This is a genomic window from Pseudomonas sp., from assembly GCF_035554175.1.
Classification (GTDB): Bacteria; Pseudomonadota; Gammaproteobacteria; order Pseudomonadales; family Pseudomonadaceae; genus Aquipseudomonas.
In genome coordinates this window covers 1-57671 of record NZ_DATMIV010000047.1, presented here as the reverse complement: position 1 = coordinate 57671, position 57671 = coordinate 1, and the positions used below count along the sequence as shown (strand labels likewise).

The 57671-nt window shown below is 59.9% G+C and carries 52 protein-coding genes and 1 pseudogene (1 of these 53 running past the window's edge); 22 read left to right on the top strand and 31 right to left on the bottom strand.

The genetic code is table 11. From position 1 onward, the window contains the following. From VNV36_RS20440 to VNV36_RS20380, 13 genes are all read right to left on the bottom strand, one after another. On the bottom strand, positions 1–26 hold the start of the coding sequence (locus VNV36_RS20440; protein WP_325719934.1) for a methyltransferase domain-containing protein. The gene continues 1201 nt to the left of window position 1, outside the view; the window shows 26 of its 1227 coding nt (coding positions 1–26); it begins with the start codon at positions 24–26; the stop codon falls past the left edge of the window. Continuing rightward, entirely contained in the window at positions 23–583 is a 561-nt protein-coding gene (locus VNV36_RS20435; protein ID WP_325719932.1) for a dTDP-4-dehydrorhamnose 3,5-epimerase family protein, read from the bottom strand. The genes VNV36_RS20440 and VNV36_RS20435 overlap by 4 nt, the downstream gene beginning before the upstream one ends. Continuing rightward, complete coding sequence (gene rfbG / locus VNV36_RS20430) at positions 580–1662, bottom strand: CDP-glucose 4,6-dehydratase (RefSeq protein WP_325719930.1); 1083 nt, start codon at positions 1660–1662, stop codon at positions 580–582. Before rfbG ends, VNV36_RS20435 begins: the two co-directional genes overlap by 4 nt. Then, entirely contained in the window at positions 1644–2417 is a 774-nt protein-coding gene (rfbF, locus tag VNV36_RS20425; protein WP_325719928.1) for a glucose-1-phosphate cytidylyltransferase, read from the bottom strand. Before rfbF ends, rfbG begins: the two co-directional genes overlap by 19 nt. Positions 2418–2883: 466 nt before the next feature. Continuing rightward, positions 2884–6486 (bottom strand): glycosyltransferase, encoded by a 3603-nt coding sequence (locus VNV36_RS20420; protein WP_325719926.1) that lies wholly within the window; start codon positions 6484–6486, stop codon positions 2884–2886. A 112-nt stretch (positions 6487–6598) separates the two neighbouring features. Beyond that, on the bottom strand, positions 6599–8167 hold the full coding sequence (locus VNV36_RS20415) for a flagellar hook-associated protein 3 (RefSeq protein ID WP_325719924.1): 1569 nt from the start codon (positions 8165–8167) through the stop codon (positions 6599–6601). 13 nt (positions 8168–8180) lie between these two features. Next, complete coding sequence (flgK, locus tag VNV36_RS20410) at positions 8181–10226, bottom strand: flagellar hook-associated protein FlgK (protein ID WP_325719922.1); 2046 nt, start codon at positions 10224–10226, stop codon at positions 8181–8183. 25 nt (positions 10227–10251) lie between these two features. Then, positions 10252–11553: a flagellar assembly peptidoglycan hydrolase FlgJ gene (gene flgJ / locus VNV36_RS20405; RefSeq protein WP_325719920.1), complete on the bottom strand. Its 1302-nt coding sequence runs from the start codon at positions 11551–11553 to the stop codon at positions 10252–10254. Positions 11554–11564: 11 nt separating this feature from the next. Continuing rightward, on the bottom strand, positions 11565–12653 hold the full coding sequence (locus tag VNV36_RS20400; RefSeq protein ID WP_024012083.1) for a flagellar basal body P-ring protein FlgI: 1089 nt from the start codon (positions 12651–12653) through the stop codon (positions 11565–11567). Positions 12654–12680: 27 nt separating this feature from the next. Further along, positions 12681–13376, bottom strand: a complete 696-nt coding sequence (gene flgH / locus VNV36_RS20395; RefSeq protein ID WP_325719918.1) for a flagellar basal body L-ring protein FlgH — start codon at positions 13374–13376, stop codon at positions 12681–12683. 51 nt (positions 13377–13427) lie between these two features. Beyond that, positions 13428–14213 carry a flagellar basal-body rod protein FlgG gene (gene flgG / locus VNV36_RS20390; RefSeq protein WP_016771111.1) on the bottom strand — a complete coding sequence of 262 codons (786 nt, stop codon included), beginning with the start codon at positions 14211–14213 and terminating at the stop codon, positions 13428–13430. A gap of 45 nt (positions 14214–14258) precedes the next feature. Beyond that, complete coding sequence (locus tag VNV36_RS20385; protein WP_039761110.1) at positions 14259–14999, bottom strand: flagellar basal-body rod protein FlgF; 741 nt, start codon at positions 14997–14999, stop codon at positions 14259–14261. Between the two features lie 305 nt (positions 15000–15304). Next, positions 15305–16864 (bottom strand): sigma-54-dependent transcriptional regulator, encoded by a 1560-nt coding sequence (locus tag VNV36_RS20380; RefSeq protein ID WP_325719915.1) that lies wholly within the window; start codon positions 16862–16864, stop codon positions 15305–15307. Positions 16865–17256: 392 nt separating this feature from the next. On the opposite strand from VNV36_RS20380, the gene phhA reads away from it, so the two are divergent. From phhA to VNV36_RS20350, 6 genes are all read left to right on the top strand, one after another. After that, positions 17257–18048, top strand: coding sequence for a phenylalanine 4-monooxygenase (gene phhA, locus VNV36_RS20375; protein WP_325719913.1), 792 nt, complete (start codon positions 17257–17259; stop codon positions 18046–18048). Between the two features lie 115 nt (positions 18049–18163). Further along, positions 18164–18520, top strand: coding sequence for a 4a-hydroxytetrahydrobiopterin dehydratase (locus tag VNV36_RS20370; protein WP_016771115.1), 357 nt, complete (start codon positions 18164–18166; stop codon positions 18518–18520). Then, the gene (locus VNV36_RS20365; RefSeq protein WP_325719911.1) at positions 18520–19713 is read left to right on the top strand and encodes an amino acid aminotransferase; all 1194 of its coding nucleotides are present in this window, start codon (positions 18520–18522) and stop codon (positions 19711–19713) included. The genes VNV36_RS20370 and VNV36_RS20365 overlap by 1 nt, the downstream gene beginning before the upstream one ends. 253 nt (positions 19714–19966) lie before the next feature. Beyond that, positions 19967–20098, top strand: coding sequence for a hypothetical protein (locus VNV36_RS20360; protein WP_016771117.1), 132 nt, complete (start codon positions 19967–19969; stop codon positions 20096–20098). Between the two features lie 67 nt (positions 20099–20165). Further along, the gene (locus VNV36_RS20355) at positions 20166–20348 is read left to right on the top strand and encodes a hypothetical protein (protein WP_325719908.1); all 183 of its coding nucleotides are present in this window, start codon (positions 20166–20168) and stop codon (positions 20346–20348) included. A gap of 112 nt (positions 20349–20460) precedes the next feature. Next, entirely contained in the window at positions 20461–21648 is a 1188-nt protein-coding gene (locus VNV36_RS20350; protein ID WP_325720010.1) for an MFS transporter, read from the top strand. Here VNV36_RS20350 and arfB read toward each other — a convergent pair. The 8 genes from arfB to VNV36_RS20310 all read right to left on the bottom strand — a co-directional run bounded on the left by arfB (position 21645) and on the right by VNV36_RS20310 (position 29528). Next, the gene (arfB, locus tag VNV36_RS20345) at positions 21645–22058 is read right to left on the bottom strand and encodes an alternative ribosome rescue aminoacyl-tRNA hydrolase ArfB (RefSeq protein ID WP_325719906.1); all 414 of its coding nucleotides are present in this window, start codon (positions 22056–22058) and stop codon (positions 21645–21647) included. The two genes, VNV36_RS20350 and arfB, sit on opposite strands and share 4 nt — an antisense overlap. 213 nt (positions 22059–22271) lie before the next feature. After that, positions 22272–23684, bottom strand: a complete 1413-nt coding sequence (locus tag VNV36_RS20340) for an amino acid permease (protein ID WP_325719904.1) — start codon at positions 23682–23684, stop codon at positions 22272–22274. A gap of 877 nt (positions 23685–24561) precedes the next feature. Beyond that, entirely contained in the window at positions 24562–25782 is a 1221-nt protein-coding gene (gene rluB, locus VNV36_RS20335) for a 23S rRNA pseudouridine(2605) synthase RluB (protein ID WP_325719902.1), read from the bottom strand. 143 nt (positions 25783–25925) lie between these two features. Next, positions 25926–26117: a DUF1289 domain-containing protein gene (locus VNV36_RS20330; protein ID WP_325719900.1), complete on the bottom strand. Its 192-nt coding sequence runs from the start codon at positions 26115–26117 to the stop codon at positions 25926–25928. Positions 26118–26222: 105 nt separating this feature from the next. Beyond that, positions 26223–27188 (bottom strand): SMC-Scp complex subunit ScpB, encoded by a 966-nt coding sequence (gene scpB, locus VNV36_RS20325; RefSeq protein ID WP_325719898.1) that lies wholly within the window; start codon positions 27186–27188, stop codon positions 26223–26225. Positions 27189–27199: 11 nt separating this feature from the next. Continuing rightward, entirely contained in the window at positions 27200–28021 is an 822-nt protein-coding gene (locus tag VNV36_RS20320; protein WP_024012074.1) for a segregation and condensation protein A, read from the bottom strand. Further along, positions 28022–28651: an L-threonylcarbamoyladenylate synthase gene (locus VNV36_RS20315; RefSeq protein ID WP_007966016.1), complete on the bottom strand. Its 630-nt coding sequence runs from the start codon at positions 28649–28651 to the stop codon at positions 28022–28024. It lies immediately after the preceding gene. A 13-nt stretch (positions 28652–28664) separates the two neighbouring features. After that, positions 28665–29528: a PHP domain-containing protein gene (locus VNV36_RS20310; protein WP_325719895.1), complete on the bottom strand. Its 864-nt coding sequence runs from the start codon at positions 29526–29528 to the stop codon at positions 28665–28667. Positions 29529–29615: 87 nt separating this feature from the next. On the opposite strand from VNV36_RS20310, the gene VNV36_RS20305 reads away from it, so the two are divergent. The 4 genes from VNV36_RS20305 to VNV36_RS20290 all read left to right on the top strand — a co-directional run bounded on the left by VNV36_RS20305 (position 29616) and on the right by VNV36_RS20290 (position 31867). Further along, entirely contained in the window at positions 29616–30212 is a 597-nt protein-coding gene (locus VNV36_RS20305; protein WP_101158611.1) for a septation protein A, read from the top strand. A gap of 1 nt (position 30213) precedes the next feature. Then, complete coding sequence (locus tag VNV36_RS20300) at positions 30214–30513, top strand: YciI family protein (protein ID WP_325719892.1); 300 nt, start codon at positions 30214–30216, stop codon at positions 30511–30513. 258 nt (positions 30514–30771) lie between these two features. Next, on the top strand, positions 30772–31182 hold the full coding sequence (locus VNV36_RS20295; RefSeq protein ID WP_325719890.1) for an SH3 domain-containing protein: 411 nt from the start codon (positions 30772–30774) through the stop codon (positions 31180–31182). A gap of 7 nt (positions 31183–31189) precedes the next feature. Further along, positions 31190–31867 carry a response regulator transcription factor gene (locus VNV36_RS20290; RefSeq protein ID WP_016771129.1) on the top strand — a complete coding sequence of 226 codons (678 nt, stop codon included), beginning with the start codon at positions 31190–31192 and terminating at the stop codon, positions 31865–31867. Positions 31868–32030: 163 nt separating this feature from the next. Here VNV36_RS20290 and VNV36_RS20285 read toward each other — a convergent pair whose 3' ends face one another. Together VNV36_RS20285 and VNV36_RS20280 are read right to left on the bottom strand one after the other, a co-directional pair. Continuing rightward, positions 32031–32390: a hypothetical protein gene (locus tag VNV36_RS20285; RefSeq protein WP_325719888.1), complete on the bottom strand. Its 360-nt coding sequence runs from the start codon at positions 32388–32390 to the stop codon at positions 32031–32033. A gap of 91 nt (positions 32391–32481) precedes the next feature. Further along, a complete protein-coding gene (locus VNV36_RS20280) occupies positions 32482–33180 on the bottom strand; it encodes a hypothetical protein (RefSeq protein WP_325719886.1) in 699 nt (232 codons plus the stop codon). A 456-nt stretch (positions 33181–33636) separates the two neighbouring features. Between VNV36_RS20280 and VNV36_RS20275 the strand changes: the two genes are divergently transcribed. Together VNV36_RS20275 and VNV36_RS20270 are read left to right on the top strand one after the other, a co-directional pair. Then, on the top strand, positions 33637–34089 hold the full coding sequence (locus VNV36_RS20275; RefSeq protein WP_325719884.1) for a Spy/CpxP family protein refolding chaperone: 453 nt from the start codon (positions 33637–33639) through the stop codon (positions 34087–34089). Positions 34090–34263: 174 nt separating this feature from the next. After that, positions 34264–35604: a sensor histidine kinase gene (locus VNV36_RS20270; protein WP_325719883.1), complete on the top strand. Its 1341-nt coding sequence runs from the start codon at positions 34264–34266 to the stop codon at positions 35602–35604. Between the two features lie 96 nt (positions 35605–35700). On the opposite strand, the gene VNV36_RS20265 is transcribed toward VNV36_RS20270, so the two are convergent. Continuing rightward, positions 35701–36267 carry a nitroreductase family protein gene (locus tag VNV36_RS20265; protein ID WP_325719882.1) on the bottom strand — a complete coding sequence of 189 codons (567 nt, stop codon included), beginning with the start codon at positions 36265–36267 and terminating at the stop codon, positions 35701–35703. A gap of 121 nt (positions 36268–36388) precedes the next feature. On the opposite strand from VNV36_RS20265, the gene VNV36_RS20260 reads away from it, so the two are divergent. After that, positions 36389–37843 (top strand): TrkH family potassium uptake protein, encoded by a 1455-nt coding sequence (locus VNV36_RS20260; RefSeq protein WP_325719881.1) that lies wholly within the window; start codon positions 36389–36391, stop codon positions 37841–37843. Here VNV36_RS20260 and VNV36_RS20255 read toward each other — a convergent pair. Continuing rightward, positions 37800–38861: an AraC family transcriptional regulator gene (locus VNV36_RS20255; protein WP_325719879.1), complete on the bottom strand. Its 1062-nt coding sequence runs from the start codon at positions 38859–38861 to the stop codon at positions 37800–37802. The genes VNV36_RS20260 and VNV36_RS20255 overlap by 44 nt on opposite strands. A gap of 165 nt (positions 38862–39026) precedes the next feature. Between VNV36_RS20255 and VNV36_RS20250 the strand changes: the two genes are divergently transcribed. After that, the gene (locus tag VNV36_RS20250; protein WP_325719877.1) at positions 39027–39338 is read left to right on the top strand and encodes an Mpo1-like protein; all 312 of its coding nucleotides are present in this window, start codon (positions 39027–39029) and stop codon (positions 39336–39338) included. 14 nt (positions 39339–39352) lie between these two features. Continuing rightward, positions 39353–39943, top strand: coding sequence for an HD domain-containing protein (locus tag VNV36_RS20245; RefSeq protein ID WP_325719875.1), 591 nt, complete (start codon positions 39353–39355; stop codon positions 39941–39943). A gap of 77 nt (positions 39944–40020) precedes the next feature. Here the strand turns inward: VNV36_RS20245 and VNV36_RS20240 are convergent, their stop codons facing one another. Further along, positions 40021–40836 carry a UDP-2,3-diacylglucosamine diphosphatase gene (locus tag VNV36_RS20240; protein ID WP_325719873.1) on the bottom strand — a complete coding sequence of 272 codons (816 nt, stop codon included), beginning with the start codon at positions 40834–40836 and terminating at the stop codon, positions 40021–40023. Between the two features lie 135 nt (positions 40837–40971). Between VNV36_RS20240 and VNV36_RS20235 the strand changes: the two genes are divergently transcribed. Both VNV36_RS20235 and VNV36_RS20230 read left to right on the top strand, forming a co-directional pair. Continuing rightward, positions 40972–41736: a helix-turn-helix transcriptional regulator gene (locus tag VNV36_RS20235; protein WP_325719871.1), complete on the top strand. Its 765-nt coding sequence runs from the start codon at positions 40972–40974 to the stop codon at positions 41734–41736. A gap of 76 nt (positions 41737–41812) precedes the next feature. Then, positions 41813–42706: a DMT family transporter gene (locus VNV36_RS20230; RefSeq protein ID WP_325719870.1), complete on the top strand. Its 894-nt coding sequence runs from the start codon at positions 41813–41815 to the stop codon at positions 42704–42706. On the opposite strand, the gene VNV36_RS20225 is transcribed toward VNV36_RS20230, so the two are convergent. Beyond that, a complete protein-coding gene (locus tag VNV36_RS20225; protein ID WP_325719869.1) occupies positions 42700–42987 on the bottom strand; it encodes an Rdx family protein in 288 nt (95 codons plus the stop codon). The genes VNV36_RS20230 and VNV36_RS20225 overlap by 7 nt on opposite strands. A 70-nt stretch (positions 42988–43057) precedes the next feature. On the opposite strand from VNV36_RS20225, the gene VNV36_RS20220 reads away from it, so the two are divergent. Further along, positions 43058–45247, top strand: a complete 2190-nt coding sequence (locus VNV36_RS20220) for a patatin-like phospholipase family protein (RefSeq protein ID WP_325719867.1) — start codon at positions 43058–43060, stop codon at positions 45245–45247. A 132-nt stretch (positions 45248–45379) separates the two neighbouring features. Here VNV36_RS20220 and VNV36_RS20215 read toward each other — a convergent pair whose 3' ends face one another. The 3 genes from VNV36_RS20215 to recQ form a co-directional block, all read right to left on the bottom strand. Further along, positions 45380–47176, bottom strand: a complete 1797-nt coding sequence (locus tag VNV36_RS20215) for a motility hub landmark protein FimV (RefSeq protein WP_325719864.1) — start codon at positions 47174–47176, stop codon at positions 45380–45382. A 127-nt stretch (positions 47177–47303) separates the two neighbouring features. Beyond that, positions 47304–47738, bottom strand: coding sequence for a MarR family transcriptional regulator (locus VNV36_RS20210; RefSeq protein WP_325719862.1), 435 nt, complete (start codon positions 47736–47738; stop codon positions 47304–47306). A gap of 132 nt (positions 47739–47870) precedes the next feature. After that, on the bottom strand, positions 47871–50000 hold the full coding sequence (gene recQ / locus VNV36_RS20205) for a DNA helicase RecQ (RefSeq protein WP_325719860.1): 2130 nt from the start codon (positions 49998–50000) through the stop codon (positions 47871–47873). 399 nt (positions 50001–50399) lie between these two features. Between recQ and VNV36_RS20200 the strand changes: the two genes are divergently transcribed. From VNV36_RS20200 to VNV36_RS25935, 4 genes and pseudogenes are all read left to right on the top strand, one after another. Further along, positions 50400–50987 carry a UPF0149 family protein gene (locus VNV36_RS20200; protein WP_325719858.1) on the top strand — a complete coding sequence of 196 codons (588 nt, stop codon included), beginning with the start codon at positions 50400–50402 and terminating at the stop codon, positions 50985–50987. Positions 50988–50997: 10 nt separating this feature from the next. Next, complete coding sequence (locus VNV36_RS20195) at positions 50998–51393, top strand: YbaN family protein (protein WP_325719856.1); 396 nt, start codon at positions 50998–51000, stop codon at positions 51391–51393. A gap of 117 nt (positions 51394–51510) precedes the next feature. Then, positions 51511–54228: an immunoglobulin-like domain-containing protein gene (locus VNV36_RS20190; protein WP_325719854.1), complete on the top strand. Its 2718-nt coding sequence runs from the start codon at positions 51511–51513 to the stop codon at positions 54226–54228. Positions 54229–54310: 82 nt separating this feature from the next. Continuing rightward, positions 54311–54385, top strand: a pseudogene (locus tag VNV36_RS25935) (DUF6124 family protein); the annotation flags it as partial. Between the two features lie 207 nt (positions 54386–54592). Here VNV36_RS25935 and VNV36_RS20185 read toward each other — a convergent pair. Further along, on the bottom strand, positions 54593–57671 hold a 3079-nt coding region (locus VNV36_RS20185; protein WP_325719852.1), incomplete at its 5' end, for a type I secretion C-terminal target domain-containing protein.

Below are 57671 nucleotides of genomic sequence, written 5' to 3'. Positions count from 1 at the left end.
GGTGCGGCGCACCCACGGCAGTTCATAGACGCACTCCAGCAAAGTGTTGATCGAGCCCGGGATGGCTGGAATCACGCGCTGACAAATTATTGACAGGCAGCGGCCAAGTGATCGCCAGCCGTGCATCGTTGACCGACAGCCCACCCTCGTGCTCCGGCGCGTAATCGGCGCTGTGCAGGTAGAGCAATTCGGCGTCTTCGGTCAGCGTCTGGAAGCCGTGGGCAAACCCGGCCGGGATCAGCAAGCTGCGACCGTCCCCGGCCTTCAGGTGCTCGGCGTGCCAGTGCAAAAAGGTTTTCGAGTCAGGACGCAGATCCACTGCGACATCCCAGACTTCACCGCGCAGGCAGGTGATCAGTTTGGCTTCCGGCGCGTTGGCGTTCTGATAGTGCAGGCCGCGCACGCTGCCCTTCTCCCGAGTGCACGAATGGTTGATCTGACGGATATGAAACTCGCTGCCGAATGCGCTCAGGCTGCCCTCGCAGAACAGCCGGGCAAAGTGCCCGCGCTGGTCTTCGAAGCGTTTGTGCTGAACGCTGAACAGTCCGGCCAAGGGCAATGCCTTCAGGGAGAACTCGCTCACAACGCGCCTCGGTACAGGTTCAATTGGCCGAGGGTCACGGCGCGCATGTCATCACCGTTCTGCCAGGCCAAGTGCCAGTCAAGGGTCTGGGTCAGGCATTGCTGCAAGGTCCAGCGTGGCTGCCAGCCCAACCTCTGGCGAGCGCGACTGCTATCCAGGCGCAGCAGGCCGGCCTCGTGCAGCTCGCTTTTTTCGATGCGCAGACCACGCGCCTGCGGCCACCGACTGGCGAGAAGTTCGACCACCTCGCCGACGCTGCACATGTCCGCCTCACCGGGGCCAAAATTCCATGCACCGGCGTATTCCGGGCCGTGTTCGTAGAGGGCGGCAGCCAGTTGCAGATAACCGGCCAAAGGTTCCAGCGCGTGCTGCCAGGGGCGCACGGCTTGCGGATAGCGCAGGGTCACTGGCTCGTCGGCGGTCCAGGCTTTCAGTACGTCGGGAATCAGACGTTCCGGGGCGAAGTCACCACCGCCCAGCACATTGCCGGCACGCGCGGTAGCCAGGGCCAGACCGTGCTCGGCGTGTTTGTCCGCCGGGAAAAATGACGCGGCATACGACTGCGCGAGCAATTCGCAGCAGGCCTTGCTGCTGCTGTAAGGATCGTGGCCACCGAGGGCTTCGTCTTCGCGGTACGGCCACAGCCATTCCTTGTTGGCGTAGACCTTGTCGGTGGTGACCAGCACGCAGGCGCGCACGCCGCCAACCTGACGAATCGCTTCGAGCAGGTTCAGCGTACCCATGACATTGCTGGAGTAAGTGCCGAGCGGGTCGCGATAACCCTCGCGTACCAACGGCTGCGCCGCCAGATGCAGAACAATCTCCGGTTCGGTCTCGGCGATGATTTCCAGCAAGGCGCCGAGGTCACGCAGATCGCCGCGCTGGTCGTTGATGCCTTGGTGTACGCGCGCCAGTTCGAACAGGCTCGGTTCGGTCGCGGGATCGAGGGAAAAACCGCTGACCTGCGCGCCGAGGCTTTGCAGCCACAGGGTCAGCCAACTGCCCTTGAAACCGGTGTGTCCGGTGACCAGCACGCGTTTGCCACGCCAGAAATCCGCACTCAGGCCCATTGCTTCCATGGGGCCTCCCCGCTCTGCCACAACGCTTCGAGATGGTTCTTGTCGCGCAGGGTGTCCATGGGTTGCCAGAAACCATCGTGTTCAAACGCTTTCAATTGCTCCTCGCGGGCCAGACGCGCCAATGGCTCGGCTTCCCAAGTGGTTTCATCGCCAGTGATGTATGGCAAAACCTTCGGCGAAAGGACGAAGAAGCCGCCATTGATCCAGCCGCCATCGCCACGAGGCTTTTCGGTGAAACCGAGAACCTGATCACCCTGGCGTTCAAGCGCACCGTAGCGCCCCGGTGGCTGTACGGCAGTGACGGTTGCCAGGCGACCATGGCTCTTGTGGAAATCGACCAGCTGACGAATGTTCAGATCGGAAACGCCGTCGCCGTAGGTGAAGCAGAACGCTTCTTCGTCTTTCAAATAACGGCCGGCGCGCAACAGACGGCCACCGGTCATGGTCTCCTCGCCGGTGTCGATGAGGGTGACGCTCCACGGCTCGCTGTAGTTCTGGTGCACGTCCATGCGGTTTTCGCGCATGTTGAAAGTGACGTCGGAGGTGTGCAGGAAATAGTTGGCGAAAAAGTCCTTGATCGCATAGCCCTTGTAGCCCAGGCAGATGACGAAGTCGTGGATCCCGTGGGCGGAATACTGCTTCATGATGTGCCAGAGAATTGGCTTGCCGCCAATCTCGATCATCGGCTTGGGCTTGAGATGCGACTCTTCACTGATGCGCGTGCCGAGGCCACCCGCCAAAATAACTGCCTTCATCGACTCCCCTCTCGTACGTCACCGGGCTGCGCATGGCTCACTTGAGCTTGCGGGCCGTCTGGCTCAATCTTTTGCCGACCCGGGCGCAGGAGGAAAGACCGCGAGCGCTCGTTTTATGGCGATTTGCGGGGGACTTGCAGGAAACGCGCCAGCTCACAATCGGCTGGGGGGGGAGAAGGCTGCAGCGCAGTTTTTTGATCGGGGGACATATCCTTAGCTGCGCGTGCACCGGGATCGATCCCGTAACGAAGCCTGTCGATGGGGCAAAAGATCAAAAGCCAGAGCCAAAGGAAAAGCAGAAGCCAGGTCAAAAGATCGCAGCCTCCGGCAGCTCCTGCACAATGAGCGCAAGCTCGAGTTGCTTTTGATGTTGATGCATGGGCGACGTCGCAGCAAAGGGGCTGGTCGGCCCAAAGGCCGCCAAGGCCAAAAAAAGGCGACCCCCACAGGTCGCCCGCTCGAACAATCAGTCCGCCAACCAGCCATATTCCCAATGACGCAAATTATCACCACGCAGGACATAGTCACGCAGTACCACCTCACGCAACTCATCGCCCATGCGGTAACTGGCATCCGGATCAGCCAGATGCATGCGAATGGCCTGCAACCACTCATCGGTCGTGTTGGTCTTGATTCGCGTGCACGGCAGATAACCTCGGTACGCCTCGGTGTCCGTACAAATGACCGGGTAACCGCAAGCGCCATACTCCAGCAGACGCAAATTGCTTTTGCAGTCGTTGAAGATATGGAATTCGAGCGGCGCCAAGGCCAGGTCCAGATTCAGACTGGCGAGTTTTGCCGGGTATGCGTCCAGAGCGATAACGCCGTGGAACTCGTGCATGTACGGACGCAGGTCATCCGGGCACATGCCGAAAAAAACCCAGTCGACTTCGTCCGCCAGCTCTCGCACGACATCGGCAATCACCGCCAGGTCACCATGATGGCTGGTGCCACCACCCCAGCCGACACGCGGCTTTTTCGAAGTACGGCGCTGGCTGCGCAAGTTGCTCCAGAACTCTTTTGCCAACATGTTCGGCACTACACGAATGTCGTGATGCATATCCGACAACGCATTGGCCAACGGCTCGGTCGAGACCACGACGCGATCACACATGCCGATCGCACGCCGCACCAGACGCTCCATTTCATATTTGTCGGGCATATTGCGGATATGCGCATTGCGATGCGGAACATCAATGACGTAATCATCCAGCTCGTAGATCCGGCGGGCGTTGAAGTAGCTGCGCAGTACCGGAATCTCATTGATGGGTGCTTCGGTATAGCGGCCTTGCAGAATGATCACATCAGGCGACTGGCGTTCGATCTCGACAATCGGCGGCAAGTTCACGCTGTAGCGAATCTGTCCCTGTACCCGCCCTGCCGCCTCCAGTTCAATCAGCGGTTGGGTGACGCGATAGTGACCGATGGCGGAAGCATTGACCGGCAACCCAAGAATTTTCGGCAGATCGGTATGGGTGAACGGGCTCCAGCCACTGCGCAAGCCGGGCTCAAGCGTAAAGCTTGAACCGCTATGCCCCTGCAGCGACAAATTGGGGTTATACGCCGGGTCACGGGCAACCACCGGTAGCCAGCGTTTGTAGAATGTTTCTTCCTGCTGGCTGTGCGCAGTTCTTTCTTCATCGATGACGGCTTCGAGCGGTTGCGCGCCAAGCGCCAGCACCGCATAGGGTGTCCAGACTACGAGGTAACCCTGTCGGGCTACCCGCAAGGCCAGGTCCACTTCATGCAAAGTACGCGGCAAGCTTTGCTCGTCCAGACCGCCCGCCTCATCGAACACGGACTTGCGCACCATCAGGCAATCGGCGCCGACGGCACTCAGATCCTGAACGGCCTGCAAGCGGAACATGTATCCAGCCGACTGCATTGCCTGACCGTAGAACGGTGCGCCGGCGGCCCCCTGCAAACCGAGCACCAGCCCGGCATGCAAAATGTATCCATCAGGATTGAACAGCTTGGCACCGACAATCCCGACTTCCGGACGCTGGGCGTGATTGAGCATTTCGTCAAGCCAGTCACTCTGAGTGACCACGGCATAGGGATTGAGCAACAACACATACTCACCCCTGGCCTGGGCAACGGCATCGTTGCGCATCGCAGCGAGGTTGTCTTGCCGAGGATATGTCAGTACACGCACACGGTCGCCGCCCAATTGCGCCATACCGTTCAGCCAGATCCGCGCCTCGGCGGTCTGACTGCCGTTATCGACCAAGAGCAATTCGTATTCGCTGTAGGCGGTTTTTTCCAGCAGGTTCTCTACACAACGTTGTAGGGCAGCAATCTGGTCGCGGGTGAAGATGATGATCGACACCAAAGGCCGGTGCAGGTGGAGGTAATCCACCCGATTGAGCAACTCGGCATTGCCACGACGTATCTCATGGGCGATACCCAGGCGATCAAGATGAGCAGCCAGCAAGCGCGGGTTGTGGTCCCTCACTTCGGGCAACGATAACCACTTGGCCAGATCGAATGTCGACTCGATTGCAATCTCGGCCAGATGCCCCACTACCTGGGTACCCTGTTCTTCCACCATCCGCCAGAGCATATCGTGCGGCGCAAGCTCAGCGAACGTCGAGTCGAAACCGCCGAGGGTGAGAAAGTTCTGCCGCTCAAATGCCAAGGCGCGACCGACATAAGGGTAGGTACGCATCAGATCCAGGTTGAAATCGGGCTTGAATGCTGGCTCCGCTGACTCACCCGCTTGCAGGCTTCCTTCGTCACTGTACAGACACTGCAAGGTGCCGTTGAACGCGATGCGCTCGGCCATCATCAGCAACGCGGGCGCTACCAGACGGTCACCGGCGCGCAGCAGATAGAACCAGTCGGCACCGTCCAGTTGCGGCAGTAACTGATTGATCTGTTGCAGGTGATCATCTTGCAACGGCAAATGAAACACACGTCCTTCCAGTACCGGCTCAACGCAATCGGTGGATAACACCAGCGTCAATTCGGGCGCATAGATTTGCGCGGCGAGGCTCTCCAGAGTTCGTTCAAGTGCCGAAGGACTGCCCTGCTCGTCAATGACAATCGGCACGATTCGAGGTGTCGATGGCCACGCAGCCAGCGTATCGGGCAGTAATCTGCGCTGCACGTCACTCAGGGTGCGGCATTCCAGCCATTGCCTGTAGAGCTCGGAAAAACTCTGGCTGTCGCCACCCACCTTCCACACCTGCGCGCTCTGCTTGGTGCCCAGCGTTCGGCTCAGCGGCAGTTCTTCCCAGACTCGCGGCGACTCATCCGCTTTGGGCATTGGCACATAGCGCACCCAGCCGGGCGCAGGTGCCGAGTCTCCGCTGCGCGCCTTGAGCATCTGCACCAACCACTGCCGCTCGACTTCCAGCGCGTCCTTCATGGCTTGCTGGACGCTGAGACGTTCGGGATACAGACGTTCAACGCTCAGCACATGATTGGAAACGACGACATTGCCACGCCGTAGCAGACAGACGAAAAGGGCGAAGTCCAGGCTTGCCACGAAGCAGTGGTCCGGCTGGGTCAGTGCCGGCAACAATTCCAGCACATCGGCTCGACGGAACAGGGCACTGCTGAAACCACCCAGGATGTTCGAAGGAAAGGACTCGAAAATCGCCAGTAAGTCGTCACCTTTGAACAAGCCACTGATCGGTGACAGCGGTGTATTTTCCAGGCGAGAAGGCAGCGTCCTGTCGTCAGCATCCCAGAACAGACGCTGGGCGAGCACCAGGTTGACCTCGTCACGCTGGGCCAGAACATGAGCCTGCCGTTCGATGCAGCTGGCAAACAGATGGTCGTCGTCACACAAGAACTTGATGAACTCGCCTCGGGCCTGATCAAGGCAGGCCTTGAGATTGCCGACTATTCCGAGCGTGCGCGGATTTCGCACATAGCGCACGGCAACGCTGGTTTGCTCCGTAATTGTTGCAACGATGCCTTCGATCTCGCTGCCCCGGCTATCGTCACAAACAATGATTTCGAGCGGGCTGTAGCTCTGGCTGGCGGCACTGCGCAATGCCCGCTCGAAAAAACGCGGGTTGAAGGCAGGGATGACGAGGCTGACAAGCGGGAGTGAATTCACGGAGGACTCGCAAGCGGCGGGAGCCGGCTCGGAACAGCAAGCTCTCTGTCACCGCAAAAATAGACATTGAACTCAAGAGCCAACGTTTCGGGCGCTTGCGCGCCCATCGCCGTCAGATCTTGTTGAACAGGCCCAACTGACTGATCTTGCTGAACGCCAGTTGCGCGGCTTGCAGCATGGTCTGTTGCAGGGTCAGACGAGTCATGACTTCAGCCGGATCCGAATCACGGATCGAGCCTTGTGTCGTCGAGTTGGCCGTGCTCAGACTCTGGTTGGTGACGGCCTGCATCTCCAACGACTGACCTCGGGCACCGATCTCGGTAACGGCGGTACCAATCTGGTTGGTGGCGCTGTCGAGGTTACCGATACCGGTTTCCATAGCACCCTGGAATTTCTGCTTGGCTACCGGATCGCCATCAAGCGGCGTGTTCAACGCGGTGATCATCTGGCCCAGAGTGTCGAGCACGTTCTGGGTCTGATGATTGTTCGGCTGGATCGAGAACTGATCGCCAGCGGCCGGCGTATTGCCCAACGCGAAGGTCACACCGGCAGCAGTCGCATTACCGCCGGCGACCGTACCCGAGGAAACCGGCTTGCTATCAGCCGTCACCGGCGCTGCGTACAAATCAAAAGCAGTGGCGCTGGTGAACTTGAGCACTGCGCCACCCTGCGGGAAGGCTGCGGTGTAAGCCGCCTGATCGGTGATGGTCGAACCGGTGATCACGCTCGTCGACGGGTTACCCGGGTTACGCGTGGTAGTGAACGAGTCCGGCGAGGCCGTCAGCTGAAAACTGTGCCCGGCAATAACCGCGTCGGGGTTGGTGTCACCGGCCTTCAGATTGATATTCAGTTTCATGTCGACACCACGGAAACTGATGGTCTGGTTGGCGCCGTTGCTGCCGCTGATCAAACCGTTCTGGCTCGCTTCCGCTGTCACGTCGTTGCCCAAGGCATCGGTGATTTTCAGCTGCGTGCTGCTGACGAACGCGACGGTATAAGGCTGACCACCGGTGAATTTGGCGTCATAGGTCGCAGCGGTACCGACGATACCGTTGGACAGTACGACGCGACCGTCATCAACCGCTGGCGCGGTCATGGTGACATTCGTCCGCCCGGTGTTGATGGTTTGCTGGAAAGCTGCCCAGCCAGTGGTGTTGGTGCCGACGGTCAGGCCATCGCCGATGCCCAGATCGATGGTGGTCTGATCACCGTTGTAACTGAAGGTGCCGTCAGCGTTTTTCGAGTATGGGGCGGTATCGGTCTTCGAACCGGAGAACAGGTAATTGCCGTTGGCATCCCTGGAATTCATCAGGCCCAGCACCTGTTGCTGGATTTCGCCCAGCTCCGACGCGTATGCCTGGCGATCCTTGTCGGTAGCGGTGCCGTTATTGGCAGCCAGCGCCAACTCTTTGGCCCGCGACAATGCCGTGGTAATGGCGTCCAGCGTGGACTCCTGCACGGTCAGCGCGCTCTTGGTGGTGTCGACGTTGGTCTTGTACTGATCCAGCATCGCAGCCTGCTGGCCCAGCTGCAGCAGACGCCCGGCACCGACCGGATCATCGGCGGCGGTGTTGATGCGCTGCAGGCTGCTCGCCTCGCTCGCGGTGGCGACAGCCTTGTTGAAGTTACGCTGATAGTCCGACGCTTGCGTGCCGTAATACTGGGCGGTGGAAATGCGCATGAATTACGACTCCTTAAAGGCTGTTGATCAGCGTGGCGAAAGTTTCCTGCGCAGCTTTGATGATCTGCGAAGACGCTGTGTAGTACTGCTGGTACTTGACCAGGTTGCCGGTTTCTTCATCCAGGTTGACCCCGGACAACGAATCGCGGGCACCCTTGGCGTTTTCGAGAATCGCCGTGGTCGCGGCGCTGTCGGACTTGCCCTGGGCGGTCTTGGTACCGACGTTGGTCACCAGGGTGTTGTAGGCGTCGGTCAGGCTGATGCCCTTGCTCGCCGAACCGGTGTCCACGGTCTGTTTGGTTTGCAGACCGACCAGTGCCTGGGCGTTGCGGTTGTCCGAAGACGCCGCACCGGTCAGGTTCATGGTGAAGGTCTCGCCGGATTTCGGCGTGCCGCCCACGGTGGTCTGCACGGTGAAAGTCTTCTGCACGTTCGGCGTGACTGTGGTGTCCATCACCGGGTTGCCGCTGGCATCGACGATGCCGACTTTCAGGTTCAGCGTGTTCGACTGGCCGGGCACGATGGTGCCGGTGCCGATGGTCGCGCCCTTGGCGTCCACCAGGTTGTACGACTGGCTGCCACCGCTGGCTGCGCCGAACACCAGTTTGACCGGTGTCGAATTCTTCAGCGCCGCCTGCATGTCGGCCTGGGCGGTCGGGTTGTAGATATCGATCTTGTCGCTGAGCGTCGGCTGGGTGTAAGTGCCCAGACCGTTGGCGCTGGCAACACCGGTCAAGGGACCTGCCGCGGCGATTTTCTTCGGGTCGGTCAACACCGTCTGAATGCTCGCCGCCGCGTTGCGGGTCGGGGTGATTTTGAACGAGTCACCGGCGCTCAGCGCGCCGCCATTCAAGGCCAGGGTGAAGCCGTCGATCACTGGCGGCGGGTTGGTCGTGGTGCTGAATGCGCCCATATCGGTGCCGTCGGAACGCTTGACGGTGTAGTCGGTGGCACTGGTGAAGGTCACCTGATAGTCGCTGGTGGTCAGCTTGCCGGTGTCCTTGATGGTGACATCGAGGTTGCCGGAGCCGGCGCTGTTGCCATCCTTGGCAATGCTGCGCTGACTGATCAGCGCGGCACTGTTGATGTTGTTGAAAATCGCCGCGCCGAAGTCACCGTTCTTGTCGATGCCCTGGGCTTGCTGGCTGTTGATCTGATCGGCAATCACCAGGGCCACGCGACCGAGCTCGTTGAGCGACGGGTCGAGGACTTCCTTGCGATAGGTCAGCAGACCGCCGATTTCGCCACCGCTGATCACCGACGTGATGTCGATGGTGCTCGAACCGCGATCCATCTGGATCGACATGCGCGACGGGTCGGTCTTGCTGGCGACCATGCTCAGGCTGTTGGTGGTGTTGCCGATGACCAGCGGCTGGCCGCTACCGACGTAAATGTCGAAGCTGGTGCCGCGCTCGACGACTTGTGCGCCGGTCAGTTCGGAGAGCTGGCGCACTGCTTCGTTACGGCTGTCGAGCAGGTCGTTCGGCGCCCCGCCACTGGTGGAAATTTCACCGATCTTCTGGTTGAGATTGGCAATCGCGGTGGCGAGCTTGTTCACCTGGGCGGTCATGTCGCCGAGGCTGCCGTTGATCGTGGTGTTCTGATCGTTGAGCTGTTTGGCCAGGGTGTTGAAACGGCTGGTCAGCGCCTGTGCGCCGGTCAGTACCGACTGCCGCGAAGTGTCGTCGGTGGCCGAAGTCGATACGCCCTGCATCGAGGTGAAAAACTTCTGCAGCACACCGGTCAGGCCAGTGTTGGTGTCCGACAGAATGGAATCCAGTGGCGTTGCCTGCTTGAGGAACGCGGCCGACTCGCTGTCCAGCGAGGTCGCGGTGTGCAGCTGCGATTCCAGGTAGGAGTTGTACACCCGACGCACGTCGGCCAGGGTCGTGCCTGTGCCGATGAAAACGTTGCCGTACTGCTGCGAGGACTTGGTGCCCTGCACGGTTTGCTGACGTGAATAACCGGCGGTGTCGACGTTGGCAATGTTGTTGCCTGTCGTAGCCAAAGAGGACTGGCTGGCCGACAGTCCCGACATCCCGATATTGAGCAAACTCATGGTTCAGACCTTATTACCTGGTGCCTTATAAAGGCGTGGTGGAGACACCCGCCGCAGCGTAGTTTTCAAAACTGTTCATCTGCTTGGCAATTTGCGAAATCTTCGTCGCGTAGTTCGGGTCGGTCGCGTAACCGGCCTTCTGCAACTCGCGTACAAACTGTTCTGGGTTATCGGCCGACTTCAGCACTTCTTGATAGCGATTGTTGCTCTGCAGCAACGTCACCAGATCGTGGAAGCTGTCCTTGTAGGAGGCGTAGGAACGGAACTCGGCCGTCTCCTTGACCATCGCGCCATTGCGGAACTCGCTGGTGATGGCGCGGGCAGAATCGCCCTTCCAGTTGCTGCTCGCCTTGATGCCGAACAGGTTGTGGCTGCTGCTGCCATCCTGGGCGCGCATGACCGATTTGCCCCAGCCGGTTTCCAGTGCCGCTTGCGCCACCAGATAACGCGGATCGACGCCGATGCGGTCGGCAGCTTCCTTGGCCATCGGCAGCATGGTGTTGACGAATTCGTCGGCCGAACTGAAGGCCTTCTTCGCCGGCGCCAGCGGAATTTGCGCCATGGCGCGGCCGTAGACCTGCATCTGCCCGCCGGCGGCTTTCTGCTCTTCGGCACGGGCCAGCCAGTCGCCGTTGTACAGCGCCCCGGAGCCGGTGACGGCGGTGGTCGCGGCACGTTGCGGCAGCGCGTTGCTGGCTGCTGCCGTAGCGGCGGTCGGCGCCGACGGCACCAGACCGGCGAGCAAGCGATCGGCCAGTTTCGGCGGCAGCGCCAGGCGCCGCTGATTGATCAGCGCCATGTCGTTGCGATGGGAAATATCGGTGTTCGGCGCATGCACCGAGCGCGATGCCCACAATGGACGCTCGCCGTTGACGCGGGACAGCGGACCGGTGGCGACGGTGCCAGCGGCAATCGGCGTCGGCACGGCGGCAGCCTTGGCCAGCGCTTCCTGCTGCTTGGCGGCGGACGCGGCAGCAGCCTCGCCCGGGGCCATCGGTTTGTTCTTCGACATCTGCCGGATCAGCACGTCAGCCAGGCCGATACCACCGCCCTCGCGGGACATGGAAACCGCCAGCTGCTGGTCGTACATTTCCTGATACTGCTTGGCCGCCGGCGTGTTCAGCGGGTTGTCCTGACCGAGCGCTTCGGTGGCCGAACGCATCGACTTGAGCATTTCGCCGAGGAACAGCGACTCGAATTCCTGCGCAACCTTGCGCATGTTTTCGTCGCTGTTCTTGTCGCCGACCTTGAGCTGGTTCAGACGATTGAGGTCCGAGTAGGACCCCGAATCGCTGCTGCTGACCAGACCGCTTTTGCGCATATCCATAGTGGCCGGCCTCAGATCACGATCAGGTCGGCTTGCAATGCGCCGGCCTGCTTCAGAGCTTCGAGAATCGCCATCAGGTCACCCGGTGCCGCGCCGACCTGGTTCACCGCACGGACGATCTCGTCGAGGGTGGTGCCCGGGCCGAACTTGAACATCGGTTTGGCTTCCTGTTCGGCATTCACCCGCGAGCGCGGCACGACGGCGGTCTGGCCGTTGGACAGCGGGCCCGGCTGGCTGACGATCGGGTCTTCGGTGATGGTCACGGTCAGGCTGCCGTGGGTCACGGCGGCTGGCGAAACCTTGACGTTCTGGCCGATGACGATGGTGCCGGTACGCGAGTTGATGATGACTTTCGCCACCGCCTGACCCGGATCGATCTCGAGGTTCTCCAGGATCGACAGGTAGTCGACACGCTGGCTCGGATCGAGCGGCGCCGTGACCCGCACCGAACCACCATCGATCGCTTGGGCGACGCCAGGGCCGAGCATGTCGTTGACCTTGTCGACGATGCGCTTGGCGGTGGTGAAGTCGGAACGGTTGAGGTTCAGCGTCAGGCTGTTGCCCTGGTTGAAACCGCTCGGCACCGCACGTTCCACCGACGCACCGCCAGGGATACGACCGGCCGACGGAACGTTGACGGTGATCTTCGAGCCGTCACGGCCTTCAGCATCAAAACCGCCGACCACCAGATTGCCCTGAGCGATCGCGTAGACGTTACCGTCGATACCCTTGAGCGGCGTCAGCAGCAAGGTGCCGCCACGCAGGCTCTTGGAGTTACCGATCGAGGACACGGTGATATCGACCTGCTGACCCGGTTTGGCAAACGCCGGCAGATCGGCACTCACCGACACCGCCGCGACGTTCTTCAACTGCACGTTGCCCGATCCCGGCGGCACCTTGATGCCGAACTGCGAGAGCATGTTGTTGAAGGTCTGCAGGGTGAACGGGGTCTGCGTCGTCTGGTCACCGGTGCCGTTAAGCCCGACCACCAGGCCGTAACCGATCAACTGGTTGGAGCGCACGCCGGAAATGCTGGCGATGTCTTTCAGCCGCTCGGCGTGTGCGGTGAATGCCGCAGACATCAACAACGCGGCCACCATAAGGCTCTTGAAATTCAAAGTCGCCACCTAGAAAGGGAACAGCGGGCTGAGGAAGAAACGGTCGAACCAGCCTGGCTGACTCGTATCGGCAAATGCACCGGTACCCGAGTAGGTGATGCGTGCATCGGCGACGCGGGTCGACGACACGGTGTTGTCGGTGGCGATGTCATCGGCGCGGACCATGCCGGCGATGCGTACCAGTTCGTCACCGGTGTTGAGCGTCAGCCACTTCTCGCCACGCACAGCGATGATGCCGTTGGGCAACACATCTGCCACGGTCACGGTGATCGAACCGGTCAGGCTGTTGCTCTGCCCCGACTTGGCGTCGCCCTTGGTCGAGCGGTCGGCGCTGTAGCCGGCGTTGAGGCTCAGGTCGTTGCTGCCGATCGGGTTGTTGGTGGTCAGGCTGGAGCCGAACAACGAAGTCAGACCGATCTTGTTGTCGCTGTTCTTGTCCATTTGCGAGTTGGCGTTCTTGCTTGCCTGGGTGCGCTCGTTCAGGGTGATGGTGATGATGTCACCGACGCGGAACGCCTTGCGGTCGCTGTACAGGTTCTGCTCGAAGCCGGCCTGATAGATCGAGCCGTTGTTGGCTGCCGCCGGCAACGGTGTGCGCGGTAACACCGGGGCGTAGTAAGGGTCATTGGGCTTGGGCGTCGGAGCGACGCAGCCCGCGAGCGAGACGACCCCACTCAATGCCAGAACGGATACAAAGCGATTCATGACCCTACCTCACGGTGTTGCTGGCGACCTCAGGCCGCCCCATAGACTGGATTACAGATTCTGCGTTACGAACGAGAGCATCTGGTCGGCGGTGGAGATCACCTTGGAGTTCATCTCGTAGGCGCGTTGAGTGGTGATCATGTTGACCATCTCTTCAACGGTGCTGACGTTGGAGGTTTCCAGGGTGTTCTGCAGCGTGGTACCGAAACCGTTCAGGCCCGGAGTGCCGATTTGCGGCGCGCCGGAAGCAGCGGTTTCCAGGAACAGGTTGTTGCCCACGGCTTGCAGGCCGGCCGGGTTGATGAAGTCGGCGGTCTGCAGGTTGCCGATCACTTGCGAGGCCGGGTTGCCGGCGATGGTGATCGACACGGTGCCGTCACGGCCGACGGTGAAGGTCTGCGCATCGTTCGGGATGATGATCGCCGGTTCCAGGGCGAAACCGCTGGCGTTGACGATCTGGCCATTGGAGTCGAGGTGGAAAGTACCGTCACGGGTGTAGGACGTGGTGCCGTCCGGCTGCAGGATCTGGAAGAAACCGCGACCGTCGATGGCCATGTCCAGCGGCTGCTCGGTGGTTTGCAGACTGCCGGCGGTGAAGTTTTTCTGCGTGCCGACAATGCGCACACCGGTACCCACTTGCAGACCCGACGGCAGTTCGCTGTCTTGGGTCGACTGGGCGCCTGGCTGACGCTTGATCTGATAGAGCAGGTCCTGGAATTCGGCACGGTCACGTTTGAAACCCGTGGTCGAGACGTTCGCCAGGTTGTTGGAAATGGTGGTCAGGTTGGTGTCCTGGGCGGACAGACCGGTTTTGGCAACCCATAGAGCCGGAAGCATTCGATTCTCCTCGTGCGCCTGTTTTACGGCGCGACGTTCTGATAATTAGCTGATCTGCAAGACCCGAGCCATGGCCTGGTCGTCGTCTTTGGCGGTGTTCATCATCTTGACGTGCAACTCGAACTGCTTGGCCAGGGCCAGCACCGAGGTCATCTCTTCCACGGCATTGACGTTGCTCGACTCGAGAAAACCGGAGACCAGTTTGACGTTCGCGTCGGCTTGGGCCGGCTGGCCGTCCTTGGTGTAAATCGAACCGTCGAGGCCTTTGTTCATGTTCTTGATGTCGGGGTTGACCAGTTTGATCCGGTCGACTTCGGCCATCACCCGCGGGCCCTCGCCCATTGCGCGAATGCTGATGGTGCCGTCTTCGCCGACTTCGACCTGCTGCTCGGGCGGCACGGCGATCGGACCGCCATTACCGATCACCGGCATGCCGTTGCCGGCGCGGAGCACGCCAAGGGCGTCGATGTTGAGGCTGCCGGTGCGCACATAGCTTTCGCCGCCGTTGGGGTTCTGCACGGCGATGAACCCGTTGCCGGACACCGCGACATCGAGTTCGCGACCGGTCTGCACCAGCGAGCCCGGGGTGAAGTCGGTGGCGGGACGTTCGCTCATGGCAAACGCGCGCGCCGGAAAGCTGTCACCAAACACCGGCATCGAGCGCGCCTGCTCCAGGTCGCGCTGAAAGCCGTTGGTGGAGATGTTCGCCAGGTTGTTGGCATGCGCTCGCTGTGCCAGTGCGTTCTGGCTGGCGCCGGTCATTGCCACATAAAGGTACTTGTCCACACTCTTTCCTCTGCATGCCGGACGTTTGCCGCCCACCGCTGTACTGCTCAGCCATAAGCAATTTGCAGACCAACTTTTTATTGGCGGGCAAAGGCCCGGTAAACAAAGGACTTGGAGGTTTGCGAGAGGGAATTTGAAATGTATCGAAGACGAAAAACCGGCGGTGTCATGCCGGTTGGTGGCAACGCCTGACGCTGCGGTGCCTGTACCGCCGCCTTCGCGAGCAGGCTCGCTCCGACAGGGGATCGCATTCCAAATGTGGGAGCGAGCCTGCTCGCGAATAGGCCAGCCAACGCAACTTCCGGCTATGACTCGGTCTTGCCCACCTCATACTCACGCAGCTTGTTGGCAATGGTGGTGTGGGAAACACCGAGCCGCTTGCCCAGTTGCCGACTGCTCGGGTGCTCGGAATACAACCGCTCCAGCACCGCTTTTTCGAAGCGCCCGACGATCTCGTCGAGATTTCCGTCGAGGGAAAAATCGCCAAGCGGCTGACGCACGCCGTAGTCCGGCAGACGGATATGTTCGGCTTTTACAGTACCGCCATCGCACAACGAAACCGCCTGAAACAGCACGTTCTCCAGCTGCCGCACGTTGCCCGGCCAGTGGTAATGGCTGAGCCGATCCATCGCCGCCGGCGCCAGTTTCGGCAGCGAGCAGCCGATCTGCCGACTGGCCTGATCGAGGAAATGCTCGACCAGCGGCGTCAACCCGTCGAGACATTCACGCAGCGGCGGAATGTGCAGCGACAGTACGTTCAAGCGGTGATAAAGATCCTGACGAAACTCGCCGCGCGCGCACAACTCGGACAAGTCCACCTGGGTCGCGCAGATTACCCGCACGTCCAGATACACCTCTTCATCACTGCCGACACGACGGAAGCAACCGTCCTGAAGAAAGCGCAGCAGCTTGACCTGCAAACGCGGGCTCATTTCGCCGACACCATCGAGAAACAGCGTGCCGCCCGCCGTCAATTCCAGCAGACCGAGCTTGCCTTCAGCGCGTGCACCTTCGAAGGCGCCGGGGCCGTAGCCGAACAATTCGGTCTCGGCCATCGACTCCGGCAACCCGGCGCAGTTGAGTGCCATCAATGGTGACTGTCCGCGCGGGCTGGCGAGGTGGCAGGCGCGGGCGAGCAATTCCTTGCCGGTGCCGGTTTCGCCTTCTATTAATAGCGGCGCATCGAGCGGCGCCATGCGGCGCGCCTCGCGAACCACCGCAGCCATGACTTTCGAACTCTGGAAAATGCTGTCGAAGCCGCGCAACTCTTGTTTGCGCACGTTGTAGATGCGCTCGCCGACGCGGTCGGCGCGGTGCAAGGTCAGCACAGCGCCGGCCATGGCCTCGCTGTCGTCGTGCTCCGATTGCAGCGGCGCGATGTCGGCGAGAAAGATGTCGCCCTTGACCTTGACCCGCATGCCGTTGATTCGCGATTTGTTGGCGCGTACAAGCTCCGGCAAGTCGAAATCTTCGGCGTACCGCGACAGCGGAATCCCCGGCACCTCATCCACCCGCACGCCGAGCAATTGCGCCGCCGCGCGGTTGGCCGCGACGATCGAGCCGCCCATGTCGATCGACAGCACCGGAAACTCCAGCGCACCGAGCAACGCGTTCAACTCCATGTGCCGACGCTCGCTGGGCATCAGCCCGACCCGCTTGACCCCGAACACCCCGGCAATCGCCTCGAACTTCGGCCGCAGCGCCTGAAACTGGATGTTGATCAGGTTCGGGCAATGCAGATAGATCGCGTTGCCATGCTCACCGCCAACCTCGCCGCGCGCGACGTTGATCCCGTACGCCACCAGCAGATTGAGAATGTCGCGCAGGATACCGATGCGGTTCTGGCAGTGGACTTTGATGCGCATATTAATGGCCCGACAAGTTTGAGAGGTGAACACATTCCCTTGTGGGAGCGAGCCTGCTCGCGAAGGCGGCAGCACATCCAGTATCGATGTGTCAGACGGATCGCTTTCGCGAGCAGGCTCGCTCCCACAGGGTTTTGCGGCGCCTTGAGACAGATTTTTCTGTCGAGGCACACAGATAGTTGTCAAGATTATGTGACAGCCACCGCCCATTTCAAACCCGCTACTCGCTGCAAATACGCACTACCCGACAAAGCGTAACGATAAGTTTACGAAAACAGGCGAATTTTCCTACGCGCTGGCTATTCAACGGGGTGCATCCCCTCTCGCTCTACGGTAATTCTTCAGCCATCGCTGGACATAACAAAAACGAATTTCCCTAGCAGGAGAGCAGCATGAAGCAGACGCAATACGTGGCTCGCGAGCCCGATGCGCAAGGTTTTATCGACTACCCCGCCGAAGAGCATGCGGTATGGAACACGCTGATCACTCGCCAGTTGAAAGTGATTGAAGGCCGCGCGTGCCAGGAATACATGGACGGTATCGAAAAACTCGGTCTGCCCCACGACCGCATCCCGCAACTGGCCGAGATCAATAAAGTGCTCGGCGAGACCACTGGCTGGCAGGTCGCCCGGGTGCCAGCGCTGATTCCCTTCCAGACGTTCTTTGAATTGCTCGCCAGCAAGCAGTTTCCCGTCGCGACATTCATTCGCACTCGCGAAGAGCTGGACTACCTGCAAGAGCCGGACATTTTTCACGAGATCTTTGGCCACTGTCCGCTGCTGACCAACCCTTGGTTCGCTGAATTCACCCACACCTATGGCAAGCTCGGCCTGCTGGCGACCAAGGAAGAACGCGTGTACCTGGCGCGGCTGTACTGGATGACCATCGAATTCGGCCTGGTCGACACCCCGCAGGGCAAACGCATCTACGGCGGCGGGATTCTGTCGTCGCCGAAAGAGACCGTTTATTGCCTGTCGGACGAGCCGGAGCATCAAGCCTTCGACCCCCTCGAAGCCATGCGCACACCGTATCGCATCGACATCCTGCAACCGCTGTACTTTGTCCTGCCCAACCTCAAGCGTCTCTTCGATGTGGCCCATGAAGACATCATGGCCATGGTTCGCCAGGGCATGCAGTTGGGCTTGCACGCGCCGAAGTTTCCGCCGAAACCCAAAGCCGCCTGAACCGCGACTTTTGCTGACAATTGCGTCTGTCCGTCGCCGCCACTTTGCTTTAGCGTGACGGCATTGACGGCCCATGCGCTTTAATAAAAAACACACTCGATTTCAGGAATACACCATGTCGACTTTGAACCAAGCCCACTGCGAAGCCTGCCGCGCCGATGCGCCACAAGTCAGCGATGAAGAACTGCCGATCCTGATCAAGCAGATCCCTGACTGGAACATCGAAGTACGCGACGGCATCATGCAGCTGGAAAAAGTCTTCCTGTTCAAGAACTTCAAACATGCACTGGCCTTCACCAACGCCGTGGGCGAGATCTCCGAGGCCGAAGGTCACCACCCGGGCCTGCTGACCGAGTGGGGCAAAGTCACCGTGACCTGGTGGAGCCACTCGATCAAAGGCCTGCACCGCAACGATTTCATCATGGCCGCGCGCACTGACGAAGTAGCGAAGACCGCAGAAGGACGCAAGTAATGCACTTCGACGCCATCGGCCGGGTGCCCGGCGATCCGATTCTCGGTTTGATGGAGGCCTATGCGCAGGACGCCAACCCGCGCAAGTTCGACCTCGGCGTTGGCGTCTACAAGGATGCCCAGGGCCTGACGCCGATCCCTGAAGCGGTGAAAATCGCCGAAGCGCGATTGGTGGAAAGCCAGGACACCAAAACCTACATCGGTGGCCACGGCAATCCGCTGTTCGGCAAGCTCATCAATGAACTGGTGCTCGGCGCCGATTCGACTCTGATCGCCGAGCAACGCGCCGGTGCCACCCAGACCCCCGGCGGCACCGGTGCCCTGCGCCTGGCTGCCGACTTCATCGCCCAGTGCCTGCCGGGTAAAGGCGTGTGGCTGAGCAACCCGACCTGGCCGATTCACGAAACCATCTTCGCCACAGCCAGGATCAAGGTCAGTCACTACCCGTACGTCGGCAGCGACAACCGCCTCGACGTTGAAGCGATGCTTGCCGTGCTCAGGGAAGTGCCCAAGGGTGACGTCGTGCTGCTGCATGCGTGCTGCCACAACCCGACCGGTTTCGACCTGAGCCATGACGACTGGCAGCGGGTGCTTGAAGTGGTGCGCAGCCGTGGTCTGCTGCCGCTGATCGACTTCGCCTACCAGGGTTTTGGCGACGGGCTGGAGCAGGACGCATGGTCGACCCGGCTGTTCGCAGCAGAAGTGCCGGAGCTGTTGATCACCAGTTCCTGCTCGAAAAATTTCGGCTTGTACCGCGACCGTACCGGTGCACTGATCGTCAGCGCGAAAAGCGCCGACAAGCTCATCGACATCCGCAGCCAACTGGCCAACATCGCCCGCAATCTGTGGTCGACGCCGCCGGATCACGGCGCGGCCGTTGTCGCGACCATCCTTGCCGATCCAGAGCTGAAAGCCCGCTGGGCCGACGAAGTGGAGGCCATGCGGTTGCGTATCGCGCAGTTGCGCAGCGGCCTGGTCGAAGCGCTGGAACCCCATGGTTTGCGTGAGCGCTTTGCGCACATTGGCGTGCAGCGCGGGATGTTTTCCTACACCGGGCTGTCGCCTGAGCACGTGAAAAACCTGCGCGAACGACACAGCGTGTACATGGTCAGTTCGGGCCGGGCGAACGTCGCCGGCATCGACGCCACCCGCCTCGCATCGCTCGCTGACGCCATCGCCGACGCCTGCAAATAGCCAGACACTGCAATAACCTGTAGGAGCTGCTGAAGGCTGCGATCTTTTGATCTTGTTTTTAAAAGCAGAATCAAAAGATCGCAGCCTTCGGCAGCTCCTACATTTGTTTATGCGTGATCTCGCGCCCTGCGGCCATCTGTCGCATTAATTTGAATTAAAAGTCTGATTGTCATTTTTCCTGCTGTATCCTGCGCAGGCTTTGTAAAAGCGCGGAGCACCTGATCTATCAACAGACTTAGCGAGGAGCGCAACCATGCACGAGATTCCCAATCTCCCCTTCCCGAGCCTGCACGTACCTGAGCAGACGACCCCGCAACACGCCGGTGCCGAAAAGCCCGAGCCGCAAGAAGCCGCTGACAGCCGCAAAGCCGACAGCGAAGAGTAAACCTGCCGTACAGACCGTGTGGAAAGCGCTAACATGCGCTTTCCACACTGCCTGAACCGAGCCTGCCATGACCGACGAATTCTCTGAAAGCCAAGCTGCCGTACTGATCGGCGCTACCGAGAAAATGATCGAGATCTGGAGTCGCCTCTCGTCCGAGAAGCAGGCCGCCCTGCTCGAGCGTTTCGGCAGCGAAGAAAATGCCCTCGCCGCCCTGGTCACCACGCAACTGGTTGCACCGGCGAAATCCTGAAAGCGCCGCGCGGCAAATAGTTTTACTTTTCCCCGCCCCTGATCGCTTCACGCCGGTATCATGAGCAGCCTATCTATTGTGCTGCTCCCGTGGATCGTTACCCATGTCGCCTATATCCGAACCCCAGCGCCCTCTGGCGGTGACGCTGCAAGTCGTTTCCATCGTCCTCTTCACCTTCATCGGTTACCTGAACATCGGCATTCCGCTCGCTGTGTTGCCGGGCTACGTGCACAGTGATCTGGGGTTTGGTGCGGTGATCGCCGGGCTGGTGATCAGCGTGCAATACCTTGCCACCCTGCTCAGCCGCCCGTATGCCGGCAAGATCATCGACAACCAGGGCAGCAAGCGCGCAGTGATGATCGGTCTGGCCGGTTGCGGCTTGAGCGGCGTGTTCATGCTGATTTCCGCGTGGACACCGAACCTGCCGTTGCTCAGCCTGATCAGCCTGTTGATCGGCCGTCTGGTACTGGGCAGCGCCGAGAGTCTGGTCGGTTCCGGCTCGATTGGCTGGGGCATCGGTCGTGTCGGCGCGGCGAATACCGCCAAGGTGATTTCCTGGAACGGCATCGCCAGTTACGGCGCGCTGGCGATCGGCGCGCCGTTCGGCGTCTGGCTGGTGAGCCGCCTGGGTTTGTGGAGCATGGGCGTGAGCATCATCCTCCTCGCCCTGCTCGGCCTCGCGCTGGCGTGGCCGAAAACTGCTGCACCGATCGTCGCCGGCGAACGTTTGCCGTTCATGCATGTACTCGGCAAAGTCTTTCCCCACGGCTGCGGTCTGGCGCTGGGCTCGATCGGTTTTGGCACCATCGCCACCTTCATCACCCTGTATTACGCGACGCAACATTGGGACAACGCCGTGCTGTGCCTGAGCCTGTTCGGCGCCAGCTTCATCGGTGCGCGGCTATTGTTCGGCAACCTGATCAACCGCCTCGGCGGCTTTCGCGTGGCGATTGCCTGCCTGTCCGTGGAGACCCTGGGCCTGTTGCTGCTGTGGATCGCACCGGACGCGCATTGGGCCTTGGCCGGGGCGGCGCTGAGCGGCTTCGGTTTCTCGCTGGTGTTCCCGGCGCTGGGCGTGGAAGCGGTGAATCTGGTTCCGGCGTCGAGCCGTGGCGCGGCGGTCGGCGCCTATTCATTGTTCATCGATTTGTCGCTGGGGATCACCGGGCCGCTGGCCGGGGCGATTGCGGCGGGGTTCGGCTTTGCGTCGATCTTTCTGTTCGCAGCACTCGCGGCTTTGAGCGGGCTTGGCTTGAGCGTGTATCTGTACAAGCACACGGGGCGATACCGCGAAGATTAAAAATCCACCTTGCCGCGCCCGGCCTTGATAGTGCCGCGCTTGGTTTTCGACTCCAGTCGACGCTTCTTCGAACCGAGGGTCGGCTTGGTCGGGCGGCGTTTCTTTTCGACCTTGGTCGCACTGAGGATCAGTTCGACCAAGCGCTCCAGCGCATCGGCGCGGTTGGCTTCCTGAGTGCGGTATTGCTGCGCTTTGATGATCAGCACGCCTTCGCTGGTGATGCGACTGTCGCGCAACGCCAGCAGACGTTCCTTGTAGAACTCCGGCAAGGATGAGTTCGGAATGTCAAAGCGCAGGTGCATGGCGCTGGAGACCTTGTTGACGTTCTGCCCGCCGGCGCCTTGCGCGCGAATGGCCGTCAATTCGATTTCGGCATCGGGCAGATGCACGTTGTTGGAAATCACCAGCATGGAAAGCGTCCGTAATCAGAGTCCGCAGGATACCCTGATTCGCTCAACTCCTGTGGGAGCGAGCCTGCTCGCGAAGGCGCTGTGCCAGTCGGCAAATGTGGTTCTGGTATTGCGCCTTCGCGAGCAGGCTCGCTCCCACAGCGGAATATTCTCGGACGGCTGGAAAAAACAAACCCGGCACTCTGGCCGGGTTTGTCGTTTCTGCTTGCGAGGTTACTTCGCTGTCGCAGGCATCGCAGATTGCACACCGCGCTTGTTCTTGATCAGGTAGCAGACCCACATGAACACGACCCACACCGGAATCGCGTAAACCGAGATCTGAATGCCCGGGATCAGCAGCATCACGCCAAGGATGAACACGACGAACGCCAGGCAGATGAAGTTGCCGTACGGATACCACAGCGCCTTGAACAGCGGCGTCTGGCGGGTCTGGTTCATGTGCTGGCGGAACTTGAAGTGCGAGTAGCTGATCATCGCCCAGTTGATCACCAGCGTCGCAACCACCAGCGACATCAGCAGTTCCAGCGCGTGCTGCGGGATCAGGTAGTTGAGCAGCACGGCAACCAGCGTCACCGCCGCCGAGGCGAGGATCGAACGCACCGGCACGCCGCGTTTGTCGATCTTCGCCAGGGCTTTCGGCGCATCGCCCTGCTCGGCCATGCCCAGCAGCATCCGGCTGTTGCAGTAGGTGCCGCTGTTGTACACCGACAACGCGGCGGTCAATACGACAAAGTTGAGGATGTGCGCGGCGGTATTGCTGCCGAGCATCGAGAACACTTGCACGAAGGGGCTGCCGCTGTAGGAATCGCCGGACGCGTTAAGGGTTTCCAGCAAGCTGTCCCACGGGGTCAGCGACAGCAGGATGACCAGCGCGCCGATGTAGAAAATCAGGATGCGATAAATCACCTGGTTGATCGCTTTGGGGATCACGGTTTTCGGTTTGTCGGCTTCGGCAGCGGTGAAACCGAGCATTTCCAGACCACCGAAAGAAAACATGATGATTGCCATGGCCATGACCAGACCGCTCACCCCGTTGGGGAAGAAACCGCCGTGGGACCACAGGTTTGTCACCGAGGCTTGCGGGCCGCCATGGCCGCTGACCAGCAGGTAGCTGCCCAGGGCAATCATGCCGACGATCGCCACGACCTTGATGATCGCGAACCAGAATTCGGCTTCCCCGAAGACTTTGACGTTGGCCAGGTTGATTGCGTTGATCAGCACGAAGAAGGCTGCTGCAGAAGCCCAGGTCGGGATGTCAGGCGCCCAGTAGTGAATGTACTTGCCGACTGCGGTCAGCTCGGACATGCCCACCAGAATGTACAGAATCCAGCAGTTCCAGCCCGACAGGAATCCGGCGAAACCGCCCCAGTACTTGTGCGCAAAATGACTGAAGGAACCGGCCACCGGCTCTTCGACGATCATTTCGCCCAACTGGCGCATGATCATGAAGGCGATGAAGCCGCAGATGGCGTAGCCGAGGATCATCGACGGGCCCGCGGATTTCAGCACCCCGGCAGATCCCAGGAACAAGCCGGTACCGATCGCACCACCGAGGGCGATCAGTTGAATATGGCGATTTTTCAGGCCGCGTTTCAGCGTACCTGATGGCGAGGGTTGTCCACTCATGAAAAAGGTCTCACGCAAGGTTTGATGATGTTCAGTAGACGTTGCTGCAAGGTTGCGATTTCAGGCAGCCCCGATCAAACCCCAGCGCAGGCACCAGGAGTTCAGCTCATTTACAACGGTCATGCGTCACCTGTTTGTTTTTATCTGTGACGAAATCGAACCCGGCACGCTTGTGGCGCAGCGGAGTGAACAAGGCAGGTAGCCTCGATATTTGTGCGATTACGCAGAGGGTCACAGTTAAAACGCGGCGCATTGTACACCGCTAACCCCCTGCTGCCAGACCCGCCTGATCAGCGTGTCGGTTGCCGGGATTGCGTGTGTCCGCCTCGATAGGCACGAGCGGCTGCAAAATCGGAGTCAGGCCTTTGCAGGCCATCGACGGGGACGAGGAGAAAACCGTCCCACGGAGAGAAGTGGAAAACAGTCGCGGCGTTCATTGCGCCTCCTTCTTGTTATTCGCCTGCACGACAGGCATGCCGCGCATCTCACCTTGCCTGAGCGCTGGAAACAAGCGCGCCAGAGCCTTGCTGGAACGCCTGCGGGCAAAGTTTCGGAAGCTTTTCCTTACAGCAGTCCAGGGGTCAGCCAATAACTGCACAGCAAGCGGAACTTCGTCAGGTTTTCTTTACAAGCCGTAACGTAATTCTTCCGAACAGGGTCAGCAGGAACGGCGTGTAGTTCGACGGACGATTCGTATTCAAGCCCATAAGTCCCCTGTAGGAGCTGACGAGTGAAACGAGGCTGCGATCTTTTGATCTGATCGCTCCCCACTCCGCGTGGGAACGATCGGTGTCAGCCCAGACGAAAAAAAACGCCAACCCTAAGGTTGGCGTTTCTGCTTCAACTTGCCGCTTGCAGCTAGAAACTCACAGCTGCCTCACTCAGGCTTCTTGCGTCCGAAACCCGGGCGCTGACCGGAACCGGCGGGTGCACCGCGGCGTTTGCCCGAGGGCTTGTCGCCGTCAACCAGTTTGATCCCCGGACGCTTCGGCGCTGGTTTGGCCGGACGCTTGTTGGCGGTGTCGGTAGGACGATCCGCCACCGGCGTACCCCGGCCGGCAGGAGCGCCACGTTCGCCACGTTCAGTACGACCATTGGCCGGACGCGGTGCGCGCTCGCCATCACGGGCGACCGGTTTGCGATTCGGACGCTCGCCTTCGATCTGCGGCTCGCGGCCCGGACGTGGCCCGGTCGGCGCGCCAGCGGCTGGACGCAAAGTACGCACGCGTTCGGTCTTGGCCATCGGCCGCGACGATTTGCGCTGCATGCGTTCCAGCTTGTCTTTGCTCTTGGCGTTCAGTTGCGGCATGGCCACCGGCGTCAGGCCGACCTCGGCGCTCAGCACATCGACTTCGTACTGGCTCATTTCGCGCCAGCGGCCCATCGGCAGGTCGGAATTGAGGAACACCGGACCGAAACGCACGCGCTTCAGACGGCTGACCACCAGCCCTTGCGATTCCCACAGGCGACGCACTTCACGGTTACGCCCTTCCATGACCACGCAGTGGTACCAGTGGTTGAACCCTTCACCGCCCGGTGCCTGTTGAATGTCGGTGAAACGTGCCGGACCGTCTTCCAGCACCACGCCGGCCTTCAGGCGTTCGATCATCTCGTCATCGACTTCACCGCGTACGCGCACGGCGTACTCGCGGTCCATCTCGTAGGACGGGTGCATCAAGCGGTTGGCCAGCTCACCATCGGTGGTGAACATCAGCAGACCGGTGGTGTTGATGTCGAGACGGCCGATGTTGATCCAGCGCCCTTCTTTCGGACGCGGCAGCTTGTCGAACACGGTCGGACGCCCTTCCGGGTCGTCACGGGTGCAGATCTCGCCGTCGGGCTTGTTGTACATGATCACGCGGCGCACCGATTCGGCGGCCTCTTCGCGCTTGATCACCTTGCCATCGATGGTGATGGCGTCGTGCATGTCGACGCGCAGGCCGAGGGTGGCGTCTTTGCCATTGACCTTGATCCGGCCTTGGCTGATCCAGGATTCCACGTCACGGCGCGAGCCGACGCCGATACGGGCGAGGACTTTCTGCAGCTTTTCGCCTGCTGGGCCGATTTCCTGGTCGTCTTTCTGATTGATGTCACTCATCTGGGCACCTCCCGGTGTGGTCTGTTCAGGCGGCGCCTGAAGCATTGAAAACTGGGTGTTCGGGCGAAGGGATCGCCGAAGGGTCGCGAATCATACGCGGATGTGCGCCGTCGCGCATCAGAGACTAGCCGATCAGCGCGAGGTTATTTGTTTTTCCGCCGACCGGCACCGCCGAGTTTGATCAGGCGCAGCGCGGCTTCGGCCAGCACGGCGAGCTTGTCGCTCTTGTCGAGTTTCTTCCAGGCCTTGATTTCACGCTTACTGCGACCGCAACCGAGACAAATGTCGTCGGAGAACTTGCAGACGCTGATGCAGGGGTCTTTGGTTGAGCTCATTGGGATACCTTTGGAAGATCAAAAGATCGCAGCCTTCGGCAGCTCCTACAATGGAATGCGTCCCCCTATAGGAGCTGCCGAAGGCTGCGATCTTTTCGGCGCGCCTCAATCCTCGAACTCGCGCCGTTCGGCTTCGATGGCTTCGGCCAGCGCACGGGCTTCGGCTTCTTCTTCGCTGAGCTCCGGTTCAGGCTGTTCGAGGGCGGCAACGGCGGCCAGGAGTTTCTCGCGGGCCTCGGCGACACCCAGGACGTCCTCTTCCGGTTCGGCGTCGGGCGCGGCTTCAAGTTCAACTTCAAGTTCAACAACCGGCTCGATGAGCTCAGGCTCGGATACCGGCGCTTCGCCATCCACCGCATCCCGCAGCAAGTCATCGAAGTCGGTCTTGATCCCCTCCTCCATACTGTCCAGCTCCAGCAGCAGGGAATGGAAACTGGTTTCTTCTTTCTCCTCCTCCGGCTCGGCGCTGGCATCGGCCAGTTCCTGCAGGCTCTGCGGTAACGGCGCGTCTTCGAAATCGAGTACCGGTTCAGCTTCCATCTCGCGCAATTCGGCCAGCGGCGGCAGGTCCTCGAGGTTTTTCAGGTTGAAGTGATCGAGAAACGCCTTGGTCGTGGCGAACATCGCCGGTTTGCCCGGCACATCGCGATAACCGACGACGCGAATCCACTCACGTTCAAGCAAGGTCTTGACGATGTTGCTGTTGACCGCCACGCCACGCACGTCTTCGATTTCGCCACGGGTAATCGGCTGGCGATAGGCGATCAGCGCGATGGTTTCCAGCAAGGCCCGGGAATAGCGCTGCGGGCGCTCTTCCCAGAGCCGCCCGACCCACGGTGAAAACTTCTCGCGGATCTGCAAGCGATAGCCCGACGAGACTTCCTTGAGCTCAAAGGCGCGGCCCTCGCAGGATTTGCCGAGCAGCGTCAGGGCTTTCTTGAAGACCGCCGGCTCCGGCCGCTCGCCCTCTTCGAACAGTTCAAACAGGCGCTCAAGGGATTGCGGCTTTCCCGAGGCCAACAGAAAGGCTTCAAGCAGGGGCGCCAGCTCGCGGGGTTCAGTCAGGTTCATGTTTGGACTCGTTATTCGGCTCGGGCTCGCACGTGGATCGCGGCGAACGGCTCATTCTGCACCAGCTCGACCAGGGATTCCTTGACCAGTTCAAGGATCGCCATAAAGGTCACTACCACACCGAGGCGACCCTCTTCGGCAGTGAACAGCTCGACAAACGGCACGAAACCGCCGCCCTTGAGCCGTTCCAGCACATCGCTCATGCGCTCGCGGGTGGACAGCGCCTCGCGGCTGACCTGGTGGCTTTCGAACATGTCGCCACGGCGCAGCACTTCGGCCATGCACATCAGAATTTCTTCCAGCGCCACGTCCGGCAACAGTTTGCGCGCCCGAGCTTCCGGAGCATCGAGCTTGGGCACGATCACATCGCGACCGACCCGGCTCAAGCCATCGATGCCTTCGGCGGCGGCCTTGAAGCGCTCGTATTCCTGCAAGCGGCGGATCAGTTCGGCGCGCGGGTCGTCTTCTTCGTCTTCGACGGTTTCGGCCCGCGGCAGAAGCATGCGCGATTTGATTTCGGCGAGCATCGCTGCCATCACCAGGTACTCGGCGGCCAGCTCCAGACGCACCGACTGCATCAACTCGACATAACCCATGTACTGACGGGTGATTTCCGCCACCGGGATGTCGAGGATGTTGATGTTCTGTTTGCGGATCAGATACAGCAAAAGGTCGAGCGGGCCTTCGAAGGCTTCGAGGAACACTTCCAGCGCATCCGGCGGGATGTACAGGTCCAGCGGCATTTCCATGACCGCCTGGCCATAGACCATGGCAAACGGCAGTTCCTGCTGCGCACCGGCCTGGGGATCGACCACGGTTTCCACTGCGGACATTCAGGCCTCGACCATGAACGGCGCGGGATCGCCGCAACCGACGCGGATCACTTCCGGGTCGTCACCGGTCAGGTCAATGACCGTGGAGGCTTTGATGCCGCCGAAACCGCCGTCGATGATCAGATCGACCTGGTGCTCGAGCAACTGGCGCATTTCGTACGGATCGCTGAGCGGATCCTCGTCGCCGGGCATGATCAGGGTCACACTCATCAGCGGCTCGCCGAGTTCGGCCAGCAGCGCCAGGGCAATCGGATGACTGGGCACGCGCAGGCCGATGGTGCGTTTTTTCGGATGCAGCAACAGGCGCGGCACTTCGCGGGTGGCGTTGAGAATGAAGGTGTAGGGCCCCGGCAAATGCGCCTTGAGAATCCGGAAGGTGCCGGTGTCGATCTTGGCGTAGTTGCCCAACTGCGACAGGTCGCTGCAGATCAGCGCGAAGTTGTGCTTTTCATCGAGCTGACGCAGACGGCGCACGCGCTCGATGGCAGTCTTGTCGCCGATCTGGCAACCGATGGCGTAGGAGGAGTCCGTGGGATAAATCACCACCCCGCCCTTGCGGATGATCTCGACCGCCTGTTTGATCAGGCGCGCTTGCGGGTTTTCCGGATGTATCTGGAAAAATTGACTCACGTTCTCTACCTGTTCAGACGGCGGTAATAGCTGTGTCATGTTTGAACCGACACCACAGGGGTGGGAGGTCCTCGGGAACCGGCCGGTACTGGCCGATCTCGGACCAGCCGCCAGGGCCATGGAAGTCACTGCCGGCGCTGACCAGCAGACCGAACTCACGGGCAAGGATTGCCAGGCTGCCCACCTGTTCCGCGGGCTGATGGCCGTTGACCACTTCGATCGCATGCCCGCCTGCTTGAATATAGTCGGCAATCAGCTTTCGGCGTTTGCTGCGGGTGAAATCGTAGTGCCAAGGATGCGCCAGGCTGACCCAGGCACCGGCGGCGCGCAGGGTGCCGACGGTGTCTTCCAGGGTCGGCCAGTGCAGTTTGACGTCACCAAGCTTGCCGGCGCCGAGCCATTTGCGAAAGGCCTCGGCGCGATCCTTTACATAACCTTCACGCACCATCCAGTCGGCAAAATGCGGCCGGGCCGGCGCGTTGCCGCTGTCGCCCAGTTGCTGCTGGATCTGCCGGGCGCCGTCGAGAGCTCCGGGCATGCCCTTGATGGCGAGCTTGCGGCTTATTTCTTCCGACCGCAGCCAGCGCCCATCGTGCAATTTCGCGATCGCTTCGACCAACGGCGCGGCATTGACGTCGAAACCGTAACCCAATACATGAATGGTCGCCCCGCCCCAAGTGCAGGACAATTCGACGCCGTTGACCAGTTGCATGCCCAGCTCGGCGGCCGCCACACGCGCTTCGGCGAGGCCTTCGAGGGTGTCGTGGTCGGTCAACGCCAGGACTCGCACGCCGTTCTCGAACGCTCGCGCAACCAGAACCGCAGGCGCCAGGGCGCCATCGGAGGCCGTGCTGTGGCAGTGCAAATCAACATTCACGGGGAGTTGTAACCTCAAATCAGCTGGCGCTATCGCGCGCCCATATGTTTGTTATTATGCCGCCACATCCAGCTTCTGGCTCTCACTGTGAAACAATTCATCGATTTCATCCCGCTTCTGCTGTTCTTCATCGTCTACAAACTTGATCCACGGGTGGTCGATATCGCCGGCCAGCAAGTGACTGTCGGCGGGATCTACAGCGCCACGGCGATGCTGATCATCAGCTCCCTGGTGGTGTACGGCGCGCTGTTCATCAAACAGCGCAAGCTGGAAAAAAGCCAATGGCTGACCCTGATCGCCTGCCTGGTGTTCGGCAGCCTGACATTGGCTTTCCACAGTGAAACCTTTCTGAAATGGAAAGCGCCGGTGGTCAACTGGCTGTTCGCTGCGGCGTTCATCGGCAGTCACTTCATCGGCGACCGCCTGCTGATCAAACGCATCATGGGCCACGCGCTGACCCTGCCGGATCCGGTCTGGACCCGCCTGAACATCGCCTGGATCGGCTTTTTCCTGTTCTGCGGCGCCGCCAACCTGTTCGTCGCGTTCACCTTCCAGAGCATCTGGGTCGATTTCAAGGTATTCGGCAGCCTGGGCATGACCGTGCTGTTCCTGGTCGCACAGGGCATCTACCTGTCGCGCCACCTGCATGACACCGATACCACAACGCCAAAAACCGAGGACTGACATGCTCTACGCCATCATTGCCACCGATGTTGCCAACTCGCTCGAAGCCCGCCTGTCCGCGCGCCCTGCGCATCTGGAACGCCTGCAAGCGCTCAAGGACCAAGGCCGCATCGTGCTGGCCGGCCCGCACCCGGCCGTCGACAGCAATGAACCGGGCGCAGCGGGTTTCACCGGCAGCCTGATCGTCGCCGAATTCGAGTCCCTGAACGCCGCCCAGGCCTGGGCCGATGCCGATCCGTACATCGCCGCCGGCGTTTACGCCAATGTGATCGTCAAGCCGTTCAAGCAAGTCCTGCCTTAAATTTATCGCTTCCCCTGTGGCGAGGGAGCTTGCTCCCGCTGGGGCGCGAAGCGGCCCCCGCTTTTCAACTTGAAAACAGGGGGGACTGCTGCGCAGTCCAGCGGGAGCAAGCTCCCTCGCCACAGCGACAACACCCCTCTTACTATCGACATTGCCTTCGGCACTGAACCTTCCTGGTTCTTGCCGCTCTCAATCGCTCATTATTCTCGTTTGCCTGCCGACAACCTGCCCAATATCCATTTGGAAACAGGTATCGCGATGCGCAAGGGTCCGTTGTGTCTGATGTTGCTCACGTTGTCGATCATGGCCCCCGCCCATGGTGAGGAAACCACCGAAGGCGGCAGTTCCACGCCATTGTCACTGAGCGCCGGCAGCCAGATCACCGAGCTGCAGCAACGCCTGAAGGCCAGTGAACAGCTGCGCGAAGAACTGAACAGACAACTGCAAAATACCGACAACGCACGCGAAAGCGCCCAGCTCGCCCGGTTGCGCCAGGAGAATCAGCGTTTGAAGCTGCAACTCAAGGAAGCACAGGCCAGTTCCATGCCGCGTTTGTTGACCGATCAGCAGCAGTGGTTCGTCACCGGCGCCGGGGTAGCGCTATTGGCGCTGCTCTGCGGTATCTTTGCCAGTGGTGCAAGCCGAAAACGTCGGCAATGGCTAAATTGAGTGAGTCATGAGCGAGCTGTTACTGATTGATGATGACCAGGAGTTGTGCGAACTCCTGAGTAGCTGGTTGAGCCAGGAAGGCTTCCAGGTACGCGCCTGCCACGACGGCCAGAGCGCGCGCAAGGCGCTTGCCGAAACCGCCCCGGCGGCGGTGGTGCTGGACGTGATGCTGCCCGACGGCAGCGGTCTGGAACTGCTCAAGCAACTGCGCAACGACCACGCCGATCTGCCGGTGCTGATGCTCTCGGCGCGCGGCGAACCGCTGGACCGCATCCTCGGCCTCGAACTGGGCGCCGACGATTATCTGGCCAAACCCTGCGACCCGCGCGAACTGACCGCCCGCCTGCGCGCCGTATTACGCCGCAGCCACCCGGCGGCCGTGTCGACGCAGCTGGAACTGGGCGATTTGAGCTTCAGCCCGGTGCGCGGCGTGGTCAGCATCGACGAAAAAGAACTGACCCTCACCGTCTCCGAAAGCCGCCTGCTCGAAGCCCTGCTCAAGCAGCCCGGCGAGCCGCTGGACAAACAGGAACTGGCGCAACTGGCGCTCGGGCGCAAGCTGACCCTGTACGACCGCAGCCTCGACATGCACGTCAGCAACCTGCGCAAAAAGATCGGCCCCCACCCCGACGGCCGCCCGCGCATTGTTGCGCTGCGTAGTCGTGGTTATTACTACAGCCTGTAAGACCTACGCCCTGTAGGAGTGAGCCTGCTCGCGATGGCGGTGTGTCAGTCAACACATTCTTGTCTGACACACCGCTATCGCGAGCAGGCTCACTCCTACAGAAGGGTATCTGATTGTTTCCACGCTCTGTATGGGAATGCAGCCGTCGGTGGCTTTGCAGTGGTTAATCGGGCATCGAACGAATAATGTCAGCCAAATCGTCTTTGGTTATCTCGTTAGCCTTAATGGCAGCGGCAATGTCTTTTTTGGAAAGTGGAAACCGCTTGAAAATTTCTTTCAATGTATCTGCATCGACATTTGCCAGCCAGAGCGGATCTATGAAAGAACCGCCATACTCAGGTTTCATGGGTACTTCTTCGTGCGCGATCTTACCTTTATGGTTGAGATACACTACATAACGATCATGCCCTTCGGGAAAGCTTTTATCGTGATATAGCGTAGTACCCTGCGGCAGCACGTAGTAATTCTCGTCGCCGTTTGGGCCCTCGATCAGCAACGGTTCTTTAGTTTTGATCATCTTCATATCGTGCCCCTTCGCATTATCATCAAAAATCAGAAAAGCCAAAAAAATCGCATTGACGCATAAAGCTGCCGTCAGCCATAAGCCGAGTCGCTTATTTGTAAACGTTTTTCTTATCATAGGGTGCCTCGGCATTCGCTTCGAGCATGGCTTGTAAGTCCGCAGGCATGAAGATCCCATCCTGCGGACTACTTTGCGTACGCGCGGCCTGCCGTTCGATGAAAGAAAGACCTCGCATTTCGCTATATTTCGAAGGGTTATACAAAATTGACTTACCCGAAACCTTTGCTCCTGCAATCGTCACTGTTGTGCAGTTATTCGTGGTCGGGTGATAGTTTGAAGGAAGGACATAACGTGCTGACGACGCTGTTTTTCTCCTCTGCTCTTTTTGCTGAGCGATAACAGCATCGAAATGAGCGATCACAGCCTCAGCCTTTGCGTTATCCAAAAAATAAACAAAACCTGTCGTCGTACGCCCTAAGCTATTTTCACCAGAGATATAAGCCTTGAAAGAAGTCCAGACATTCAGAACGCCCTCACCCTCGCTATCAAACGTACCCCATGTCTTACCATAACGGCCAAAGTCGTAGGTGATATCTTTGCTACCGACCACGACATGTAAAGCTGCGTGTCCGAAAGGATGCTCTTCTTTATCGCGAGTGTAAGGGCCTCCCACCAGTATTTCCATATAGGCGCCGGATACGACTACCTGGTTGGTCTTCGTTGTTTTCCCTGACACACCTGTGTTCTTTGCTGACTGTGTTGTGCTAGTAGATTGAGTGGGCTGAACCATTAAAGATGTTCCGTATCTTCAAGTTTCGGAAACTTTATGCTGCAACTTCCTCTGGGAACATTTGCAACATGCACAAAGCCATTTTCGTCAAGCAAGCCTGTCAACAAGGTGCCATCGGGGAGCGTCAATTCATACGCCTCTCTCCTTTGAATTTCACGATGAGCAGATGTTACCTCACCTTGATGACTCCTCAACGATCACTGTGCCCGTCCTTTCGCATCAACACCCTGCAGGGCAACTCTCCATTCAATGCGCATCTTCCCCAACTGCAAAAAAAAAACATCGCAGCCTTCGGCGGCTCCCACATTGCTTCGCGGGTCATTCACATCAGTGCTTGTCAGTTCGGACACGAAGCGTCTTTACCGAAGCTTTACGCTGCGCTGACTGCCGCTGACCTTGATCTGCGTAATCTGTACTCATCCGGAACGTACCGGGAACGAGACAAGGAGATACACCATGCGCAAGACTCTTACCGCTCTGATGTTCGCTGCCGCTCTGCCAACCGTGGCCATGGCCATGCCGCAGGATGGTGGGCCGCTGGGTGGCCCGCTCGACGGCCCGCGCCACGGCGGTCAGATGCACGGCGGCATGCACGGCAAAGGCCCGTACAGCCAGCTCGACCTGACCCGCGAACAGCGCGAGCAGATCCGCAAGATCATGGGCGAGCAGATGCACGAGCGTCAGCAGGTGGTCGACAAGTACCTGGAAAAACTCTCGCCGGCTGACCAGAAAGCCATGAAAGACGAGATCGCGGCCAACCACAAGAAAGCCGAGTCTGACGTCCGTGCACTGCTGAAACCTGAGCAACAGAAGCAGTTCGACGAGATCCAGAAGAAACGCGCCGAACGTCGCGCCGAATGGGCCGAGTTCAAGGCCTGGAAAGCGCAGCAGGCACAAAAGGCGCAATAATGTTCTGACCCATGGCCCATCGGCCAAAACCGATGGGCCTGTTTTCATCGATCCAAATGTAGGAGTGAGCCTGCTCGCGATAGCGGTGTGTCAGTTGACAGATTTTTGTCTGACCCACCGCTATCGCGAGCAGGCTCACTCCTACAGGGATTTGTGTTTGATTGAGGAGTTTCTGTGCGTTCACTGTTCTGGCGTATTCTCGCGAGCTTCTGGCTGGCCATCGCGCTGGTGGCCGGGCTGTCGATTCTGCTCGGGCACATGCTCAATCAGGACGCGTGGATACTCAGCCGCCATCCCGGGCTCAATACCCTGGCGGCGGAGTGGACGCAGACTTACGAGGCCCAGGGCGAAGAAGCCGCGCAGGACATCCTCGAACAACGTAAACGCCAGTATCACATCGACGTTCAGGTGCTCAACGAAACCGGCGATCCGGTGGTGCGCGGCACGTTCCCGCGTCGCGCCGCAGCGTTCGAAGCGCGACAGAACAACGATGACCGTCGTCTGCCGTGGCGACGCCTGACCGATGAAATCACCAGCGAGAAAACCGGTGACACCTACCTGTTCATCTACCGCATCCCCCACCCCGAACTCGACGCCTGGCACCGCGAAAGCCTGCTCTGGCCACTGAGTGCGCTGGGCATTGCCCTGGTGGTGCTGACCCTGTTCAGCCTGCTTGTGACCTTCTCCATCACCCGCCCGTTGAGTCGCTTGCGCGGCGCGGTGCATGACCTGGGGCAGACGACCTATCAGCAGAACAGCCTGGCGAAACTGGCCAACCGTCGCGATGAGTTCGGCGTGCTTGCCACCGATTTCAATCGCATGGGCGCGCGCCTGCAAAGTTTGATCGGCAGCCAGCGGCAGTTGTTGCGCGATGTCTCCCACGAGTTGCGCTCCCCCCTGGCACGCCTGCGCATCGCCCTGGCGCTGGCTGAGCGTGCCAACCCCGAAGAGCGCGAAAAACTCTGGCCACGGCTGACCCGCGAATGCGATCGGCTGGAGGCGTTGATCAGTGAAATTCTGGTGCTGGCGCGGGTCGATGCCGACAACGCCAGCGCTGAAGAGGTGGATCTGAATGCGCTGCTGGGTGCCCTGCAAAAGGATGCTCAGCTCAGTTCCCCCGAGCAGACCGTGCACCTGCAAGCCGAGCCGCAACTGAATCTCAAAGGCTGGCCGACGATGATCGAGCGGGCGGTCGATAACTTGCTGCGCAATGCGCAGCGCTTCAATCCGACCGAACAACCGATCGAACTGCAGGCCTCGCGGCAGGGCGAGCGCATTGTCATCAGCGTGCGCGATCATGGGCCGGGCGTGCAGGCTGAGCATTTGAGTCAATTGGGCGAGCCGTTTTATCGCGCGCCGGGGCAGACGGCGGCGGGGCATGGCTTGGGCCTGGCGATTGCCAAACGGGCGGCGGAGCGGCATGGCGGCACGCTGACACTGGCCAATCATCCGCAGGGCGGGTTTGTGGCGAGTCTGGAATTGCCCCTCGTACCGGGAGTTATCGTCCAGCCGTAGGTTTACCGGGACACAAAAAAGATCGCAGCCTTCGGCAGCTCCTACAACGTCATGTGAACACTTGTAGGAACTGCCGAAGGCTGCGATCTTTTGTTTTCAAGGCTTACCGGGCCAAGCGCTGACGAACTCAGCCAGATCGACCTTCTCCGCCACACGCGGCTCTTTCTGCGGCGTGCCGAGATAAAGAAACGCGATCACCTCTTCGCCTTCAGCCAGTCCCAAGCCTTCGGCGACGTGCCTGGAATACGCCAGGTCCCCCGTACGCCACACCGCACCGATCCCCTGCGCATAGGCCGCCAGCAGAATTCCGTGCGCGGCGCAGCCCGCCGTGAGCAATTGCTCGGCTTTCGGATACTTGACGTGTTCCTGCAACCTGGCGATCACCACAACCACTAAAGGCGCCCGCAGTGGGCCGTTGCGGGCCTTGTCGATCATCGCCTCGGTGACTTCACCGTCCTGCTGGCGTGCGGCCTCGGCCAGCAACTCGCCCATTTGCTCACGCGCCGCGCCTTCGACGGTCAAAAAGCGGTACGGTTGCAAATGCCCATGATCCGGGGCACGCAAGGCCGCGCCGAACAGGATTTCGCGCTGCTCGGCAGTAGGGGCCGGTTCGACCAGACGGGGAACGGAAACACGGTTGAGCAACGCGTCGAGAGCCTGCATCGGCCACCTCCTTTGAAAAATGTGCGGCTATTCTAGCTGCAAGTGCACAGTGCCTGCCGGTTTACATGCCCTGCCCCACAGGTAGAATGGCGCCCTTCTCCCATCAGCCCGAGCGGATTTCATGGCGTTGCCGACCTTACGGATCATTGGTTTTATCATCGGCATCTTCCTGATCACCCTGGCTGTGGCCATGGTCGTACCGATGGCCACCCTGGTGATTTTCGAGCGCACCAGCGACCTGCCGTCGTTCCTCTGGGCGAGCATGATCACCTTTATCGCCGGCCTCGCCCTGGTGATCCCCGGCCGACCGGAACACATTCACCTGCGCCCGCGCGACATGTACCTGTTGACCGTCAGCAGCTGGCTGGTGGTATGCATCTTCGCCGCCCTGCCGTTTCTGCTGACCCAGCACATCAGCTACACCGACTCGTTTTTCGAAAGCATGTCCGGCATCACCGCTACGGGCTCCACCGTTCTCAATCGTCTCGACGACATGTCGCCCGGCATTCTGATGTGGCGCTCGCTGCTGCACTGGATCGGCGGCATCGGCTTCATCGGCATGGCGGTGGCGATCCTGCCGCTGCTGCGCATCGGTGGCATGCGCCTGTTCCAGACCGAATCCTCCGACCGGTCGGAAAAGGTCATGCCGCGCTCGCACATGGTGGCGCGACTGATCGTGGCGACGTACGTTGGCATCACTATCCTCGGCAGCCTGGCGTTCTGGTGGGCGGGCATGAGTCCGTTCGATGCGATCAACCACGCCATGTCGGCCATTTCCACCGGTGGCTTTTCCACTTCCGATCAATCACTGGCCAAGTGGACGCAACCGGCAGTGCACTGGGTGGCGATTGTCATCATGATTCTCGGCAGCCTGCCGTTCACTCTGTACGTGGCAACGTTGCGCGGCAACCGTCGGGCCTTGCTCAAGGATCAGCAGGTGCAAGGTCTGTTGGCAATGCTGCTGGTGACCTGGCTGGTGCTCGGCACCTGGTACTGGTGGACCACCAAACTGCATTGGCTGGAGGCGTTGCGGCATGTAGCGCTGAACGTCACCTCGGTTGTCACCACCACAGGTTTTGCTCTTGGCGACTACAGCTTGTGGGGCAATTTCTCGCTGATGCTGTTCTTCTATCTGGGCTTTGTCGGCGGCTGCTCCGGCTCGACAGCGGGCGGGATCAAGATTTTCCGTTTCCAGGTCGCCTACATCCTGCTCAAGGCCAACCTTAATCAGTTGATCCACCCGCGCGCGGTGATCAAGCAGAAGTACAACGGCCATCGCCTCGACGAAGAAATCGTCCGTTCGATTCTGACCTTTTCGTTCTTCTTCGCCATCACCATCTGCGTGATCGCCCTGCTGTTGTCGCTGCTCGGGGTGGACTGGATGACCGCGCTGACCGGCGCCGCCAGCACCGTATCGGGGGTCGGCCCGGGCCTTGGCGAGACCATCGGCCCGGCCGGCAACTTCGCTACGTTGCCGGATGCGGCCAAGTGGATCCTGTCGTTCGGCATGCTGCTCGGCCGGCTGGAGATCATTACGGTGTTTGTGCTGTGTATTCCGGCGTTCTGGCGTCATTGACCCCATCCGCCACCTGCGACAAGCGCATACGGTACTCGCCGGGCGTGGTGTCGAACCAGCGGCGGAAGGCACGAAAGAAATTGCTCGGGTCGGCAAAGCCCAGCAGATAAGCGATCTCCAGCAAGGTCATGCCCGGTTGCGCCAGATACTGCTCGGCGAGTTCACGCCGGGTGTCATCGAGTAACTGCTGGAAACTGGTGCCCTCCTCCTGCAAGCGGCGCTGCAAGGTGCGCTGGGACAAGTGCAGGGTTTGCGCCACAGCATCACGCTTGGGCTCACCCTGCGGCAGCAATCGGCACAGCACCTGGCGTGCCCGGTGCGTAACGCGGCTCTCGGAAAACCGCGCCAGATATTCGCCGGCAAAGCGGTCATGCAACAACGCCATGGCTGCGTTGGCGGTAGGCAGCGGTGCTTCCATGTCGGCGCGTTCGAAAATCAATGCATCGTAAGGCGCGTTGAACACCAGCGGCGCATGGAAGGCTTCTTGATACGGCTGGAGGTTCGCCGGCTCATCGGCCTGCATCAGCACCTTGACCGGATGCAGCGGGCGCCCGGTCAACCAGCCGCACAGCGCCAGCGCACAGGCCAGTGACGCTTCGGCACTCTGTCGGGTCGGCGGCAGATGATCGCCGTGCACGGTCAGAATCAGCGCGTAACCTCCATCGAGCAGGCGAAAACTCAGGTCGGCGCTTTCGGCGATGATGCGCTGATAACGCACCAGGCGCTGGAAGCCTTCAGCCAGCGTGTTGCTCGACATCAACGCATAGCCGGCGACATGAAATGAGGCCGGGCGCACCACTTTGCCCATGTTCAGACCGATCGCCGGGTTGCCGGAGACCTCCACCGCGCGCTGCCAGAGCCGGGTCATGGAGTCCTGCGGGAAACGCGCATCCGGATCGTCCAGAGCCGCGTAATCGAGACCCAACTGCTTGAACAGCACCCGGCAATCCAGGCCGTCCATCTCCAGTGCTTTGACAATCCCCATCGCCCAGCTTGCAGAAGTCGTTCGTTCGCTCATGATTTTTATTCTTTTACATGACGGGCTGCAGGTGACCGCCCTATTTGCGAAGGATACTAAAGTGGCGCCGATTGTCACTGGCCCACACCAATGATCACTCTAGACTCAAATAAGCTACCCGCCGAACAACTTGTCGCCAGAACAATCACCACAGAGATCGCGGTCGTGGAAAACATCAAGCGGTTCAACAGCTTCGCCGAGTTCTACCCGTATTACCTCGCCGAGCACAGCAACAGCACCTGCCGTCGGCTGCACTTCATCGGTACCTCTCTGGTGATCTTCATTCTTGCCCTGACCATCGTCAAAGGCGCCTGGCTGTTGCTGCTGGCCCTGCCTCTGGCCGGTTACAGCTTTGCCTGGGTCGGGCACTTCTTTTTCGAGAAGAACCGCCCGGCAACTTTTGAGCATCCGCTGTACAGCCTGCTCGGCGATTTCGTCATGTACCGCGACATGATTCTGGGTCGCGTGGCGTTCTGAATGAGGGTCTGCCAATGAATGCCCATGCTCGTTTCACCCACATGAAAGACGGCACCCAAGAAGACTGGGCGATCATCGCCGCCGATTTCAGTGCCTACGCCAGACAGCTGCCGGCGCGGATCCTCGCGCACCTGAAACTGCTTGAAGGCGACTTCGGCGGTTTCCCGGTGGATCGCCTGACCCACTCGCTGCAAACCGCAACCCGCGCATTTCGTGACGGCCGGGATGAGGAATACGTGGTCTGCGCGCTGTTGCATGACATCGGTGACACCCTGGGTTCCTACAACCATCCGGACATCGCCGCAGCGATTCTCAAACCGTTCGTCAGTGCAGAGAACCTGTGGATGGTGGAGAAGCACGGGATCTTTCAGGGTTATTACTTCTTTCATCACCTGGGCCTGGATCGCCACCTGCGCGAGCAGTTCAAGGACCACCCGCAATACCAGGCCACCGCCGAGTTCTGCGCCAAATATGATGCGGCGGCGTTTGATCCCGACTACGACACGCTGCCGTTGAGCTTCTTTGAGCCGATGCTGGAGCGGCTGTTTGCCCAGCCGAAGAACTCGATTTACAAGGCCGCGATGGAAGAACACAGCCCGGCCTAAGAACAAAGGATCGCAGCCTTCGGCAGCTCCTACATGAGACCTGTGTAGGAGCTGCCGAAGGCTGCGATCTTTTGCTTTTAAGCAATCTCGGCAACCTTGGCAGCCCTGAGCTCCGCCTCCCGCGCCTGCGCATCCGCCAGCCGATACAGTTCGATCGTGCCATCCCAATGTTCGATCAGCGCCGTGCACGATTCGACCCAATCGCCGCAATTGAGATAATCGACCTCACCGACCTTGCGAATCTCGGCATGGTGAATATGCCCGCAGACCACGCCGTGCAGTTCGCGCTTCACACATTCATGGGCAATGGCTTCTTCAAAGTCGCTGATAAAACTTACCGCCGTCTTCACCTTGTGTTTCAGGTAGGCCGAAAGCGACCAGTAACCGTAGCCATAGCGAGCACGCCAGTGATTGAGCCAGCGGTTGAGGGTCAGGGTGAATTCGTAGGCTGAGTCACCGAGAAAGGCCAGCCAGCGGTGATAGCGGGTGATCACGTCGAACTGATCTCCGTGAATCACCAGCAGATGCCGGCCATCGGCGGTGACATGCACCGCCTCGTCGACCAACTGGATATTGCCCAGAATCAGCTTCGAATAGCGTCGCAGAAACTCATCATGATTGCCGGTGACGTAAATCACCTCGGTGCCGCGCTTGCTCATGGTCAGCAGACGGCGGATGACATTGGTGTGCGCTTGCGGCCAGTACATGCCACCACGCAGTTTCCAGCCATCGATAATGTCACCGACCAGATAGATCTTGTCGGCGTGGTAGCCCTTGAGGAATTGCGACAAATGCTCAGCCTGGCAATCGCGCGTGCCCAAGTGCACGTCGGAGATCCACAGGGTTCGCACCCGTTGTTTGCGACTGGGTCTGGCGAGCTCGGCGCTGGTCATGGGCAACCCTCTGCGATGTTTTCGCCAGCTTGCGTGCGCCCGGTTAATCGGTCGTGACAGTCATGCGTCAGTCCTGTGACAGCGCAGCCTGCGCGCGTCGGTGTAGACTGACGGCCACTTCGGAGACAACCTGCCATGCGACCGATTCTTACCCTGCGTCAGTACACCCATGACCTGATCGTCCACAGTCACGACCACGCGCAGTTGGTGTTCGGGCTGTCCGGTGCGCTTGACTTCGAGGTCGAGGGTCGAGGCAGTCAGGTGCGCCAGCAGAGTTTTGTGGTCATTCCCTCGGGAGCTCACCACGCGTGTGGCAGTCCCCAGGGCAGTCGTTGTCTGGTGCTGGATGTCCCCGACGAGCAATGGCTGACCGACTCGCTTGGCGAGCATGCCGACGCCAGTCGCCGCCTGCTCGATCAGCCTGCGCGTCTTGCGCTGGATCCCGGGCAGAGCCAATTGGTCAGTTGGCTGGCTAACAGTCAGGTCAGTGACCCGGTGATTGCCCGGCAAGGCGCGGTTTTGCTCCTTGCCAGCCTCAATCATGCGCGCGCTGCCGACCATGCCGTTCGCCGCCTGCCGTATGCCGAGCTGGCTGCGCACATCGAGAAACACGCTGCTCATCCGTTGCAGGTCGCCGATCTGGCAAGGGTCGCCGGTTTGTCCAGCGCGCGCCTGCATGCACGGTTCAAGGCCGAATGCGGGCAGACGCCGATGGATTACATCCGCAGCCGGCGGCTGCATCTGGCTATGCGATTGCTGCGCGACACTGCTCTACCGATCGGTGAGATTGCCAATCGCGTTGGCTACAACTCGCAGAGTGCTTTCTGCGCCGCTGTCCTACGGGAGTTTGGCTCATCGCCTGGCCGACTTCGGCGCGATTGCTGCGACAAAAAACGCTAGTCCGCCGACAGACTTCTGGCCGTGACCCGGTTCAATATGCAGGAGTTGAAATCGCGTTTGAGATAGAAGGATTGCAATGACTCCGCGTACTGCCCTCGGCGCCCTGCATATCGGCGCTTTGATGTTCGGCCTGACCGGTGTGTTCGGCAAACTCGCTGCCGCGTCGCCGGCGGTCATCGTGTTCGGGCGCGCTGCGTTCGCCGTGCTCGCCCTGGCCTTCTTCGTCCGCTTCGCCAGCCAGAGCGGCTGGCAAAAGCTGCAATTCGTGGACTGGCGCCGTCTGGCGCTGAGCGGCGTATTGCTGGCCGGGCATTGGGTGAGTTTTTTCGTCTCGGTAAAAGTCGCCGGGGTCGCCATCGCTACGTTGGGCTTTGCCAGTTTCCCGGCGTTCACGGTGATTCTGGAAGGGCTGATTTTCCGCGAACGCATCCGTGCCAATGAAATCGTCCTGGTGATATTGGTGAGCATCGGCCTGGTGCTGGTGACCCCGTCCTTCGATTTGGGCAGTGGTGCAACCATCGGTTTGCTCTGGGCGGTGCTGTCCGGCCTGCTGTTTTCCCTGCTGTCGCTCACCAACCGCGCCAGCTCCGGGCGCATCCCGGCGGTGCAGGCGGCGTTGTGCCAGAACGTCGTCGTGGCGTTGTGTCTTTTGCCGGTCGCGGCGCCGCAGTTGAGTGAAGTCCGCGCGCTGGACTGGTTGTGGATCGCCCTGCTCGGCGTGTTCTGCACGGGCGTGGCGCACAGCCTGTTCGTCGCCAGTCTGGCAGTGATCAAGGCGCGAACGGCGGCAGTGGTGTTCGCGATGGAACCGGTTTACGGCATCACCCTCGCCTGGCTGCTGTTCAGCGAAACCCCGACCCTGCGCATGCTCGTCGGTGGCGCACTGATCATCATCGCGATTGTGGTGTCGGCGCGAATGTCAGGGGCAGGCGACAGGAAAACCGTCGCCGCCGAGGCCGCGTCTCACTGAGCGCGGTCATTGTGGCCGAGGTCGCGCTCCGGATCGATCTGATCGCGCACCCGCTGCTTCAATACCTTGGCTTCGGGGAAACCGCCGTCCGCCTTGCGCTCCCAGATCTGCACGCCCGCGCAGGTAATGTGAAACACCCCGCCGGTGCCCGGCACCAACGACACTTTGCCCAGATCGTCGGCGAAGGTGCTGAGCAGTTCCTGCGCCAGCCACGCGGCGCGCAGCAGCCACTGGCATTGGGTGCAATAAGTGATGACAACTTCGGCTTTGGCGGCAGTCATGTTCGCGAAACTCCTGAGGCAGAGGGCGCCGCTATAATAGCCGGCTTTACCGCTTGCCCCGAGACTCACAATGCGCCGTCTGCTGTTCTGCCTGCTGCTTGGTTTTCTTCCCCTGCTGGTTCACGCCAGTGAAGCACCACGACCGAAAGTCGGCCTCGTGCTGTCCGGCGGCGCTGCGCGCGGGCTGGCCCACATCGGCGTGCTCAAGGCGCTGGAAGAACAAGGCATCAAGATCGATGCGATCGCCGGCACCAGCATGGGCGCGGTGGTCGGCGGCCTGTACGCTTCGGGTTACAAGATCGATGAACTGGAAAAACTCGCGCAAAGCATCGACTGGCAAGCCGCGCTGTCCGACGCTCCGCCGCGCGAAGACGTACCGTTCCGGCGCAAGCAGGATGACCGCGACTTTCTGGTGAAACAAAAACTCAGCTTTCGCGACGACGGCAGCCTCGGCCTGCCGCTGGGAGTGATCCAGGGCCAGAACCTGGCGCTGCTGCTGGAAAGTCTGCTGGCGCACACCAGCGACACCCGCGACTTCGACAAACTGCCGATCCCGTTTCGCGCCGTGACCACCGACATCGCCAATGGCGAGAAAGTAGTGTTTCGTAAAGGCCACCTGCCGCAAGTGATCCGCGCCAGCATGTCGATCCCGGCAGTGTTCGCTCCGGTCGAACTCGACGGTCGGCTGTTGGTGGACGGCGGCATGACCGACAACATCCCGCTGGATGTCGCCCGGGAAATGGGCGTTGATGTGGCCATCGTCGTCGATATCGGCACGCCGTTGCGCAACCGCAAACAACTGACCACGGTGGTGGATGTGCTGAATCAGTCGATCACTCTGATGACCCGACGCAACTCCGAGGAACAACTGGCGACCCTGCATCCTGATGATGTGCTGATTCAGCCAGCGCTGGCAGCGTTCGGCGTGACCGATTTCGGCAGGGCTCAAGAGATGATTGACGCCGGTTACCGCGCCACTCGGGTTCTCGATGCGCGCCTGGCCCGACTCAAACCGGCGCACACCCAGGACGCCGAACTGAACGCCGCCCGCCAGCCGGGACAGCGCACGCCGATCATCACCGCGATCCGGGTCGAGAACGACTCGAAAGTCGACGATGACGTGATTCGCTACTACATTCGCCAGCCCGTCGGCGAGCCGCTGGATCTGGCACGGCTGCACTCGGACATGGGCACGTTGTACGGCCTCGACTATTTCGATCAGGTGCGCTACCGCGTGGTGCACAAGGGCCAGGATCATACCTTGGTCATCAGTGCCAGCGGCAAGCGCAGCGGCACCGATTACTTGCGGGTTGGCCTCAATCTGTCGGACGACATGCGCGGTGACAGTGCTTTCAACCTCGGCGCCAGTTATCGCGTCAACGGCATCAATCGCCTCGGCGCGGAATGGCTGACGCGCGCGCAGATCGGTGACAAACAGGAGCTGTACAGCGAGTTCTACCAGCCGCTGGACGTCGGTTCGCGCTACTTCGTCGCGCCGTATGCCTCGTTCGAGGCACAGAACGTTGATTCGGTTCTGGATAACGATCCGATCGCGCAGTATCGCGTCGAGAGATACGGTTTCGGCCTCAATCTCGGCCGGCAGATCGGCAACAACGGCGAAGTGCGTTTCGGTGTCGGCCAGGCCTGGGGCAAGGCTGATGTGCGCATCGGCGATCAGGATCTGCCGAGTGAGAGTTTCAACGAGGGTTTCTATACGCTGAAGTACTCGTACGACTCGCTGGACAATGTCTATTTTCCACATGAGGGCAAGGACGTCAGCCTGACCTTCACACAGTTCGAACCGCAACTGAGTTCGGACACGCGCTATCGTCAGTGGGAATTGAAGTTCGACAAGGCCATGAGCCACGGGCCGGATACGTTGATTCTCGGTGGGCGTTACGGTCGCACGCTGGACGATGCCAATGTGGTGACATCGAGCTTCCTGCTCGGCGGTGCGCGGCAATTGTCGGGGTTCCGTGAGGACGCGCTGTCGGGGCAGAACGTCAGCCTGATGCGGGCCGTGTATTACCGGCGGCTGACACCGCGCTCATATCTGCCGCTGGACTTCCCGCTGTACGCCGGCGCCTCGCTGGAGCGCGGTCGGGCGTGGAACAACGATAACCGGTTCGACAGCGGCTACATCAATGCCGCCAGTGTGTTTATCGGCTTCGATACGCCACTGGGGCCGTTGAATTTCAGTTACGGGTTGAATGATGCCGATGAGCAGGCGGTTTATCTGAATCTGGGACAGACCTTCTGACCTGAAAGGATTGTGGCCGATCTGACGCCTTCGCGAGCAGGCTCACTCCTACCGTGGATTGCGAACACCGTCCAAGTGTAGGAGTGAGCCTGCTCGCGATGGCGGTTTCAAACACGCCAAAACAATCAGATCTCAGCGAATCCCGGCCAATAACGTTCTTGCCGTCTGCTTCAACGGCTCATCCCCTTCCTTGAGCAATTCATTGAGCAGCGCAATCGCGCTGTCGATGTCGCCGTCATCGATACAGGTCTGCGCCTGTTCGAGTTTGCCGGTGGCCTCGGTCTCAGTGAACTCAGGCAGTTGCAAATCCAGAGGCTCCAACACAAGCGATGGCTCCGGATCACCAAACTCGTTGAGAAAATCGTCATCAAGCGGCTGTGCGTCGGGTTCGGGAATCCATTCAAGCTCGGCTTCCTCAGCAGCCGCAACCTGGGGCAGTTCGAAATCGGCGGGCAGCACCGACAGGCTTGTGCCCAGCTCCGGGTCGTCGATCGGCGGTACGGTGGAGTCGGCGCGGCCGTCGTTGAGATCCCAATTTGAATCCATCGACAGCTCGCCCAGATCCAATTCAAAATCATCCTCGGGAGTGCCGGACGTCGATACGAGCGGCGCGGCAACGGTAGCCGCCGTGGCGATGGGCAACTCGGCCGCGTATGGCGTTGCGAATACCGCCGGAGCAGCGCCTGCCAATTTCGGATGGCGAGCGCGCGCTTCAAGCAATTCGTGATCATCGACGCCGAGCGCACGCAAACGGTTTTCCTGCTGTAGGTAGGCGTCGTTGTCACCCTGCCGCCCCAGTACTTCAAGAAGCTGCAAACCAAGATCGATACGCTCGGGTTCCTTGTGCAAGGCATCGCGCAGCAGTCCGGCCGCTTCGCTGAGCCGGCCGTAGGCCAGATAGATTCCTACGGCCTCCAACACGTCGCCGGCACCGGGTTCGTCGCGATGATCGGCGGCCGCGTGCGAACCGGCAGGCTGTGACAGTTCAGGTTCATCGACGTCGTCGGCACTCACCGGCAACAGCGGCATCGGCGTGCCAACTGCTGTCGAATGTCGCTGACGGCGGCGTACTAGCAACGCTGCCAAAACGCCCAGTAGCAATATCAGTCCGCCGAGTAATGGCCAATTCAGGCCATCGTCTGTTGACTCGGCCGGGGCTGAAACAGGGACCGGCGCCGGCGCGACCACCGGCGGTGGCGGTGCTTTCTGCAGTTCGGCCAGACGGACTTGCAAATCTGCGATCTGCTTGTTGCCGTCGGCTATCTGCACGTCCTGTTCTTGCAGCCTGACGTTCTGCTGGTCGATGGTTTTCTGCAATTGCTGGGTCAGCAGCACGCTGGCGGCCAGTTGCTCGGCCTGTGCATCGTTGGCAGGCGCCGCTGGCGTTGGCGGCACGGGCGCGGCAGTGCGTTTGCCTTGGGCAGCCTGGGGCGGCGCGGTAACGGGTTCGACGGTTGGAAATTCCGAGGATTGCGGGCGCGGATCCGGCTCGTCGGTTGCGGGCACGATGCCCGGCGAACCTGGCGGATCGATCAACACCGTATATTCGCGCAGCAGACGGCCACCGGGCTGATCGAGCTGCACGAGGAAACTCAGAAAAGGTTCGTTGACCGGTTTGCCCGACGTCACCCGGATCATCTGCCGGTTGCCCCGCAGGATCGGGGTGAACTTGAGGTCGTTGAGAAAAAACACCCGCTCGACGCCGGCCCGGCCGAATTCATCCGCCGAGGCCAGGCTGGCCGAGAGATCGTTTTGCGTCAACGTGCCGACATCGACCAGGGCGATGTCGGCCTTGAACGGCTGATTCAGGGCTGAGTGGACAGTGATTTCTCCCAGGCCCAGAGCCATCGACCACGTCGAGTAGCTGAATACACCAGCGATCAGCAGCCATTTGGCGCCACCGCGCAACACGTGCCGACTTGCGAGCATGAGCATCCCTTGAATAAGCAAAACCGGTTTCAATGCGTTCGCACATCCGGTACGAACACGATATTGCACAGTAGTTCTTATAGTCGGCTCTGCGCGATCCCTCAAAAAATCATCGCCGTGATGTGCCTCAAGATTTTTCCAGATTGCCCAGAATGTGCGCGTGAACACGCATGCACACCTTCAAATCCGACTCGTCGACGCCTTGAAACAATTCGTGACGCAGTTGCGTGGCAATGGTTTCGATTTGTTCGATCAGTGGCAGAGCCGGTGCACAGAGAACGATTTTTTTCGCCCGACGATCTTCCACCACAGACTGGCGTTGCACCAATCCCTGATTCTCCAGACTATCGAGCAAGCGCGCGAGGGTCGGACCTTCAACGCCGACACTCTGCGCCAGTTCGCGTTGGGTCGGCGCTTCTTCAAAGCGCGCCAGATGCAGCAGCACCAGCCAGCGCGCCTGCGACAGGCCCAGCCCGGCGAGGCGACGATCCAGTTCGGCACGCCAGCCTCGGGACATCTGGGCCAGTTGCATACCAAAGCGATGTTGATCGGTTAACGGCATAAAACACTCACGGTCAGACTGAAAATACGGAAAATCTAATTATTAGTCAGCTAAGCATGGGCCGCAGTTATAGGCAAGAGTCGCTCTGTACTGAATCGTTACTACTGGACGGGGCTTGGCGCATATGTCACTTCACATCTCGAACTCAGACTGCAACGCCGCCCGCACACAATAAAGCACGCCTTCCGGCACACGCCCGGCGAAGAGCTCGGCCACTTCTGCGACGGACGGCAACTCGCCCTCGCCATCGAGAAACGCGTCCTGCACCTCACCCATCAGCTCTTCAGGCAAATCCAGCGCTTGTTCCAGAGACAATTGCTGCTTGCCGATAGCTTCGGCGAGCATGGCGTAGACGTTCTTTTCCGAGCACTGCAACTGCCCGGCGATCTGCAGCGGTGTCATGCCCGCGCGCGCCAGGGTGATCAGCTCGTGGCGCACATCGGCGACCACCTTCGGCGCCTCGGCCACGCCGCCGAGCACTTCGAGGAAGGCTTCGCCGTAGCGTTCCAGTTTGCGCGCGCCGACGCCGCTGACCCGGGCCATTTCCGCCAGCGAGGTCGGCTGGCTGCGCAGCATTTCCAGCAGGGTCGAGTCGGGAAAGATGACGTACGGCGGCACGCCATGTTCTTCGGCGAGCTTGCGACGCAGTGCGCGCAACGCTTCCCACTGTTCACGTTCCTCGCCACGCACCAGTTGGCTGGCCTGGCTCTTGCTGCCGGTTTTGGCGGTGACCTGCGGTTTCAGGTCACGACGCAACTCCAGCGTCACTTCGCCTTTGAGCAGTGGCCGGCAACTGTCATTGAGTCGCAGGCCGCCATACCCTTCATGATCGACATCCGCCAACCCGCGTGCCACCAACTGGCGGAACAGCGAGCGCCATTCGCTCTCGCTCAGCGCCTTGCCAACGCCGTATACGGAAAGATGCTGATGGCCGAAGCTGCGTACCTTTTCGTTGTCCTTGCCCAGCAACACATCGACCAGATGCCCGACGCCATACCGCTGCCCCGTACGAAAAATCGTCGACAAGGCCTGACGCGCAGGCTCGGTGGCGTCCCAAGTCTGCACGCCGTCGACACAGTTGTCGCAATGACCGCACGGCTGGGGCATGTCTTCGTCGAAATAGGCCAGCAGCGCCTGACGCCGGCAACGGGTTTCTTCGCACAGTGAGAGCATGGCGTCGAGCTTGTGCTGCTCCAGACGTTTGTGCCGCTCGTCGCCTTCGGAGTTCTGCAACATCTGCTTGAGCATCACCACGTCTTGCAGACCGTAGGCCATCCACGCATCCGCCGGCAAACCATCTCGGCCACCGCGCCCGGTTTCCTGGTAATACGCCTCAAGGGATTTCGGCAGATCGAGGTGCGCGACAAAGCGCACGTTGGGCTTGTCGATGCCCATGCCGAACGCCACCGTAGCGACCATGATCAGGCCTTCCTCGTTGAGGAAGCGCTTCTGATGATACGCGCGCAAATCGTTGGGCAGACCGGCGTGATACGGCAGCGCCGGGAAGCCCTGTTCGCTGAGAAATGCCGCGACTTCTTCCACCTTCTTGCGCGACAGGCAATAAACGATGCCGGCATCGCTGCGCCTTTCGGCGAGGAACGCCAGCAACTGCTTGCGCGGCTGCTCTTTGGGCACGATGCGGTAAAAGATGTTCGGGCGGTCGAAACTCGACAGGAAGCGCTCGGCGTTCTGCAGGTGCAGCCGGGTGACGATTTCTTCGCGGGTACGTTTATCGGCGGTGGCGGTCAGCGCGATGCGCGGCACGTCGGGGAACATCTCGGCCAACTGACCCAGTTGCAGGTATTCCGGACGGAAGTCATGGCCCCACTGCGATACGCAGTGCGCCTCGTCGATGGCGAACAGAGCAATTTCCAGACTTTGCAGGAACGCCAGCATGCGCGGCTGGACCAGACGCTCGGGCGCCAGATAGAGCATTTTCACTTCGCCGCGCTTGATCCGCACAGCGAGATCGCGTTGCTGCTCGGCGCTCAGTGTGGAGTTCAATGCTGCGGCGGCCACGCCGAGTTCTTCGAGGGTGGCGACCTGATCGTCCATCAACGCGATCAGCGGCGATACCACCACCGCCAGGCCATCACGCAAGAGCGCCGGTACCTGGAAGCACAGGGACTTGCCGCCACCGGTAGGCATCAGCACCAGGGCATCACCGCCACTGGCCACGCGCTCAATGATTGCACCCTGACGGCCACGGAAACTGTCGTAGCCGAAGATGTCCTTGAGGACGCGCTGAGCCTGTTCGAGCATAAAAACTCCAAAAATCTACCGATACATCCCTGCTCAGGCTGGTTCAGAGCAGCCATGGCTGCTTAAACAAAACGTAAGAACACATTGCATGACCAGCGCGACGGGGCAGGGATCGCAAAACGCGGCAGTATACCCGAGGCCTTCGCCGTACAGGGTGCCGCTGATAAGACACTGATAAATCTGCCAGCCCCCCTGTGGGAGCGAGCTTGCTCGCGAACGCGCTGCGTCAGTGGATGCAAAAGTACCTGATAAACAGCCTTCGCGAGCAAGCTCGCTCCCACAGGGTTATTCATCTTTCCAGTAAGTGCGGTAATTCGGGCTAATCTGCCATGCGGCTGGCTTGAGTGCGCAAGAAGGCCTAGAATTCCCGCATTGTTTATTCCCCAAGGTAGCCCCGTAATGTCCTTCGCTGAGCAACTGACCCGCCTGCAAGTCTTCCTCGACGCCGACGAGCTGCACGACGAGGCGCTGGATTACGTCGCCGCCCACGGTTACCTGACCGCCCTGTCGATCTGCTCCGAAGACGTCCCGGAGCGCGAATGGATCGACGCGCTGTTCGCTGAAGAGCCGCATTACAGCAGCGAAGCCCAGCGCGAGGAAATCGAAGCCACCCTGATCGGCCTCAAGGCCCACATCGCTCGCCAACTGGCCTCGGACGAAGAGTTCGAATTGCCGTGTGAGCTGGATCTGGGCGACGAGCCGGACGATTCCGAACTGCGCGGCTGGTGCATCGGCTTCATGGAAGGCGTGTTCCTGCGCGAAGCGGCCTGGTTCGAAACCGCCGAAGAGGAAGTCAGCGAAATGCTCCTGCCGATCATGGTCGGGTCAGGGCTGTTCGACGAACAGCCAGAGTTCGAAGACATCGCCAAGGACGCCAATCTGATGGACGACATGATCGTGCAGATCCCGGAAGCCCTGACCGCGCTGTACCTGCTGTGCCAGGCGCCTGACGAAAAACCGGCGATCCTCAAACCACGTCACCACTAAGTCGCAGCCTATGGACAACCCCATAGGCAACCGCCCCCTGATGTTGCGCTACATTCTGCTGGCCATCGGCTGGCTCAGCGTGGCATTGGGGGTGATCGGCATCTTCCTGCCGATCCTGCCCACCACCCCCTTCCTCCTGCTCGCAGCAGCCTGCTTCGCACGCAGCTCTCCGCGCTTCTATCGCTGGCTGGTCGAACACCCACGCCTGGGACCATGGATTCGCGACTACCTTGAAGGCAACGGCATTCCGCTCAAAGGCAAGGTCTACGCCATCGGCCTGATGTGGGTGAGCATTCTGTTCTCGTGTTACCTGGTGCCGCTGCCGTGGGCGCGAGGGTTCATGCTGACCAGTGCGGTATTGGTGACGGTTTATATTTTGCGGCAGAAAACTTTGCGCAAATCCTGACCGGCATCACGCCGACCGTTCATCGGAAACAATTGCTGACCTGTCAGGTTTGACAGTAGGCACGAGATTGCATTGGTTATCTAATCCTGAGCACCCTCTGATAAAAGGTTCTCAGCCATGACCAGCCAACCTGTGAACGCAGCTGCAGCCAGCGATGAGCAATTTGTAGTTTTTCCACCGGATCACGGGATTGGGGTGCTTGCCGTCTACCCCCCGATACCGATTGGGTACAAAGAGTTAAAAGACAACGTGCTAGGGATCAATATCAACATGGTCCACGGCGATCGAGACGGATTGCTGGCATTCGTCCTCGCGTATTCGAATATGTCCATCGGCGACAGCATCAACGTGTTCCTCGACACCAAAAGCGCTCCGGTCGCCCAACTCAAACTGACCGATGCGCACTTTAAACCTGACGGCTCAGCGAAAAATATCCGGTTTTATATCTCTGCCACAGACATGCAGGCCCGATTTGATCCAATGATCGTGCAAAAAAAAGATCTGTGGGTCGAAGTCGAGCGAATAAGCGGTAACTCCTCAGAGAATTCGCCGTGCGCTCAACTGTTTTACAAATACCCCGCGCCCGGCGAGGCCGACACCGACGGTGGAATGCCTTTCAACCAGGGCCTCAAATTGCCCGTGGCATCGGAAAGTGTCGTTGATCAGACCGTTATCGATGAAGGCATGTCCGTGGTAATACAAGCCTATTACAATCAATCCATTGACGATGTGGTGGTGTTGGCCTTTGGTACGCTAGTATTTCGGCTCACCGTTACCGAACTAGGTGACGTGCTCTTTGAACTCACCCCGAAGGATCTCGCGAGTCTGCAGCCGACTAACAGTCTGGTGGTGCGATGGGAAGTCTTTGATGTAGTGGAAAATGCCAGCGGCTGGTCGGATTCGTTATTGCTTGCATTCAAGCCCGGTGTCACATTATTGCCAGCTCCGATATTCGCACAGGCTGCCAAACAAGTATTGCTTCACGACAAACTTATGGGTGGCCCCGCAAAAATAGTGATCAATACTGAATATAACGCCAACGACGAGTTCAAATTAATACTGGAAGGTTTGACTAAGGTTGGCGAGAAGGTCACACGTACGATTACCGAGACACCGATCGACTCTGGCTCATCACTGGAAATTTTGGTCGGGAATGAGCAAATACGCAATCTAATAGGCGGCTCGGTGCACGCTTTCTATACCCGGACAACAGCCGGCACCAGCAAACCGTCCAAACCAGCCGATGTCATCATTACCGGTACTTCTCAGCCGATTGGTAAGCCCATTGTCACGCCGCTGGTAGAAGGCAGGTTACCGGTAGACACTATCGAAGCAACTGTGCAAATCGCCGATTACTGGCCTCTGAAACAAGGTGCAACCGTCGACTTACACTGGCAAACGACTGATGAGGACGGGATACCAACGCTGTTCATTTTCAGACAAGTCGTTTCAGATGCCGCTCGACCTATCGTCTTCAAGGTGCCGGCCAAATACATTGCGCCCTATGCAAGCACCGAGTTGGTGCTGCAGAACACCATCACCAATCCGGGTGAGCCCCAGATAACCTCCGAGTTGCTGCGCTTGATGTTTGGAGACACATCGCAAATTTTACTGAAGCCACCGTTTCTGGTGCCTCCCACCACCGATCCACTCGATCCCCTGGGAGATCAACCGACGATGCGCGTCGACTTCCAGGCGGCCATTGCCGGGGACAAAGCCAGACTGGTGGAAAAGGACGCAGCAACCTACGCTCCGGGTTTTGCCCTCACGCCATTGAACAAGAACAACCGGGCAAACTTTGTGTTCAGTCCTGAATTTCTAGTCACTCGTCAGGGCCGGACGGTGGAGTTTTTCTGGAACTTGAACCGCGACGGCAAAAAAACTGCTACGTCGGCAACAACGAGGGTAAGCATTCAAGCGATTTCACCGGAGGATAACCGTTTCCCGACGCCTATAATCGCGGGTATAACGGATACAACGCTGAAATTGAAAGACCGCAAACCCGAGGACACACTTGAAGTAAATACATGGATATCTCAACGCGCAGAACACTTTGTATGGCTCACATACGAAGGAGTTGATAATGAAGGAAATACAGTTATCCTCGAACAAATTCCTGGAGAGCAAATCGCCACCGACAAGGGATTTAGCCACCCGATCCCCCTGGTGTGGTTAAAGGGACTCAAACACCTAAGCAAACTGCTGATCACATTTCAGGTGAATGTCTACGGCCAAGCGGATAAAAGCTCGTCAGTGATTTTTCCGAAACGCAGCTACTCGATTGATGCGATACCAGAGCTATGGATCGATCCACAGCCGCTGATACTGTCAGGCTTTTCTGTGAAAACCTCCTACTTCGCCCGCACTGGAGGGGAGTCCGTTGGCAACACCGCGTCCCGATTAGCGACGGGCGGAACCCCGCCTTATAAGTATGAGTCCCAGAATGCCGAGATAGCTTCCGTGACCAGCAACGGCCACGTCACTGGTAATAGAAACGGAAATACGACAATTGTCGTGACGGACAAAATGGAAAACAAGGTTACCTATGAAGTACGGGTGAGCAATATTTGGACGTTGCAGATTAATAACCAGCTCATGTCCAGCGCAACCGCCGTTAACTGGATGTACTCCATAGGTGGACGCTCCATCGTGACGCTTCCATTCGCTTCAGACGTGAGCCGGGTTTACTACGTGCCAGTTCCAAGACCAGCGGAGTTATGGGCTTGCTATAGCTCTTCCGCAGCGACGAATTGGGTGCTGCAACAAAACGGATTTAGCTATGGACTTCGTTACGATGACATCAGGATTGGAGCTTGGTGCATCACTCCGTTTTAAATCCGACCCGCGTATACCTGCCACCTCCATTTCGTATCGCTGCGAAAAGAAGGTGGCTGCGTAGACTCTAGCAGTCTTCACCCTGATCAAACCAACACCCTACCCGCCCGAAACCGACCTCTCATCGCCCTACGGGTCCCTCGACTCAAAAAAACTCATCGCAGCCTTCGGCAGCTCTTATAGAACAAAATTTATCTCGTTGATTTTAAAGATAAATTATTTGCCGATTTATCGGCCTGTTCTCTGCGCGACAGCGCGGCTTCGGAGACGGGGCGGCCCCTCCTACAGGGGTATCTCTCAGACAGATAAAACCCGCCGTCCCGAATCAACCGGGGCGTCGGGTTTTGTTGTTTCAGACCTCAGATCAAACCGTATCTACCTTCAACGAATGATCATTCAACATCCCGCTGATGATCGTCGCCGTGTCATGCCCGCCAGCCACCACCCCACCCGCCCCCGGCGTCACGCCGTAATGATTGGCCAGGTTGACGCCGGCCAGATCAATCGTCTGGTTCGGCGTGGCGCCGGCCATGGCACTGACTTCGATGCTGGTGAGCACCGAGGCGCCGCTGCCACTGACGGTGAAGTGCAGGTAATCGTCGAGCGATGCCATGGTGCCGTTTTCACCTTGCAGCAGTTGCGACAGGTCGAGCTTGTCGGTGCCGCGTGTGAAGTCGGTGATCAGGTCGTGGCCGCTGTTGCCCTTGAGCCACTGGTAGGTGTCCGCCCCTGCCCCGCCCGTCAGCGTATTGTTGCCCATGCCACCGATCAGCAAGTCATCGCCGGCGCCGCCATTGAGGAAGTCGTTGCCCAGGCCGCCGTTGATCACGTTGTTGTTGCCGTCGCCGGTGAGGCTGTCGTTGAAGTTGGAGCCGATCAGGTTTTCGATACCGGTCAGGGTATCGGTGCCGGCAGCGAGGGTGTTTTGCGCGCCGTCCAGGCCGAGGTTGACGGTGACGGCCGCAGTGGCGTGAGCGTAGCTGGCGGTGTCGCTGCCAGTGCCGCCGTCGAGCAGGTCATTGCCCGCGCCGCTGTAGAGCAAATCGTTGCCTGCGCCGCCGTGCATCTCGTTGTTGCCGGAGCCTGCAGTCAGCACGTCATTACCGTCGCCGGCATTGATCACGTTGTTGCCGCTGCCTGCCACCAGCACGTCGTCGCCAGCGGTGCCAGTCAGCGTGTGGCCATCCTGATAACTGATGCTGACATTGGCGGTGTCACTGCCGCCGTGGTTGTCGTTGGCGGTGTAGGTGCCGTGGTAGTCCGGTGCAATGTGCTGGGCGCCGGCGTAGTTGAGGGTCATGGTCAACTGGTAGTTTTCCGCCACATTCGGGTTGCCGTTGCCCGTGGGGTTGGCGATGTTGGTGATGTGGATCTGATAGACACCATCGGCCGACGCGGTCAGCGTTTGCCCATCCGCCAGTGCGATCCAGGCCCCGCCGTTGAGCGAGTACTCCATCCCGACATGACCGGCAGCGAGGTTGTGATCCAGGTTGAGGGTTTCGCCCTGACGCAGATTGACGGTGATGCGGTCCTCGTCATTGGCATTGCTGTGGCTGACGGCGCCGAGGTAACCGCTGACCACCAGCACCGCTGTCATGGTCGCGGCATTGGCGCTGAAGGCGCTGCGCACATTGGCCAGGTTCTGGTTAGCCGAGTTATTGGTCTGCCCGGTAAATCCGATCAGGCCGGTGCCGGTGAAGTCCGCCGCTTTCGAGACCCAACCGGTATTGAAACTGGTGGGCGCGGCGCTGAGGGTGTCGCCGTTCGGATCCGTGTCATTGGCCAGCAGCAACTCGCCCGGTACGACGATGTTGCCCGACAGCACGTTGGTGATGACGTGGTCGTCCATCGCTACCGGAGGCGCATTGGGGATCACTTTTACGGTCAGCGTCGAACTGGCCAGGTCGCCGTCGTTGTCACTGACGGTGAAGCCGATGTTTTCCGTGATCACCACGGCGGTGGTTTTCTGCGAGGTGTAGCTGTATTCACCGGTGTCGAGGTTGACCACCAGGGTGCCGCTGTTATTGGTGGCGATGCTGACGGTGTTGTTCACGGTGTTGAAGGTGCCGTGGTTGGCGCCACCGCTGGCAGTCAGCGAACCCTGGCCGCTGAGGGCTTTCGGATCGTAGGTGTAGGTGGTGCCGTCGACCACGATGGATTTGATGAACCCGCCATCGGCGCCGAACGAACCGCCCTCGCCCAGCAGCGAACCAGTGACCGGCGCGCCCTGCACGGTGCCGGACAATACCGAGTTGAGCTGGTTGAGATCGGTCACCACTACTGCGTTGGTGTTGCTGTGATTGATGCCGTCATAGGCCAGCGGATCGAGGTAGGCGTTGCTTACGCCGTTGCCCAGGCCGATCGCGTAGTTCTTGATGTTGTTGGCGTCGAGGAAGTTTTTCAGCGCGGCCTCGTCGGCGCTGCCGATATCGCCTTCGTTGGGCTTGCCGTCGGAGAAAAAGTAGCCAACATTCTGCGCCCCGGTGAGTTTGCCCGAGGTGTTGAAAGCGTTGTACATGGTCGCCACGGCAGCGTCGTAGTTGGTACCGCCGCCAGCGGTGAGGCCAGCCAGCAGGGTCTTGGCGGTCGCCACATCCACCCACACCGTGGTGCGGTCGGCGGCATTGCTGCTGAATGTCACCAGCTGCACTTTTACATCGCCCAGATCGTCGTACTTGTCGAGCAAGGCGCCGATCGCCTGCTTGGCCAGCGCCAGCCGCGACAGGCCCGGTACACCGGAGGCGTCGGCCATGCTGCCGGAGATATCGAGAACGATGAGGACGTTGGAATCGATCTCCACCGCTGTCACCGAACGATCCGAGGCGACGGCTTTCGGCACGTCGTCGACGATGTTCACCACGAGGGTGCTGGTGGTGCTGTTGCCCAGCGCATCCGTGGCTTTGTAGGTGAACGTTTCGCTCAGGGTGTTCGGCCCGTCGTTGGCATTCGGTGCGGTTTTCGCTGCCGAGGTCAGCGTGTAGGTGTAGGTGCCGTCGGCGTTGAGCAACAGTTGCCCGTAGCTGCCGGTGGCGTTGCCGACCAGCGTGTAAGTGATCGCGCCACTGCCGCCACTGACCGAACCGACCAGCGTGCCGCTCGCGGTTTCGCCGCTGTTGCCCGGTTCGCTGCCGGTGACTGCGCCGGCAGCCAGATCGGCGCCATCCTTGCTCAGGTCGAGGGCTTTTTCGTAGACGGTCACGTCGGTGTCGCTGACGGCTTTCAGGCAGCTGTTATAGACGTCGATGGTGATCGTGGTGGTGCTCTCGTCACCATCGGCATCGCGCACGGTGTAGGTGAACACATCCACCGCGCCCGGGCCGTTCACTACGTTGGGATTGCTGTGATAAACGGCGTTGCCGTTGGCGTCGAGCGTCAGGTAGCCGTAGGTGCCGTTGATCTGTGAATTGAGACCGCCGATGGCCGAGGTCGAGGTGTCGGCACCG

Coding starts and splice junctions, on each gene's coding strand:
- rluB (WP_325719902.1), bottom strand. CDS start 25,782: ATGAGTGACATCAATCAGAAAGACGACCAGGAAATCGGCCCAGCAGGC.
- VNV36_RS20230 (WP_325719870.1), top strand. CDS start 41,813: ATGACTCCGCGTACTGCCCTCGGCGCCCTGCATATCGGCGCTTTGATG.
- VNV36_RS20225 (WP_325719869.1), bottom strand. CDS start 42,987: ATGACTGCCGCCAAAGCCGAAGTTGTCATCACTTATTGCACCCAATGC.
- VNV36_RS20285 (WP_325719888.1), bottom strand. CDS start 32,390: ATGAAGATGATCAAAACTAAAGAACCGTTGCTGATCGAGGGCCCAAAC.
- VNV36_RS20330 (WP_325719900.1), bottom strand. CDS start 26,117: ATGAGCTCAACCAAAGACCCCTGCATCAGCGTCTGCAAGTTCTCCGAC.
- VNV36_RS20220 (WP_325719867.1), top strand. CDS start 43,058: ATGCGCCGTCTGCTGTTCTGCCTGCTGCTTGGTTTTCTTCCCCTGCTG.
- VNV36_RS20360 (WP_016771117.1), top strand. CDS start 19,967: ATGCACGAGATTCCCAATCTCCCCTTCCCGAGCCTGCACGTACCTGAG.
- VNV36_RS20400 (WP_024012083.1), bottom strand. CDS start 12,653: ATGGTGGCCGCGTTGTTGATGTCTGCGGCATTCACCGCACACGCCGAG.
- flgH (WP_325719918.1), bottom strand. CDS start 13,376: ATGAATCGCTTTGTATCCGTTCTGGCATTGAGTGGGGTCGTCTCGCTC.
- rfbG (WP_325719930.1), bottom strand. CDS start 1,662: ATGGAAGCAATGGGCCTGAGTGCGGATTTCTGGCGTGGCAAACGCGTG.
- VNV36_RS20245 (WP_325719875.1), top strand. CDS start 39,353: ATGAATGCCCATGCTCGTTTCACCCACATGAAAGACGGCACCCAAGAA.
- phhA (WP_325719913.1), top strand. CDS start 17,257: ATGAAGCAGACGCAATACGTGGCTCGCGAGCCCGATGCGCAAGGTTTT.
- VNV36_RS20215 (WP_325719864.1), bottom strand. CDS start 47,176: ATGCTCGCAAGTCGGCACGTGTTGCGCGGTGGCGCCAAATGGCTGCTG.
- VNV36_RS20190 (WP_325719854.1), top strand. CDS start 51,511: ATGACCAGCCAACCTGTGAACGCAGCTGCAGCCAGCGATGAGCAATTT.
- flgJ (WP_325719920.1), bottom strand. CDS start 11,553: ATGGATATGCGCAAAAGCGGTCTGGTCAGCAGCAGCGATTCGGGGTCC.
- VNV36_RS20415 (WP_325719924.1), bottom strand. CDS start 8,167: ATGCGCATTTCCACCGCCCAGTATTACGGCACGCAAGCGTCGGACTAT.
- flgK (WP_325719922.1), bottom strand. CDS start 10,226: ATGAGTTTGCTCAATATCGGGATGTCGGGACTGTCGGCCAGCCAGTCC.
- VNV36_RS20280 (WP_325719886.1), bottom strand. CDS start 33,180: ATGGTTCAGCCCACTCAATCTACTAGCACAACACAGTCAGCAAAGAAC.
- arfB (WP_325719906.1), bottom strand. CDS start 22,058: ATGCTGGTGATTTCCAACAACGTGCATCTGCCCGATGCCGAAATCGAA.
- VNV36_RS20295 (WP_325719890.1), top strand. CDS start 30,772: ATGCGCAAGGGTCCGTTGTGTCTGATGTTGCTCACGTTGTCGATCATG.
- VNV36_RS20355 (WP_325719908.1), top strand. CDS start 20,166: ATGACCGACGAATTCTCTGAAAGCCAAGCTGCCGTACTGATCGGCGCT.
- VNV36_RS20365 (WP_325719911.1), top strand. CDS start 18,520: ATGCACTTCGACGCCATCGGCCGGGTGCCCGGCGATCCGATTCTCGGT.
- VNV36_RS20380 (WP_325719915.1), bottom strand. CDS start 16,864: ATGCGCATCAAAGTCCACTGCCAGAACCGCATCGGTATCCTGCGCGAC.
- VNV36_RS20210 (WP_325719862.1), bottom strand. CDS start 47,738: ATGCCGTTAACCGATCAACATCGCTTTGGTATGCAACTGGCCCAGATG.
- flgG (WP_016771111.1), bottom strand. CDS start 14,213: ATGCTTCCGGCTCTATGGGTTGCCAAAACCGGTCTGTCCGCCCAGGAC.
- VNV36_RS20235 (WP_325719871.1), top strand. CDS start 40,972: ATGCGACCGATTCTTACCCTGCGTCAGTACACCCATGACCTGATCGTC.
- rfbF (WP_325719928.1), bottom strand. CDS start 2,417: ATGAAGGCAGTTATTTTGGCGGGTGGCCTCGGCACGCGCATCAGTGAA.
- VNV36_RS20260 (WP_325719881.1), top strand. CDS start 36,389: ATGGCGTTGCCGACCTTACGGATCATTGGTTTTATCATCGGCATCTTC.
- VNV36_RS20200 (WP_325719858.1), top strand. CDS start 50,400: ATGTCCTTCGCTGAGCAACTGACCCGCCTGCAAGTCTTCCTCGACGCC.
- VNV36_RS20300 (WP_325719892.1), top strand. CDS start 30,214: ATGCTCTACGCCATCATTGCCACCGATGTTGCCAACTCGCTCGAAGCC.
- VNV36_RS20340 (WP_325719904.1), bottom strand. CDS start 23,684: ATGAGTGGACAACCCTCGCCATCAGGTACGCTGAAACGCGGCCTGAAA.
- recQ (WP_325719860.1), bottom strand. CDS start 50,000: ATGCTCGAACAGGCTCAGCGCGTCCTCAAGGACATCTTCGGCTACGAC.
- VNV36_RS20275 (WP_325719884.1), top strand. CDS start 33,637: ATGCGCAAGACTCTTACCGCTCTGATGTTCGCTGCCGCTCTGCCAACC.
- VNV36_RS20290 (WP_016771129.1), top strand. CDS start 31,190: ATGAGCGAGCTGTTACTGATTGATGATGACCAGGAGTTGTGCGAACTC.
- VNV36_RS20195 (WP_325719856.1), top strand. CDS start 50,998: ATGGACAACCCCATAGGCAACCGCCCCCTGATGTTGCGCTACATTCTG.
- VNV36_RS20265 (WP_325719882.1), bottom strand. CDS start 36,267: ATGCAGGCTCTCGACGCGTTGCTCAACCGTGTTTCCGTTCCCCGTCTG.
- scpB (WP_325719898.1), bottom strand. CDS start 27,188: ATGAACCTGACTGAACCCCGCGAGCTGGCGCCCCTGCTTGAAGCCTTT.
- VNV36_RS20255 (WP_325719879.1), bottom strand. CDS start 38,861: ATGAGCGAACGAACGACTTCTGCAAGCTGGGCGATGGGGATTGTCAAA.
- VNV36_RS20370 (WP_016771115.1), top strand. CDS start 18,164: ATGTCGACTTTGAACCAAGCCCACTGCGAAGCCTGCCGCGCCGATGCG.
- VNV36_RS20240 (WP_325719873.1), bottom strand. CDS start 40,836: ATGACCAGCGCCGAGCTCGCCAGACCCAGTCGCAAACAACGGGTGCGA.
- VNV36_RS20320 (WP_024012074.1), bottom strand. CDS start 28,021: ATGTCCGCAGTGGAAACCGTGGTCGATCCCCAGGCCGGTGCGCAGCAG.